The organism is Bacteroides sp. AF34-31BH (genome assembly GCF_003602795.1).
Taxonomy (GTDB): Bacteria; Bacteroidota; Bacteroidia; order Bacteroidales; family Bacteroidaceae; genus Bacteroides; species Bacteroides uniformis.
Map to the genome: position 1 here is coordinate 761,972 of NZ_QTLV01000001.1, position 57,671 is coordinate 819,642.

Annotated in this window: 47 protein-coding genes and 3 tRNA genes (2 of these 50 running past the window's edge); 12 read left to right on the forward strand and 38 right to left on the reverse strand. The window is 48.3% G+C overall.

All coding sequences use genetic code 11. The features are described 5' to 3' along the window. The 4 genes in view from DWZ67_RS03200 to DWZ67_RS03215 are tightly spaced (at most 45 nt apart) and all read left to right on the forward strand, a layout consistent with a single transcriptional unit that may run on beyond the window. Positions 1–136 carry the 3' end of a TolC family protein gene (locus tag DWZ67_RS03200; protein WP_008664221.1) on the forward strand. It extends 1,331 nt beyond the left edge of the window, so 136 of the gene's 1,467 nt are visible here — the last part of the coding sequence; its start codon lies beyond the left edge, outside the window; it ends in the stop codon at positions 134–136. Between the two features lie 45 nt (positions 137–181). After that, positions 182–1,171, forward strand: coding sequence for an HlyD family secretion protein (locus DWZ67_RS03205; RefSeq protein WP_005829771.1), 990 nt, complete (start codon positions 182–184; stop codon positions 1,169–1,171). Positions 1,172–1,198: 27 nt separating this feature from the next. Then, on the forward strand, positions 1,199–2,377 hold the full coding sequence (locus DWZ67_RS03210; protein WP_009037852.1) for an ABC transporter permease: 1,179 nt from the start codon (positions 1,199–1,201) through the stop codon (positions 2,375–2,377). Beyond that, positions 2,377–3,615, forward strand: coding sequence for an ABC transporter permease (locus tag DWZ67_RS03215; protein WP_005829766.1), 1,239 nt, complete (start codon positions 2,377–2,379; stop codon positions 3,613–3,615). Before DWZ67_RS03210 ends, DWZ67_RS03215 begins: the two co-directional genes overlap by 1 nt. Before the next feature lie 218 nt (positions 3,616–3,833). Here the strand turns inward: DWZ67_RS03215 and DWZ67_RS03220 are convergent, their stop codons facing one another. After that, positions 3,834–4,901: an SGNH/GDSL hydrolase family protein gene (locus DWZ67_RS03220; RefSeq protein ID WP_016273130.1), complete on the reverse strand. Its 1,068-nt coding sequence runs from the start codon at positions 4,899–4,901 to the stop codon at positions 3,834–3,836. Between the two features lie 146 nt (positions 4,902–5,047). Here DWZ67_RS03220 and DWZ67_RS03225 point away from each other — a divergent pair, with 146 nt between their 5' ends. Further along, positions 5,048–6,949 (forward strand): TlpA family protein disulfide reductase, encoded by a 1,902-nt coding sequence (locus tag DWZ67_RS03225; RefSeq protein WP_117589006.1) that lies wholly within the window; start codon positions 5,048–5,050, stop codon positions 6,947–6,949. 69 nt (positions 6,950–7,018) lie between these two features. On the opposite strand, the gene DWZ67_RS03230 is transcribed toward DWZ67_RS03225, so the two are convergent. Next, complete coding sequence (locus DWZ67_RS03230; protein ID WP_005829763.1) at positions 7,019–8,557, reverse strand: Gfo/Idh/MocA family protein; 1,539 nt, start codon at positions 8,555–8,557, stop codon at positions 7,019–7,021. A gap of 289 nt (positions 8,558–8,846) precedes the next feature. Here DWZ67_RS03230 and DWZ67_RS03235 point away from each other — a divergent pair, with 289 nt between their 5' ends. Beyond that, positions 8,847–9,209, forward strand: a complete 363-nt coding sequence (locus tag DWZ67_RS03235) for a BlaI/MecI/CopY family transcriptional regulator (protein WP_005829755.1) — start codon at positions 8,847–8,849, stop codon at positions 9,207–9,209. Between the two features lie 2 nt (positions 9,210–9,211). Then, positions 9,212–11,230 (forward strand): M56 family metallopeptidase, encoded by a 2,019-nt coding sequence (locus tag DWZ67_RS03240; protein WP_120138113.1) that lies wholly within the window; start codon positions 9,212–9,214, stop codon positions 11,228–11,230. 92 nt (positions 11,231–11,322) lie between these two features. Here DWZ67_RS03240 and DWZ67_RS03245 read toward each other — a convergent pair whose 3' ends face one another. From DWZ67_RS03245 to DWZ67_RS03285, 9 genes are all read right to left on the reverse strand, one after another. After that, positions 11,323–12,423: an Mrp/NBP35 family ATP-binding protein gene (locus DWZ67_RS03245; protein ID WP_016273135.1), complete on the reverse strand. Its 1,101-nt coding sequence runs from the start codon at positions 12,421–12,423 to the stop codon at positions 11,323–11,325. 74 nt (positions 12,424–12,497) lie between these two features. Beyond that, positions 12,498–13,256: a tRNA (guanosine(46)-N7)-methyltransferase TrmB gene (gene trmB / locus DWZ67_RS03250; RefSeq protein WP_016273136.1), complete on the reverse strand. Its 759-nt coding sequence runs from the start codon at positions 13,254–13,256 to the stop codon at positions 12,498–12,500. A gap of 182 nt (positions 13,257–13,438) precedes the next feature. Further along, on the reverse strand, positions 13,439–14,458 hold the full coding sequence (locus tag DWZ67_RS03255; RefSeq protein WP_016273137.1) for a branched-chain amino acid aminotransferase: 1,020 nt from the start codon (positions 14,456–14,458) through the stop codon (positions 13,439–13,441). A gap of 52 nt (positions 14,459–14,510) precedes the next feature. Next, a complete protein-coding gene (xseB, locus tag DWZ67_RS03260) occupies positions 14,511–14,726 on the reverse strand; it encodes an exodeoxyribonuclease VII small subunit (RefSeq protein ID WP_016273138.1) in 216 nt (71 codons plus the stop codon). 12 nt (positions 14,727–14,738) lie between these two features. After that, a complete protein-coding gene (locus DWZ67_RS03265) occupies positions 14,739–15,137 on the reverse strand; it encodes a lipocalin family protein (protein ID WP_005833412.1) in 399 nt (132 codons plus the stop codon). Positions 15,138–15,210: 73 nt separating this feature from the next. Next, complete coding sequence (gene xseA / locus DWZ67_RS03270; RefSeq protein ID WP_120138114.1) at positions 15,211–16,443, reverse strand: exodeoxyribonuclease VII large subunit; 1,233 nt, start codon at positions 16,441–16,443, stop codon at positions 15,211–15,213. A gap of 4 nt (positions 16,444–16,447) precedes the next feature. Continuing rightward, complete coding sequence (locus tag DWZ67_RS03275; RefSeq protein WP_373153406.1) at positions 16,448–17,818, reverse strand: S8 family peptidase; 1,371 nt, start codon at positions 17,816–17,818, stop codon at positions 16,448–16,450. A 20-nt stretch (positions 17,819–17,838) separates the two neighbouring features. Continuing rightward, positions 17,839–18,906 (reverse strand): tRNA 2-thiouridine(34) synthase MnmA, encoded by a 1,068-nt coding sequence (gene mnmA, locus DWZ67_RS03280; RefSeq protein ID WP_016273142.1) that lies wholly within the window; start codon positions 18,904–18,906, stop codon positions 17,839–17,841. Between the two features lie 98 nt (positions 18,907–19,004). After that, positions 19,005–21,287 carry an exo-alpha-sialidase gene (locus DWZ67_RS03285; protein WP_229100056.1) on the reverse strand — a complete coding sequence of 761 codons (2,283 nt, stop codon included), beginning with the start codon at positions 21,285–21,287 and terminating at the stop codon, positions 19,005–19,007. 287 nt (positions 21,288–21,574) lie between these two features. On the opposite strand from DWZ67_RS03285, the gene DWZ67_RS03290 reads away from it, so the two are divergent. Then, positions 21,575–22,630: a porin gene (locus DWZ67_RS03290; protein WP_117588999.1), complete on the forward strand. Its 1,056-nt coding sequence runs from the start codon at positions 21,575–21,577 to the stop codon at positions 22,628–22,630. A 67-nt stretch (positions 22,631–22,697) separates the two neighbouring features. Next, on the forward strand, positions 22,698–23,558 hold the full coding sequence (locus tag DWZ67_RS03295; RefSeq protein WP_117958882.1) for a hypothetical protein: 861 nt from the start codon (positions 22,698–22,700) through the stop codon (positions 23,556–23,558). A gap of 11 nt (positions 23,559–23,569) precedes the next feature. Here DWZ67_RS03295 and DWZ67_RS03300 read toward each other — a convergent pair whose 3' ends face one another. The 9 genes from DWZ67_RS03300 to DWZ67_RS03340 form a co-directional block, all read right to left on the reverse strand. Then, on the reverse strand, positions 23,570–24,625 hold the full coding sequence (locus DWZ67_RS03300; protein ID WP_057087125.1) for a Gfo/Idh/MocA family oxidoreductase: 1,056 nt from the start codon (positions 24,623–24,625) through the stop codon (positions 23,570–23,572). Between the two features lie 22 nt (positions 24,626–24,647). Further along, positions 24,648–25,664 (reverse strand): metallophosphoesterase family protein, encoded by a 1,017-nt coding sequence (locus tag DWZ67_RS03305; RefSeq protein ID WP_120138116.1) that lies wholly within the window; start codon positions 25,662–25,664, stop codon positions 24,648–24,650. Positions 25,665–25,702: 38 nt separating this feature from the next. After that, entirely contained in the window at positions 25,703–26,182 is a 480-nt protein-coding gene (ispF, locus tag DWZ67_RS03310) for a 2-C-methyl-D-erythritol 2,4-cyclodiphosphate synthase (RefSeq protein ID WP_005833434.1), read from the reverse strand. A 156-nt stretch (positions 26,183–26,338) separates the two neighbouring features. Then, a complete protein-coding gene (locus DWZ67_RS03315) occupies positions 26,339–27,640 on the reverse strand; it encodes a histidine-type phosphatase (RefSeq protein WP_120138117.1) in 1,302 nt (433 codons plus the stop codon). 16 nt (positions 27,641–27,656) lie between these two features. Then, a complete protein-coding gene (locus tag DWZ67_RS03320) occupies positions 27,657–29,351 on the reverse strand; it encodes a RagB/SusD family nutrient uptake outer membrane protein (RefSeq protein ID WP_005833437.1) in 1,695 nt (564 codons plus the stop codon). A 23-nt stretch (positions 29,352–29,374) separates the two neighbouring features. Further along, a complete protein-coding gene (locus DWZ67_RS03325) occupies positions 29,375–32,323 on the reverse strand; it encodes a SusC/RagA family TonB-linked outer membrane protein (RefSeq protein ID WP_120138151.1) in 2,949 nt (982 codons plus the stop codon). A 302-nt stretch (positions 32,324–32,625) separates the two neighbouring features. Further along, the gene (locus DWZ67_RS03330; RefSeq protein WP_016274428.1) at positions 32,626–34,245 is read right to left on the reverse strand and encodes a DUF6377 domain-containing protein; all 1,620 of its coding nucleotides are present in this window, start codon (positions 34,243–34,245) and stop codon (positions 32,626–32,628) included. 184 nt (positions 34,246–34,429) lie between these two features. Then, positions 34,430–35,047, reverse strand: coding sequence for a fumarylacetoacetate hydrolase family protein (locus DWZ67_RS03335; protein WP_016274429.1), 618 nt, complete (start codon positions 35,045–35,047; stop codon positions 34,430–34,432). Continuing rightward, the gene (locus DWZ67_RS03340; protein WP_016274430.1) at positions 35,047–35,703 is read right to left on the reverse strand and encodes a redox-sensing transcriptional repressor Rex; all 657 of its coding nucleotides are present in this window, start codon (positions 35,701–35,703) and stop codon (positions 35,047–35,049) included. The genes DWZ67_RS03335 and DWZ67_RS03340 overlap by 1 nt, the downstream gene beginning before the upstream one ends. A gap of 150 nt (positions 35,704–35,853) precedes the next feature. Between DWZ67_RS03340 and DWZ67_RS03345 the strand changes: the two genes are divergently transcribed. After that, complete coding sequence (locus DWZ67_RS03345; protein ID WP_005833443.1) at positions 35,854–36,201, forward strand: translation initiation factor; 348 nt, start codon at positions 35,854–35,856, stop codon at positions 36,199–36,201. Between the two features lie 107 nt (positions 36,202–36,308). On the opposite strand, the gene tsf is transcribed toward DWZ67_RS03345, so the two are convergent. The 13 genes from tsf to carB all read right to left on the reverse strand — a co-directional run bounded on the left by tsf (position 36,309) and on the right by carB (position 49,158). Next, a complete protein-coding gene (tsf, locus tag DWZ67_RS03350; protein ID WP_120138118.1) occupies positions 36,309–37,301 on the reverse strand; it encodes a translation elongation factor Ts in 993 nt (330 codons plus the stop codon). A gap of 122 nt (positions 37,302–37,423) precedes the next feature. Next, positions 37,424–38,257: a 30S ribosomal protein S2 gene (gene rpsB / locus DWZ67_RS03355; protein ID WP_005829604.1), complete on the reverse strand. Its 834-nt coding sequence runs from the start codon at positions 38,255–38,257 to the stop codon at positions 37,424–37,426. Positions 38,258–38,429: 172 nt separating this feature from the next. Then, positions 38,430–38,816 (reverse strand): 30S ribosomal protein S9, encoded by a 387-nt coding sequence (gene rpsI, locus DWZ67_RS03360; protein WP_005829603.1) that lies wholly within the window; start codon positions 38,814–38,816, stop codon positions 38,430–38,432. A gap of 6 nt (positions 38,817–38,822) precedes the next feature. Further along, positions 38,823–39,284, reverse strand: coding sequence for a 50S ribosomal protein L13 (rplM, locus tag DWZ67_RS03365; RefSeq protein WP_005829602.1), 462 nt, complete (start codon positions 39,282–39,284; stop codon positions 38,823–38,825). A 338-nt stretch (positions 39,285–39,622) separates the two neighbouring features. Continuing rightward, positions 39,623–40,114, reverse strand: coding sequence for a DUF4488 domain-containing protein (locus DWZ67_RS03370; RefSeq protein ID WP_005829599.1), 492 nt, complete (start codon positions 40,112–40,114; stop codon positions 39,623–39,625). 151 nt (positions 40,115–40,265) lie between these two features. Next, a complete protein-coding gene (gene asnS / locus DWZ67_RS03375; protein ID WP_005829597.1) occupies positions 40,266–41,669 on the reverse strand; it encodes an asparagine--tRNA ligase in 1,404 nt (467 codons plus the stop codon). A gap of 27 nt (positions 41,670–41,696) precedes the next feature. Beyond that, positions 41,697–43,184 (reverse strand): pseudouridine synthase, encoded by a 1,488-nt coding sequence (locus DWZ67_RS03380; RefSeq protein WP_120138119.1) that lies wholly within the window; start codon positions 43,182–43,184, stop codon positions 41,697–41,699. A 136-nt stretch (positions 43,185–43,320) separates the two neighbouring features. After that, a complete protein-coding gene (gene purB / locus DWZ67_RS03385; protein WP_005829591.1) occupies positions 43,321–44,667 on the reverse strand; it encodes an adenylosuccinate lyase in 1,347 nt (448 codons plus the stop codon). A 157-nt stretch (positions 44,668–44,824) separates the two neighbouring features. Then, positions 44,825–44,899: transfer RNA gene (locus DWZ67_RS03390), tRNA-Val, on the reverse strand. A 31-nt stretch (positions 44,900–44,930) separates the two neighbouring features. Then, a tRNA-Val gene (locus DWZ67_RS03395) sits at positions 44,931–45,005 on the reverse strand. Positions 45,006–45,036: 31 nt separating this feature from the next. After that, positions 45,037–45,111 (reverse strand) — tRNA-Val (locus DWZ67_RS03400). 130 nt (positions 45,112–45,241) lie between these two features. Further along, a complete protein-coding gene (locus tag DWZ67_RS03405; protein WP_044467352.1) occupies positions 45,242–45,802 on the reverse strand; it encodes a sugar O-acetyltransferase in 561 nt (186 codons plus the stop codon). Between the two features lie 128 nt (positions 45,803–45,930). Then, positions 45,931–49,158: a carbamoyl-phosphate synthase (glutamine-hydrolyzing) large subunit gene (carB, locus tag DWZ67_RS03410; protein WP_005833447.1), complete on the reverse strand. Its 3,228-nt coding sequence runs from the start codon at positions 49,156–49,158 to the stop codon at positions 45,931–45,933. Positions 49,159–49,799: 641 nt separating this feature from the next. Between carB and DWZ67_RS03425 the strand changes: the two genes are divergently transcribed. Both DWZ67_RS03425 and trpS read left to right on the forward strand, forming a co-directional pair. Continuing rightward, entirely contained in the window at positions 49,800–50,444 is a 645-nt protein-coding gene (locus tag DWZ67_RS03425; RefSeq protein ID WP_120138120.1) for an HU family DNA-binding protein, read from the forward strand. A 74-nt stretch (positions 50,445–50,518) separates the two neighbouring features. After that, on the forward strand, positions 50,519–51,613 hold the full coding sequence (gene trpS / locus DWZ67_RS03430; RefSeq protein ID WP_016274446.1) for a tryptophan--tRNA ligase: 1,095 nt from the start codon (positions 50,519–50,521) through the stop codon (positions 51,611–51,613). Between the two features lie 106 nt (positions 51,614–51,719). Here the strand turns inward: trpS and DWZ67_RS03435 are convergent, their stop codons facing one another. The 5 genes from DWZ67_RS03435 to DWZ67_RS03455 all read right to left on the reverse strand — a co-directional run. After that, positions 51,720–52,913 (reverse strand): OmpA family protein, encoded by a 1,194-nt coding sequence (locus DWZ67_RS03435; protein ID WP_035458168.1) that lies wholly within the window; start codon positions 52,911–52,913, stop codon positions 51,720–51,722. A gap of 129 nt (positions 52,914–53,042) precedes the next feature. Then, a complete protein-coding gene (mutL, locus tag DWZ67_RS03440; RefSeq protein WP_117703913.1) occupies positions 53,043–54,959 on the reverse strand; it encodes a DNA mismatch repair endonuclease MutL in 1,917 nt (638 codons plus the stop codon). A gap of 183 nt (positions 54,960–55,142) precedes the next feature. Further along, positions 55,143–55,433, reverse strand: coding sequence for a hypothetical protein (locus DWZ67_RS03445; protein ID WP_005829571.1), 291 nt, complete (start codon positions 55,431–55,433; stop codon positions 55,143–55,145). 4 nt (positions 55,434–55,437) lie between these two features. After that, a complete protein-coding gene (locus DWZ67_RS03450; protein WP_061411448.1) occupies positions 55,438–57,159 on the reverse strand; it encodes an OstA-like protein in 1,722 nt (573 codons plus the stop codon). Positions 57,160–57,185: 26 nt separating this feature from the next. Beyond that, positions 57,186–57,671, reverse strand: the end of a protein-coding gene (locus DWZ67_RS03455; protein ID WP_005829568.1) for a peptidylprolyl isomerase. Its footprint extends 882 nt past the window's final position; 486 of the gene's 1,368 nt are visible here — the last part of the coding sequence; its start codon lies beyond the right edge, outside the window — the gene reads right to left on this strand; the stop codon is at positions 57,186–57,188.

Here is a 57,671-nt window from a genome sequence, read left to right on the forward strand (position 1 = left end):
ACCTGCCAGCAATGTGCTCGAAGCGCACACCGCATGGCTTTCTGCCCAATCGGAAAAGATAGACGCACAGATTGACGTAAAACTGACGGAAATCTATCTGAGAAAGGCAACGGGGGAATTGACAATTGATAATTGATAGTTTCTTCAATCGTAAATAGTAAACAGTCAAATAGTAAATAATATGTTGGATACAAAATCACAAAACAGTAACATGTTGTTGGCATTCCTCACGCTGACGGGAGTGATTGCCATCGTTGCCCTTGTAGGTTTCTTCATGTTGCGTAAAGGGCCGGAAATTGTGCAAGGACAAGCAGAAGTAACGGAGTATCGAGTATCGAGCAAAGTGCCGGGACGTATTCTGGAATTTCGTGTAAAAGAGGGACAAAGCGTACAAGCCGGAGACACCCTTGCCATTTTGGAGGCTCCGGACGTGCAGGCCAAACTGGAACAAGCACGCGCCGCCGAATCGGCAGCCCAAGCCCAGAACGAAAAAGCTCTAAAAGGCGCCCGTCGGGAACAGATACAAGCTGCCTATGAAATGTGGCAAAAGGCACTGGCCGGACTGGAGATTGCCGAAAAATCCTACACGCGTGTGAAGAACCTGCACGACCAAGGCGTGATGTCTACACAAAAGCTTGACGAAGTTACCGCCCAACGCAATGCAGCCCGGGCTACGGAGAAAGCCGCCAAAGCCCAGTATGATATGGCCAAGAACGGTGCGGAACGCGAGGACAAAGCCGCTGCCGCTGCCTTGGTGGAACGTGCCAAAGGAGCTGTGGCCGAAGTTGAATCGTACATCAAGGAAACTTACCTGATTGCACAGACTGCCGGTGAGGTATCCGAGATATTCCCCAAAGTAGGCGAGCTCGTGGGCACGGGTGCTCCCATTATGAACATCGCCATTCTGGACGATATGTGGATAACCTTCAATGTACGCGAGGACTTGCTGCAAGGGTTGGGTATGAATACCGAATTCGAGGCGTTCATCCCTGCACTCGATAAGAATATCCGCCTGAAAGTGTACTATATGAAAGACCTCGGCACATATGCCGCCTGGAAAGCGACCAAGACTACCGGCCAGTTCGACCTGAAAACATTCGAAGTAAAAGCCGCTCCGCAAGAGAAGGTGGAAGGACTGCGTCCGGGAATGAGTGTTGTATTGAAGAAGTAAAGGAGTTATGAGTTATTGGAGAGGATGATGGAAAGAAATAAGAAACATACGGCTTTGTGGAATGTAGCAAGACGCGAATGCCGCCGTCTTGTTTCCCGCCCGCTCTATCTGTTCTGTATGGTGATAGCACCGTTGTTCTGCTACATATTCTTCACCACGCTGATGGACTCCGGGCTTCCTACGGACATGCCCGTAGGTGTGGTGGACCAAGACATGAGTGCCACTTCACGCCAGCTGATACGTAACTTGGACGCTTTTGAGCAGACAGCCGTCGTCGCCCGCTACCCTACCATCAACGAAGCCCGTACCGCCATGCAGCGCGGAGAGATTTACGGTTTCTTCTACATTCCCGAAGGTACCTCTGCCAAAGCGCAGGCCGGACGGCAGCCCAAACTCTCTTTCTATACAAACAATACCCTGCTCATCGCAGGTTCACTCCTCTTCAAGGACATGAAGATGATGAGCGAATTGGCATCCGGTGCCGCAGCACGTAGCACCCTATATGCCAAAGGAGCTACCGAGGAACAAGCGATGGCCTTCCTCCAACCCATCGTCATAGATACACATCCACTCAATAACCCGTGGCTGAACTACTCCGTATATCTGTGCAACACCTTTGCACCGGGCGTATTGATGCTGCTTATCTTCATGGTAACCGTCTATTCCATCGGAGTCGAGATAAAAGACCGCACCGCCCGCGAATGGCTGCGCATGGGCAACAACTCCATCTGGATTTCCCTTGCCGGCAAACTGCTGCCGCATACCGCCATCTTCTTCCTGATGGGAATATTATATAATGTATACCTCTACGGTTTCCTCCATTTTCCCTGCAACAGCGGCATCCTGCCGATGCTGCTTGCCACTCTTTGCCTGGTGCTGGCATCGCAAGGCATGGGAATATTGATGATAGGAACCCTGCCTACCCTGCGTCTGGGACTCAGTTTCGCTTCCCTATGGGGCGTACTCTCTTTCTCCATGTGCGGATTGTCATTCCCTGCCATGGGCATGCACCCCGTATTGCAGGCATTGGCAAATCTGTTCCCCCTGCGCCACTATTTCCTGATTTATGTGGACCAGGCACTGAATGGATACCCCATGATTTACTCGTGGGTCAACTACGTAGCGCTGCTTATTTTCATGATGCTCCCGTTCCTTATAGCCCATAGGCTGAAAGGAGCGTTGGTTTACTATAAATACATGCCCTAATGAAAGACCTGACGTTCAGACAGAAAGTGATACAAGGCATTCATGACTTGTTCTATATATGGAAACGGGAATTCGGCACCACCTTCCGCGACCAGGGCGTGCTCATCTTCTTCGTGCTCGTTCCGTTGGTCTATCCGTTGATATACGCTTTCATCTATACCAACGAAACTATCCACGAAGTGCCCACTGTCGTGGTGGATGACTCACGCTCCTCGTTGAGCCGCGAATACCTGCGGAAAGTGGACTCCAGTCCCGAAGTGAGCCTCGTGAGCTACTGCGCTGATATGGAAGAAGCCAAACTGATGTTGAAGGACCGCAGGGCATACGGTATTATCTACATCCCCTCCACCTTCAGCGACGACATTGTACGCGGTAAGCAAACGCAGGTCAGCATCTTCTGCGACATGAGCGGACTGCTGTATTACAAAGCCTTGCTGACTGCCAACACCAACGTGTCGCTTGCCATGAACGCAGACATCAAAGTGGAGCGAAGCGCCAATACCACCGACCGCCAGGACGAGATTACCGCCTACCCGATAGAGTATGAGGATGTCGCCCTCTATAATCCAACCAACGGATTTGCCGCTTTCCTGATTCCGGCAGTATTGGTATTGATTATCCAGCAAACGCTGCTACTCGGCATCGGCTTGTCTGCCGGGACGGCACGCGAACAGAACCGCTTCCGCGACCTGGTGCCTATCAACCGCCACTACAACGGCACACTACGCATTGTGATGGGAAAAGGGCTGAGCTACTTCATGGTATATTCACTGGTATCGGTATATATACTGTGTGTGGTTCCATGGCTTTTCAGCCTCAACCAAATAGCGATACCCGGTGTCCTGACTCTGTTCACCCTGCCCTACCTGGCCGCTTGTATTTTCTTTGCCATGACAGCATCCATTGCCATCCGCAACCGCGAAACGTGCATGCTGCTGTTCGTGTTCACCTCCGTGCCGCTGCTGTTCCTCTCCGGCATTTCATGGCCGGGAGCTGCTATGCCCGCTTTCTGGAAGTACTTCTCGTACATCTTCCCTTCTACCTTCGGCATCAACGGCTACGTACGCATCAACAGCATGGGAGCCACACTCAATGAAGTCTCTTTCGAGTACCAAGCACTATGGATACAAACGGGCTTCTACTTCATCACCACGTGCCTGGTATATCGCTGGCAGATATTGCAGAGCAGGAAACATGTGATTGAAGAGTATAAGAAGCATAAGAGTATAGAAGCGTAACACATTGTTCCAAGCCTACGAAACAAAGTGTTCACATGCGTTTGAACACTTTGTTTCAGCGTATCAGAACAATTTGTTCCAATATATAAAAACAGTTTGTTCGCCATATTGAAACAGTCTGTTCCCTTATAGGAAACAGACTGTTTTGTTAAAGGAAACAAATAGTTGCCCTACAGCATCGGCAAGGCAGCAAACAGACAAACGGTTGTAATACCTAATTACGGTCGCATATGTTTCTCCAATATCGGGTAAAGTATCTCAGCATACCTCATAAAGCCCAAATCGGTAAAATGAATGCCGTCTACTGTAGCCTCCCCGTCGTGGCCGATGATGTCACGGGAAGCAAGGAAATAGATGTTTTTCTCTCCACGTTGCTTCAAAGAACGGAAAAAGGCATTCAATGTCTCATTCTTGTCCTTTACCTCCTTGGCAATCCTGGTGTCAAAAGGAGAGTGGGTAAAGAGAGGGTCTTCCACGAAAAGGACAGGCGTATCGGGATGCTTGCTGCGGATAGTGGTATAGAATTTATCGGCACGCTCTCTCATTTGCTCCACGGTAGCATTGGGCACAAAGTCGAGGACAAACATAGAAGCGTCCACACCGGCTATGACATCGGCAATCTCCAGGTCGAGCAAGGCATTGCCGCTAAATCCCAGATTGATGCACTCACGATTGAGCCAACGTTCCAGAATATTGGTATGCACCATGCCGGGACGGGAAGCGCAGCCTCCCTGCAAGATGCTGGTACCATAGAATACCACCGGCTTCTCACGTTTCGGCAAGTCTACTGCCGGCGGGGTAATGGCGGATAAAGAATCCACGCCGATGGAAAGCGAGGTAACCCCATCATATAAAGAAAGGTACAAAAGGTATTCGCGCTCCTCGGGCAACATATTGCTTACGATAGTCGCCTTATTGATTTTGCCCTGCGGACGTCCGCTACCGGCAAATATCCACTTGCCGTCTTGCAAGCAGTAGAGGTCGAGGCCTTTAATGCCGGTCGGTGTCATGTGGTTCATACTCATATTGTTCCTTACTTCCCATTTGGCAGAAATGCTTGTAGAGTTGGAACGGAAGCGCACGGCGAGTCCGGCACTGTTGCGGCCTAAGTCCCACAACGGCTTGCGGGAGATGTTCTGCAGAGAGTCCGGCAGACGCTCATAGCGGGTAAGGGTAGATTCTGTTGCTTTGCCCAGAAGGGGGAAGGCGGAAGCATCATGATAGATAGTCTGGGCATTGGCAACAGCGGCCAACAACAAGCCCATCAAAAGAATTCTGGTTCTCATATGACAAGATATTAAGTGTTAAGTATCAGATGGCAAAGATACAAGGTTTCTTTGAAAAACGAAGAAATGGAAGTATTTTACATCAATTAACTCCCACATGCTTGTTTCTTTACGAAACATTCGTAATTTCGCAAAAAACAATTTATATGAGACACATTCATTTACTCTTAGCAGGCTTCCTACTGTGCATCTGCTGTACCCTGCAAGCCAAAAACCGTGTGATTGACCAACCAGCGTTTATCGTAAGAAACACGACTTCCATCGAAGTGAGTAAAGTAGTCATCAGTGACACGGCAACCGTGCTCCACATCTATGCCAAGTATCGTCCCAAGTACTGGATACAGATTGCACCCGACAGCTACCTGACAGACAATAACGGAGAAACCTACCAACTGCGTTCCGGTATAGGCATCATACCAGGTAAAGAATTTTGGATGCCCGAATCGGGCGAAGCGGAATTCCAGTTGGTCTTTCCTCCCCTATCCGACAATGCTACCTCCTTCGACTTCACCGAAGGCGAAAAGGTGGAAAACGGATTCAGCATCTGGGGAATACAACTGAAAAGCAAGAAACTGCCGGAACTGGCACTTCCCCAGAACGCCGTAGTACACAAAGCCGACCCTAATGCCGAACTTCCCGAACCGGTCATCCAATACGGAAAAGCCATGCTGAAAGGAAAACTCCTGGATTCACGCCCCAATATGGGAATGCCAATCAGTATTGCCGTGTGGGAGAATATCAAAGGAGACATCACGGACATACCACTCGACATCCAGCCTGACGGCAGTTTCACCAAAGAAGTAACATTGCCCGGCACTACCCCATGTACCATATATTTGGGTAGAGAGCATATGCTCCAGTTCTTCATGGAACCCGGCAAGACAACAGAAATATACGTCAATCTACGCGAAGCTTCCCGGCGCAAGTCTAAATTCCACAGCGAAGGGAAACCCTATGGAGAAATGGTATATATCAACGGACCGCTGGAAACCGTGGCACAAGAGTTGAACGGAAACCACCTCAGCATCGACATGCAAGACAAGCTCTATCAAAACATAGCTGCACTGGCTGGCAAGGATATTGATGCAGCCAAAGCATACGTACTTCAAATATCCGACGAAACACAAGAAGCAATAGACAAGTTGCCTTATAGTGCTTCTACCCGACAACTTTTGACTATCAATAACAAACTGATTACAAATGCCATGCTGTCTTCCGTTGCCAGCATCTTGACATCGGCTGCCCTACACGCCAATCTCATCAAACGGGAGGAAGCAAACAACTACTATCAGGAACTTGCCCGGAAAGTACCCGCCAACTACGTGTCCGACGAAGATATGAGTATATTGAATGTGCCGCAGGCAGTCTTGTCCAACCAGTATGTACAAATGGCTTCAAGGAATGTCGAACGGAGTGGAGAATTGGCCAAAGCCTGGGGAACCGACAAAGGTATCTTCTTCGATATAGCCCGCAATGTCACCCTCTACCGGGGTATCAAGAACTTCACCCCGCTCACCGACGAGCAAAAGGCCACCGTTGCCGCCATGCCCGCCGCATACCGTGAAATGCTGACTGCCGCCAATGACGAACTGCTGGCACAACTCGAAGCCAACAAGAAAAAGACGGGCTATACCATCAACCAAGTGGACGCCAACGTCAGCAACGAAGATTTGTTCACTTCTATCATCAGCAAATTCAAAGGAAAAGTATTGTTAGTAGATTTCTGGGCCACTTGGTGCGGTCCATGCCGTATGGCAAACAAGACGATGGCCCCCATGAAGGAGGAACTGAAAGACAAGGATATCCTATATCTGTACATCACCGGCGAAACCTCCCCCTTGAAGACCTGGGAGAATATGATTCCCGACATCCACGGCGAACATTTCCGTCTGACAGATGCCCAATGGAAATACCTATCGGATACATTCAAGATAGAAGGGGTACCGACTTATCTGATTGTAGACCGCGAAGGAAACACCACGTTCAGACAAACCGGCTTTCCGGGAGTAGAGAAGATGAAGGAAGAGTTGCTGAAAGTGACTAAATGACAAACTGATAAAACAAAAAAACAGCAGGCTTATCACCTGCTGTTTTTTTGTTTTATCAGTATACCGCTATTACTTTTCAGCCCATTCCTTGGCTCCCTGCTCTTTCAGTTTAGCAGTAAATGCCTTTGCCTTCTCCATAGCAGCCGCTTCCTCTTCCGGAGTTGCATATGCATGCTTGTAGCCCTTCACCACATTCCATTCACCACGGGTGAAATCGGGGAATGCCACAGCCGCACAACCGTTGTCCATAGAAAGTTCTCCCAATTCTGCAAGGCAGCACCACTCAGCAAGGTCGTATACATCCATATCCAAAGGAAGACCGTTTTGCAGGCAATATACCAGACGGCTGTCCATCACGAAGTCCATGCCACCATGACCTCCTACTTCCTTCGCCATCTCACCGTACTTCTTTAAAATGGGATGCTGGTATTTCTCCACGAGTGCCTCCATCTCCGTCTCCGGCAGGAAACCGTGTGAATTCAAATCATCCACTTTGGGCTGAACGCCCGATGCACTCAGCTGGTCAGCGTCAAGCGCATACCCTTCTACCGGATATTTGTTGGCGAATCCCTTGGTACCCGTAAGCTGATACAAACGGTTATAAGGCTGTGGTGTCATTACATTGTGCTGAATCTCAATCACCTTTCCATTGGCTGTACGAATCATGGTCGTGGTATGGTCACCGTTACGGAATTCCTTGCACTCCTCGCCGGTTCTTTTTTCTACCAGCTCCTTGCCCACTACAGACTTGGTATCCATGGCTACCAACGTTTCCATACGGTCACCACGGTGAATATCCAGTGCTTGCGCCACCGGGCCAAGGCCATGGGTGGCATACACGTCACCACGATGCTTCATGTTGTAGTCCAAACGCCAGCCCAGCTTGTCATTTTCTCCATTCTTCCAATAATGGTCCCAAAACGGGCTCAAATTATGTATATAAGCACCCTGCGCACGGATAACTTCACCGAACACGCCATGCTGCGCCATGTTCAGCGTATTCATCTCGAACCAGTCATAGCAGCAGTTCTCCAGAATGAAGCAATGCTTACGGGTAGATTCACTCAAGTTAATCAAATCCCAGCATTCCTGCAGATTCATGGCCGAAGGTACTTCTATCGCTACATTCTTTCCGTTCTCCAGCGCACACTTGGCAACGGGGAAGTGATGCAGCCAGTCCGCAGCAATATAAACCAAGTCTATGTCATCACGTTTGCAGAGTTCCTCGTATCCCTTATCACCGGAATAGACGGCGGCTTTGGGCATGGATGCCTTCTTCAAGAGCTCCTGACATTTATCTGCACGGGCCTCTTCATAATCACAAAGAGCCACTACCTGCGTACCCGGAATATAAGTGAAACGTTCCACTGCTCCGGGACCACGCATCCCCAAACCAACAAAACCCACACGGACTGCCTCCAACTTCGGAGTAGTCAGTCCCAATACACTCTTCTGTCCTGCCGGACGCTCGGGAGTTTTGACAACAATGGTACCATTCTGCCATTCCCATTGAGTTCCCTTCTCTGTGGTTTGCACAGTAGAAGTCTGGCTTGTGCATGCACCCAATACGAAGCACATTCCCAGCAACAACGATTTAACTGTTCCCATATTTCTGCTTTATTTAAGGTAAAAGAATTCATTGCAACAAAGACAGCGCAAACCGAATGCAGAATAAAATGAACCCGTTCATTTTTTATGCTGAGGTGCCGCCAGTCTTCGCTTCTTCTGCAAAGATAGACAATCTTAGCCAAAAGAAGATTATCAACAGCCATGTTCTTTTCAATCTGGCAAAAGAATATACACACAGCAGGAACATTTAGATTAATTAACTCACTGTTTGATGCTACTTTACGAAATATTCGTAGATTTGCATTGAATTCATTTAAATACTTTATCCATGGAAAAGTTAACGATACAAGAAGAAGAAGCAATGTTGTACATTTGGGAACTGGGCAGTTGCTTCGTAAAAGACATTGTTGCCAAATACCCCAAACCGGCGCCTCCCTACACAACAGTAGCATCTATTGTGAAAAACCTGGAGCGCAAGCAGTATATCCGTGCCGCACGTGTAGGCAACACCTACCAGTATACTCCGCTTATACGCGAAAGCGAATACAAACGTACCTTTATGAGCGGTTTTGTGCGCAACTACTTTGAAAATTCTTATAAGGAAATGGTTTCGTTCTTCGCCAAAGACCAAAAGATTTCGGCCAATGACCTGAAAGACATTATAGATATGATAGAGAAAGGAAAGGAGTAAACATGTTAGCCTATTTTCTGAAAGTGAACGTAGCGATAGTACTGTTTTATGCATTCTATCGGCTGTTCTTCTACAAAGACACGTTTTTCGGCTGGCGCAGAACCGCACTGCTCTGTTTCTTTGCCGTTTCCGCCGCCGTACCTTTGCTGAACATACAAACGTGGATTACGGAGCAGGAACCGATGGTAGCCATGGCAGACCTCTATGCCAGCGTTGTACTGCCGGAACTCACAGTAGGCACCGAAGCGGCTCCGACCGACTGGAAAAGCATCCTTTCAGAATATGCCAATATCGCCTATTGGGGAATAGCGGCATTGCTGATGATACGCCTCGTCGTGCAACTGGCAGGCATCATCCGCCTGGCATGCCGATGCCGCAAGATACAAATAGGCAACACAAGTATACATCTGCTTCCCAAGGCAGACGGGCCTTTCTCTTTTTTCCACTGGATTTTTATCCATCCGTCCTCGCATACGGAAGAGGAGTTCAACGAAATATTGACCCATGAGCAGACACACGCCCGGCAATGGCACTCCATTGATGTCATCATCAGTGAACTGGTGTGCATTTTCTGCTGGTGCAATCCCTTTGCCTGGCTCATGAAACGGGAAATCCGTACCAATCTGGAATATATGGCCGACGCCCGCGTATTGGAAAACGGCTATGACTCCAAAACCTACCAGTACCATTTGTTAGGATTGTCACATCAAAAGGCTGCAGCAACTATCTATAACAGTTTCAATGTTTTACCTCTAAAAAAACGCATCAAGATGATGAACAAAAAGAGAACAAAAGAAATAGGAAGAACCAAATATTTGATGTTCCTTCCTTTAGCGGCCTTACTTATGATTGTCAGCAATATCGAAACCGTGGCACGGACTTCCGAGATATGGATGCCCACCCTAACGGCAATAGAAGAGCTGCCCCTCAGTATTATGAATCCTGAACAGAAAGGCGAAACGACCTTCCACGTCACTATAGTAGACAAGCAAGGGAAAGTTGTGCCGAACGTAAAAATCCAAACCACGCTGGCGGGAAAACAACTGGACTTCAAGACCGGAGGAGATGGAAAGACCGACATCACCTTAGACATGAACGGACTGAAACATGCCACGATGTATGCCACCTCCCAAACCGGGAACAACTTCATTTTTGTTCTCTCTCAAGGAGAAACCACACGCACCATCAACATGGATGAGCATCAGTACACCCCACCTACACTCGCCCCCGATGCGAATGGTATTTTCGAGGTAGTAGAACACATGCCCGAATTCCCCGACGGAGGAATGTCAGCACTGATGGAATATTTGAAAAAGAACATCAAGTATCCGGAAGCAGCCATGAAGAAAGGTACACAAGGGCGGGTAACCGTACAATTCGTGGTGGAAAAAGACGGTAGCATCGCCAATGCGAAAGTGCTTCGTGGTGTTGACCCTGATTTGGACAAAGAAGCCGTGCGCGTAGTCAGTGTCATGCCCAAATGGAAACCCGGTACACAAAAAGGAGAAGCCGTACGAGTAAAATATACAGTTCCCGTGATGTTCCGTCTGACAGAAGACAATACACAAGTTAAGTATGCTCCCATTGAAAACAAGATAGATGAAATGGTAGTAGTGGGTTACGCTCCCGAAGAGACAACCTACCCGGAGGAAGTAACCGTTTTCGAAGTCGTAGAAAAAATGCCGGAATATCCCGGCGGCATGTCTGCAATGATGGCATTCATCAGTAAAAACATCAAATATCCGGTAGCTGCACAAAAAGCTAAGATTCAGGGAAGAGTGGTCATACAGTTTATAGTGGATAAAGAAGGGAACATCATATGCCCCAGAGTAATCCGTGGTGCCGACCCACTGCTGGACGCTGAAGCAATCCGTCTGACTACCATCATGCCCAAGTGGAAACCCGGCATGCAAAGAGGACAAGCTGTAAACGTAAAATATACAGTCCCCATCATGTTCCGTCTGCAAGAACCGGAGAAAAAACCTGCTGTCCAGAATGCCACTGTTACTCCAACTAAATAAACTAATTTTCTCTCTAAACAAGTTTAAATGAACAAGGAGCAGTTACCCGGCGACGGGCAATTGCTCCTTTTTCATAAGGAAAATATCCATGTTTATTTATGCACTTCCACAATCCGTGTCGGCGCCATTTCCATATTTCTGCGGTCTACCTGACGGACTACGGCAGCAGCCAGTTGCAGGAACGCACGCCCGGTCACTGTATTCTCATCCAAAGCAACCGGAGTGCCCTTATCACCACTCTCACAGATGCTCTGTACAATAGGTATCTGCCCCAGCAACGGTACATTCATCTCTTCCGCCAACCTCTTGGCTCCTTCTTTACCGAAAATATAGTATTTATTCTCCGGCAGTTCGGCAGGTGTAAACCAAGCCATATTCTCTACCAAACCGAGGATAGGCACATTCACTTTGTCATTGGTGAACATATTGATGCCTTTGCGTGCATCTGCCAGTGCCACAGCCTGCGGTGTGCTGACAACGATAGCCCCCGTCAGCGCCAAGGTCTGCACCACGGTCAAGTGAATGTCACTCGTTCCGGGAGGAAGGTCAATAAGGAAATAATCCAGTTCTCCCCAGTCGGCATCACCAATCAGTTGCTTTAAAGCATTGCTTGCCATGCCTCCGCGCCACAAGGTGGCCTGATCGGGGTCGACAAAGAAACCGATGGAAAGCAGCTTGATGCCATACTTCTCTATCGGAACAATTAAATCACGTCCACCAATGTTCTCCGCCACAGGACGGGCATCTTCCACTTGGAACATCTTAGGAACAGAAGGCCCGAAAATATCTGCATCCAGCAACCCTACCTTGTAACCCAACTTTGCCAAAGATACAGCAAGGTTAGCAGCAACCGTAGACTTACCCACACCACCTTTTCCGGAAGATACTCCGATAACATTCTTCACCTGAGGCAAAAGTTTGCCTACTTCCGGTCGCGCCGCCTGGCGGCTCTCTGTGGTAATCACAACCTCCACTTCGGGAGAGACATATGTGTGTATAGCTGTCTCGGCAGCTTTCACCATCGACTTCATGAAAGGATCGGTCGGTTTCTCAAACGTCAGCGAGAAGCTGACCTTCATCCCGTCAATTCGCATATTATCGGCTACCATCTCTGCCTCGACAAGGTTCTTTCCGGTGCCGGGATAACGCACTGTTGCCAATGCATCAAGGATTAATTTTGGATATAATGCCATTGCATTTACTATTTGACAATTTACTATTTACTATTTTTATGCGAATCAGTGGCTTAAACTACTACTGATTCGCATCACTTGCTGGTTTGCAGTCCGCTACGCTTGCTACGGTTATAACTGCGGTACTCATCCAGTTCTATCTCCACATCCGGCTCCTGCAACTCGCCTGCTTGCGGAAGATGGAACTTGATGTACTTGATATTCAAACCACGATCCAGCCATTGTTGTTCATAATAGGTCTTGATGCTGAGTATTTCATCAGCCATGCCGGAATGGTATAAGTCTTCCGTCATCACATCCACCGGCAACCGGTTTCTTTCAATCATGTACCGGGTATAGGTAAACATGAAGTTGCTGTCCGTCTTCAGATGGACTATGCCGTCATTCTTCAGAAACTTGCGGTAGCGCTCCATGAAATAAGTGGAAGTAAGCCTTTTGGTAGCCTTCTTCATCTGCGGATCCGAGAAAGTAAGCCAGATTTCACTCACTTCATCCGAAGCAAAAAAACGGTCGATGATTTCGATATTCGTACGCAGAAAGGCCACATTCTTCATTTCCGATTGCAGCGACTCGGTAGCTCCCGTCCACATACGGGCTCCCTTTATATCCACTCCGATGAAGTTCTTGTCGGGAAACATGCGTCCCAATCCGACAGTATATTCTCCCCTACCACAGCCCAGTTCCAGGACAATAGGATGGTCGTTCTTGAAAAATTGCCCGTGCCAGTTCCCTTTCATGTCAAACGGTACATCATCTACCGCAGAATACGGATATTCGAAAACATGCGGATAACTCGCCATATCAGCAAACTTCTCTAACTTGTTTTTTCCCATAATTACTTGGTCCTATATATATATGCTATGCCCCGAAAACAGAAGTGCACACAGATGACACAGATTAGACAGATTTTCACAGATTATTTTTTTTCTCTTTATCTGTGGTCATCCGTTTAATCTGTGTCATCTGTGTGCCATCTTGGTTTCGGGAAACTTTCACGACACAAGAGAATCTCTAATTATTCAACGATAGTCACCCAGCCATGAGTATCCGGCTCATCGCCATACTGGATAGCACGCAGCTTGTTGTAGAGCTTCGTACATACCGGTCCTGGTTTTCCATCTTTGGAAATAACGTATGACTTACCGTTCTCTACGTCGTCAATACGTTCGATGGGGCTGATAACGGCAGCCGTACCGCAGGCACCCGCTTCCTCGAAAGTCAGCAACTCTTCTTCAGGAACCGGACGACGCTCTACCTTCATACCCATGTCCTCTGCCAACTGCATCAGGCTCTTGTTGGTGATGGAGGGCAGGATGGAAGTGGATTTCGGAGTGATATACGTATTGTCCTTGATGCCGAAGAAGTTGGCAGCACCACACTCGTCCATGTATTTCTTTTCTTTGGCATCCAGATAGAACTCGCAGGCATAACCCAAATCGTGCGCTTTCTTATTGGCACGCAAGCTGGCTGCATAGTTACCACCTACCTTATAAGTACCGGTACCCAACGGTGCAGCACGGTCGAATTCGCGGATAATGACATACGGATTGGTTGAGAATCCACCCTTAAAGTAAGGACCTACCGGGGTCACGAACACCACAAACAGATATTCGCTGGCAGGATGCACACCTACTTGTGCACCGGTACCCACCAGCAACGGACGAATATACAGAGAAGCACCCGATTCATAAGGCGGAATGAAACGCTCGTTCAGCTTCACCACCTTCAAAATGGCTTCTTTGAAACGCTCCGTAGAAAGCTCCGGCATCAAGATACCCCGGCAGGTGGACTGCAGACGCGCCGCATTCTCTTCCAAACGGAAGATGCGCACCTTACCGTCTTTACCACGAAAAGCTTTCAAACCTTCAAATGCTTCCTGACCGTAGTGCAAACAAGTGGCAGCCATGTGCATAGGAATGGTTTCCTCACTGCAAACTTCCAGTTCACCCCATTGTTCGTTACGATAATAAATTCTCACATTGTAATCTGTCTTCATATATCCGAACGGCAGATTAGCCCAATCAAGTTCTTTCATATCTCAAAGTATTAGTTACTGCATTACGTACAATTTGCAACAAAAATAGCTTTTATTCTTCAGATTCTCGCTTCTCCGACAGTAATTTTTCAATTTCCTTGTCGGCTTTGGTCAATTTATCGCTGCAAAATGCTATAATTCCGTTTGCCTCCTTTATCTTTTCGGCAAGTACATCTATCTCCAGTTCGTTGTTGTCTATCTGGCTGACAATTTTCTCCAAACGCGCCATGGCTTCGGAGTAGGTCTCTTTTTTCTTGGTTACCGGCATAATTGAAATTAATTAATCGTTGTACTTCTCAAGCCGTTTGTCAGAATTCCCGTCTTTGGACGATGCGTTCTCCCACTTCATATCCTTGGACGTCAGTTTCAAAATATGATATTGTTCAGTATAATGTCCCTCTTTATCATACAACGTAATCAATTTTTCATCAAGACTTATGATATAAGTTCCACGAAAAGGGACTCCGTTAGATAACGGGCTTCCGGTATAAACTTCATAGGTCTTGTCTGCATTAAACGTATAGCAGGTCACAAAATCGTCCTGCAGGACTGGTTCTTTCACAATCCACTTACCTACCAGTTGAGGAATTTCGACCTTATCATCCTCATCCGTACATGAAATAAAACTAAATGCCATACTTATCAGTATCAGCATAAAAAACAAATTTTGTGTTTTCATCTTTGTTCATTTTAAATGATTTAAGCAATATTCATAAAATACAGAGATTTGCAAAACACTGCATGAATGAGAGTTAAATATGTACTATTGAAACCACTTCACCATTCTGCAGACGGGTTGTTATCATATCATTCTCCTGCAGTTCATCTGCATTCTTCACTACTTTCCCATCTTTCAACGTAATGCTGTAACCGCGAGCCAACAACTTTTCCGGTGAAGCATCTGCCAATCGTTGTTGCAACAATTCCAGGTGATGGCGATGGCGGAACAAAGAGGAAGTCACAGCCTGCATCACATCTTTCCGCACAGTCAGCAAAGCCATTTTTGCATCAGATATACGATGGTATGCGGCAGAAGGAATCCGGTTCTTGTAACCAGAGAGTCTGCGCTGTTCCTGCTGCAACAGATTCTTGACACCCTCATGCAAGCGGGAAGCAAGCATTTCCAGTTCATCAGCAGCGCTGTCCATGGACTCTATTAAGAATTCGGCAGCCGCCGTAGGGGTCTTTACACGGGTATGTGCCACAGAATCCAGCACCGTGTCATCCCGCTCGTGACCGATGCCCGTTATGATAGGCAACGGAAACTGTGCACAAGCAGCAGCAAGCAGGTAAGTATCGAAACCGGATAAGTCGGACGTGGCGCCTCCACCACGAATAATGACAACCACATCAAACTCGGACAAGCGTGCATTTACCCGGTCGAGAGCAGAGAGGACAGACTCCTCCACACGGTCACCCTGCATCAGGGCAGGAAACAGTTCCGTATAAAAGTAGAAACCCCGGGAGTTGTTTTCCAGCTGATGACAGAAGTCACCATAGCCCGCCGCCGTCGGTGAGGATATGACGGCAATACGTTGCGGCAGGCGGGGCATATCCAGTTCTTTATTAAGAGTGAGTACTCCCTCCTCCTCGAGCTGCCTCAATATTTCCCTACGACGACGCGCCATATCGCCCAACGTATAAGTGGGATCTATGTCCTGCACCGTCAGACTGTATCCATAAAGTTCGTGGAAACTGACAGTGACCTGAACCAGCACTTTGATGCCCGAAACAAATGCCTGCCCCGTAGCCTCCTCAAAATAGGGTTTCAGCAGCCGAAACACATTTGCCCAGATGGTACCTCTCGCCTTAGCTATCAGACTATTGCTGCGGGGATCTTTCTGCACAAATTCCAGATAGCAATGCCCCGTGCTATTGGTACGCACATCACTCAACTCCGCCTGCACCCAACACTCGTCAGGAAGGCATTGTTCCAGACTGCGGCGCACAAGGGCGTTGAGCTCATACAAAGACAACGATTCCATATGGCTATCTTTTGAGCAGATAATCCTGATATGCTTTCCACATATCGGGCACACCATAACCGTATATATTATCGGGATAATCTTTACGGTCACCGGAGCGGCGTACCAGTTCTATCACCTCTTTAGCCGTAAGTTCAGGGCAAGCCTGCCACAAGCAAGTCACCATGCCACACATGATAGGAGAAGAAAACGACGTACCGTTTGCCTTACCCTGGTTACCATCCGTACGTATGACATCAGCCCCCAAGCCGACAGCCACCACATCCGGTTTTATCCGGTGGTCCGCCGTATTCCCGATAGATGAGAAAGGAGCCAGTACGGCTTCCTTGTCAATAGCGCCCACGGTCAGCACGTTCTCCGCATCTCCCGGAGGTGTGATTTTCTTCCACGAACCCATACCAGAATTGCCGGCACTGCACACCAGCACCATTCCTTTGTCCGCAACGTGTGAAGCCTGACGGGACATCAGTGCATGGCGTCCGTCCAAATCACGGAACCTATAATCTTTCGACTTGTCGTCAAAAGTGTAATATCCCAATGAAGTATTGAGTACATCCACCCCTACACTATCGGCAAACTCCACCGCTGCAGACCAATAGTCCTGCTCGACCAAATGCTCGGAATACTCGTCTTCGCTACGCAGCAACCAGAAAGAAGCCTCAGGCGCCGTACCGGTCATAATGCCGGGCTGGTTCATGCCGATGCAGGACAGTACCATCATGCCATGACTGCTCTCTGCAAAGATGTCTGCCTGCTGATTTACAAAATCTTTGGTTCCCAACACCCGGATGTTCTGCATGGCGGTTATCTTATCGGCATTATGAAAACCGGCATCGATAACTGCAATCGTCATGCCCTGCCCCTTGAACCCTTCCTGGTGCAATTTATCACCATTACTCATCTGTATCTGGCTAACGGCAAGTCCATAGATACTGTCAGGATGTACACTCGGCTGGTTAATCAAAGAATCGCGTCCGGTAGACATCATCGGACTGTCACCTTTGGGAGCTATCCAGACTTTTTCCGTAGCGCAGACAAAAGGTAGTGCGGCAATACGGTCTATCAAGGTAGAGTCATTGCAAGATACCGTGACGAAGTTCTCCCATTTACCGGTAACCACAACATTTACGCCCTGATGGCGAATTTCGTCCACGTACTTGCGGCACACCGGCAAGTCGGTAGAATCTATCGGCAGGTTCTGCTTATGCCGACGGGCAATCGCCTTTTCAGAAAGAAACGCTTCCGGGTGTTCCAAGGAATACGTGGTGGCAGCCTTATCCTTCAGGCTGATGCGATACTTCAATGTATCTTGTTGTGCCGATGCTCCTGCCGCAAGCAGGACAAAGGCGGAAAGGAGTAGAAGTCTTTTCACAATTATAAACTAAAAATTAAAAATTAAAGGAACATCCCGATGCCTCTTTGGGAAGCGATAAAGGAACCGCCCACTACCCTTCGGCCTATATAGAATACGGCAGACTGTCCCGGAGCTATGGCAGAGGCTTCCGTCTGGAAGTGTACCAGCAGACGACCGTCCTCCAGGCGCTTCACGTCGCAAGGAATCGGTTTACTGCGGTAACGGATACGTACGGTTAGCTCCTTGCTTTCAAAAAACTCTCCCTCATCCACCAAATTCTCATGTTCGGCAAGCATATATCCCGTCTTCAGCTGTTCGGCGTCTCCCAGCATCACCGTATTCTTCTGAGGATTGATTTTCAAGACGTAGGCAGGTTTGCCCAAGGCTATTTCGAGTCCCTTGCGCTGCCCGATGGTGTAATAGGGAAAGCCTTTGTGTTCACCCAGCTTAACGCCTTCCGAATTGACAAACCATCCCGGTCCCACCTCGCGGTCTATCTCCGGAGAGTGTTCGCGCAGGAAATCACGGTAATCACCTTTAATGAAGCAGACCTCCATGCTCTCGCCTTCTTCCGCCTTGACGGTATAACCTTTGTCGCGGAGGTATTCGCGGACTTGCTGCTTGGTATAGGTGCCTAAGGGGAAGATACAACGCTTCAGCAACTCCTGCCCCAGTCTCCACAAAAAGTAGGACTGGTCTTTCTTGTCATCATCCCCGGCTATGATATAAACCTTACCGTTCCGTTCCTCCAGACGGGTGTAATGTCCGGTAGCAATATAGGCACACCCCAGCTTGTCTGCCCACTCCGCAAGAATACGGAACTTGAACAGCGGATTACACATCACACAAGGGTTCGGAGTCCGACCCTGACAATATTCATCTATAAAATTCTGTACGATTATCTGTCGGAAGGCTTCGCGCTCATCTGCCACATGATGTTCAATCCCCATGCTGTCTGCCAGTTGGCGGGCTTCTACCGGTTCGTCTCCCCACACCCACATGGTGAGACCGACTATCTCATAGCCCTGCTCCTTCAACATCAGGCAAGTGGCAGTACTGTCTATACCACCGCTCATACCGACCAATACTCGCTTTTCAGGTGTACTCATATCAGAAACCAATGAATTAGTCTGCAAAAATACATGATTTCGAGCAGAAGATAGAGAAAAGGCATGCCTTTTTAGCATGCCTTCACATAAAGAACTTGTCAATCGGAAGAGGGCACTCCCGTCACAATCCCCCGTCCATGTGTCCCTATATAGACCCTGCCATACTCCTGCATATCCCCACAGATATGCAGAACCAACCCGTATTGATGAGCATCATCGTTAATACGCACCCAGGAAACGGCAGCATCGTCTGAGCGGAAAAAGCCGTACTGACCGTTGACAACGCCAATCAGATAAAGGGCCGGATAGTTACTGCCCGGCTTTGCCTTGCCAAACCCGAAGGCATAGATAGTACGGACTTTGTCCAGCGCACGAAAATCAAATCCCGTACGGGTAGTGGAATGGTACAGGCCATCGTAAGCGGCAATCCACAAATCTCCCTCACGACCGGGAGTCGAATAAATACGGTCTTGCCCTCCGCGCGGGTCACCCCTGCGATTCGTCAGAGAGGCATTGCCCCGCCGGAGTGTTTTTACAGCCAGTTGCAGAGTATCGGTATGGAAGGTCGCCCCGCCATCTTCGCTGCTGTATAGAAGTCCGGCAACAGCATCCACGGCATAAAAACGTTTGGGATTCACTTTGTCGGCTATGACACGGATATTCTCCGGCAGGCCTTGACAAGACATCCACGAATTCCCTTTGTCGCGGGTCAGAAAAGCGGTGGAACGGTCGGGTGTCCAAATCCAGGAAGAGCCGTCGGCCGAAACGGCAATATGCCCGTTGCGCGCCTTCTCTACGGGAACAGTAGCACACATGTTCCAACTCCTGCCTCCGTCTTCTGAATAGGAGATGGTGCGTGCACCCGGCTGGTGGCCGAACAAAGTTCCCACTCTGACTATCAAATCCTGCTTCAACCAGGCACCCGTCACTCCATTCGTATTACCGAAATGAGGATTGGCATGACTGCCCAACGGATCGGGCCGATTGAGGTCGAAATGCGTAAAGCCACCATAGTCACCGATACCGGAAATCAGGCGCGCGCCTTTTTCGGGAGCATAAAGTTCGAGGGGCACGGTCTCTTCAATACCGGCAGACATGATGCTCCATTTCACCGGTTCCCCGCGTTCCACGGCCGATAGATTGAAAGTTTCCCAACCACCGAAACCAGTGGTAAACATGGCATGTTCGGCGTCGGCAGGGTCTATCTCAATGTCGAACATCCAGTGCAGGGGCGCCACCTCTGTATAGGGAGCTTTAGAATAATCATACTCATATCCCGTCTTGAAAATCGGTTTCCAGCTTTTGCCACCGTCGGTCGTACGGAACATCTCATCACTCTTATAACCGTGTTTGCCTCCCAAGCTGTGTGTACTGGCAATCAGATGTTTCGGATTACGGGCATCCACTGATACAGCTGCATAGCCAAATCCCGCTTTTCCGCCATCGGACAGTCGGACGGGCGAAATGTCCGTCCATTTGTCTTTACGTATATCGTACTTCCAAACTCCACCGTCCTCCATCTGACTCGGACCGGGAGTATCTCCGTACGTCAATACTAATTGGCCGTCACCGGTCAAAACCATATGTGTGGGACGATACTGCACCGGCTGCCCCTCAACCGGCTGCCAGCTTTCACCATAGTCGTGGCTCACGAACAGATTTTCCCTTCCCATCAATGAAGCCGCCACATAAATGTCACGGGTACCACGCCCATCTTGAGTACCTTGTACATCGTAGACTATGCAGACAATGCCACTACCGCGATTCCCCCATGCAGCACGGTCGGCAGGATTGAACTTCTCGGAGACATCCGGGAAAGACACCACCCGTGCCCAGCTCTGCCCCTTATCCATACTGCGCCACAAACCATGCAAACGGGTTCCCATATAAATGATATTCCCATTCTGCGGGTCCACCATCATCCGTTCCCCATTACCACGCCCGTTCTCGTTGCCGCCCATCGTAAAGGGCACATCGACACGGGCAAAGGTTCTGCCGCCATCATAAGAACAAAGTATGGCCCCATTGGAGCTACTGGTATACGTACCGCAGGCAATATACACGTTCTGCGGATTCTGCGGGTCGATGGCAATGCTCTCCACCCCCTGCAGATTACTTTCATCCAGACTTATCCAGTCCAGCAAGGGCGTCCACTGGTTGGAAGCAGCGTCCCACCGGTAGGCTCCTCCCATATCGGTGCGGCAATAACGGACACCAGGAGCTTCTGGGTGAAAAACGATACCGTCCACAAAGCCTCCTCCCACTATCGGTACGCTCTTCCATTCGTAAGAAACGGAATTCACCGGAGATATATCTTGAGCAAGCATCGGCATGCCGCCCAGTATCAAACTTATTCCTGCTAAAAACAACTGTCTTTTCATAAGCATCAGGGTTCTAAAACAAACGTTCTTGATATTTCCTTCAAAGATAAGAATATTTCATTGATATTTCAGACTGAAACATTTGTGGCAGTGCACATACAATCCTAACAACCAACGTTTTAATAAAAACAAGAAACTAAATCAAGCCATAAAAAGATTAAAACGGCACCCATCGCAGTTCTTCCCTCCAACAGTTTTTTGTAACAACAATGCAACATATATGACACAAAAACACAACACGTATGTCCGAACTTTGTCGCCGACAAATCATTCGACAACAACAGATTATGAAAAAAAGTGCATTGACAGTACTGATTGCCCTGCTGCCGTTGGCCGCAATTGCCCAAACGCCCTCCATCAATGAGGACGGAAAAAAGATTGAAAAGGAAAAAATGGAAACCAAAGACTACCTGCCGGAAGTCCACGGAACCATCCGCGCCAAATACGAATATCAGACCACCATGGGTGCAGGACGTTTCGAAGTACGCAATGCCCGCGTCAGCGTGACGGGCAACGTATTGCCCAGCGTAGCCTACAAAGCCGAGATAGACCTCTCCGACGAAGGCCAAATCAAGATGCTGGATGCCTACGCCCGGCTTTTCCCGACAAAAGGACTAACAGTCACCGCCGGACAAATGCGCGTCCCCTTCACCATCGACGCCCACCGCTCGCCGCACCAGCAATACTTCCCCAACCGCTCGTTCATCGCCAAGCAAGTGGGCAATGTACGGGACGTGGGATTCACAGTAGGATATACCCTGCCTACCGATGTACCTATCACCGTGGAAGGAGGACTTTTCAACGGTTCCGGACTGACCAACCAGAAAGAATGGCACAAGGAAGTGAACTACTCCGCCAAAGCCCAGTTTCTCTTCACCAAAGGACTGAACCTGACACTAAGCGTGCAGAGTATCCAACCGGAAGAAGTACGCATGCAGTCCTATGACATCGGCGCTTACTACGAAACCGGCCGTTTCCATATCGAAGGCGAATACTTGTACAAGCAATATTCCGACAACGCTTTCAAAGATGTACACGCCGTCAACACCTTCATCAACTACGACCTGCCTCTACGAAAAGTATTCAACAAGATGTCTTTCCTGCTACGCTACGACATGATGACCGACCAGAGCGACGCCAAAACCGCCGATGAGGAAACCGGCAGATTGACAGTGACCGACTACAAACGCCAACGCCTGACGGGCGGCATCACCTTCAGCCTCAGCAAGGCATTCCGCACAGACCTCCGGCTGAACTACGAGAAATACTTCTATGCCAAAAACAGCATAGCGAAAGAGTCGGAACAAGACAAGGTGGTATTGGAATTGATGGTACGCTTCTGATATTTCCTGACTTCCCCTTGCTTTTTTCATTCCAAAAAGGTATATTTGGAATAAATTATTCCGAGCTATGGCAAATCCAATCATACCCGGCATACCGCAGACTGAACAAGACTTATTGTATAGTAAGCTGAATGCATACAATCAAGGGAGAGCCTCTTATAAGGAAGTGGGCGCCTATCTTGTCGTACTGCCCCGACCGGAGCATCTCCAATATACTTTATGGATTTACTCTCCACTGCCCGGAAGACAGTCCATCTTCTACATTTGCGACCTTTCCACCGACATTCACGAAACGCTGCGGATGGCAAGCACGCTATGCTTCTACTCACCGCGCAGCCTGTTGCTTGTGGAGTACAATGCCAAAAGAATGCAGAGCAAAGGGGACGACATTATCTCCGTAGGCAAATACCACGGACACTTCCTGCACGAAATCCTCCGTATAGACCCTGCCTATCTTACGTGGATAGCTTTCAAATTCCAACCACGCATCCCCAAGCAGGAACGTTTTGTACAGATTGCCAAGATTTACCATTCGGTCCATCTCGACATACAACGGAGAAAAACGTACCAGACCACCAGCGGACGTTTTCTGGGGAAGGAAGGCGAAAAAGTGGAGAACCTGACGCTGACGGTGCTCAGCGTGCGACTGGAGGACAACCCCTACAAGACGCAGCTCAAAGGGACCACTCCTTATTTCTATGTGCGCCAGGTGCTGAAGCTGAAAGACTCCATCGGCAACTTCGTCAGCATCCGGCTGAATGCACGCACGGCAAGCCGGAAATCATGCCAGCTGCCCGCCGTGGAACATGCCTACCAAGTAGGGGAACTGATGGAGATAGCATCGGCACGCATCGCGCGTACCTATATAATAGGAAGTACGAAATACACCCGGTTGACACATGTGAAGCTGCACATCCCTACCGGGTAAAAGATTTTCTATCAGATACGAACCACACGCTGCATACGGCTGCTTTCCCAGCCTGCCTCTATCAAGCGGATGACTCCGACCACCTCGCGGGCATCGCTCTGCAAAGGTTCGCCGTGACAAATATGCCGATAGATATTCTCGTAAAAAGCTGCATAATCACCGGGAAGGCTTGGATAAGATTCATGCACGATTCTACCGCCCTTTTCCGTATGAAGTACCCCCCAAGAGGATTTGTCCTCCTCGCCCCAGTGCGGAGTGACGGGCAATACGCCTTCGTTCAAGGCGGCTTCCTGCGGGTCGAAACCATATTTCACGTAAGAACCTTCCCTGCCGTGGAGGACGAAACGGGGTTCGCTCGCACACATCAGATAGCTGGATTTCAGCGTTATCTTTACTTCGGGTGCCTTTGAGGGGCGTAGCAAATGAATGATGAAGTAGTCGTCTACCTTGCTGTCCTTGCGCAACGTGGCAATATCTGCAAAGACGGCTTCGGGCATACCGAACAGCTGCACAGCCTGGTCTATGACGTGGGCGCCCAGGTTATAGGTCAAGCCACCGCCATCTTGTCCGGTTTCCTTCCAAGTATTCGGCTTGATAAAATTACGATAACGGGGGAAGGTGGATTCAAACTCCACCAGATGTCCCAGCAGGCCTTTGGACAGTATTTCCTTGACCGTCAGAAAATCGCCGTCCCACCGGCGATTCTGGTAAACGCTCAAGGTCAGCCCCCGGCTTGCGGCAAGTGCCACCAGCTCCTCAGCTTCTGCCACGGTGGTAGTGAAAGGCTTCTCCACAACCACATGCTTGCCAGCTTCGAGGGCGCGGCGGGCATACTCATAATGAGTGCTGTCCGGTGTGTTGATGACAACCAAATCCAACCCTTCCAGTCCGATAAGTTCCCCAAAACTCCGCACAATACAAGCGTCGGGATACTTTTCCCGGGAGAGTTCCTTACTGCGCTCCGTAACGGCAGTCAATTCAAAATGAGGGTTGGTGGAGATGAAGGGAGCATGGAAAACACGTCCCGACATTCCGTAAGCGGCTAATCCAGTTCTTATCTTGTCCATATCGTTCTTTTTAAGTTCACCCTTATTCCGTCACCAACGGACGCTTACGCCAATCGTCCTTCATATAGCTGTCGGGGTAGACCGTCTTATCAATGATTTCGCCACCTTTCAGACGAATCCAGGTGGTGAAAGTACGGGCACCTTCCTTCATCACAATGACACGGGCACCGTTGGACAAATGGTTGTACTCGGTATTGCCACCGGTGAAACGGCCGTAAGCCAGCAGAATGCCTTTCCACATTACGGCATAATCGTTGTCATGGTCGTGTCCGACAAACATACCCATCACATCACCGGCCTCTTTCATAGCAGTGAACATGCCCGTATTCAGCTCCGGAGCGCAAGCCTTTTCCATGCGGGTACCTATCAGTATGGCGTTCTCGTCAGAAGCGGCTTCATTATATTCCGGCAGAGGGATATGAAAGAATGCCAGTGCAGGCAAAGGTTGCCCACCGTTTTTTGCTTTATAAGCGGCACTCTGCTGGCGGTACCAGTTCACCTGGTCGAAAGTGAGCCAGTCGTACCCTTTTACATCGGGCAGTTTGGAGTAGGAATGGGAATCCAGACAGTAAAGCAGGGCTGCATCCTTCTTGCCGTCCGAGGATTTCAGTGTGAGGACATAGTCGGGGGATTCAACTCCGCCACGGTCGGGTTGGATATTGAAAGGCATGGAACGGATAACATCATAAAGTTCGGCACGTGTTTTTCCCTGCTCGTTGTCGTGGTTACCAAAGGTTACGACAAAAGGAATCTTACGGTCCGTAGCATAGGAAAGCACCTTGCGCATGGCTGTATCGGCAGGTGCGGCATAGACCACATCGCCGGTAAAGACTACTAAATCGGGGCGCTCAGCATCGAGCACCTCGCCAATACGCTTCAAAGCAATGTCTGAAGCCGGATTACCATACTTAAAGTGGATGTCTGTAAACTGGACGATTTTAAACTCTCCATTCTTGTTGAACTGTAAAGGCGATACTTGTGCCGGGCAGAACAAGGAGGATAAAAGTGCCAGACAAAAGGTCAAGGAGATTTTCTTCATATAAGTGGATGATTAAATTGAGTTGATATTATTTCATGTCATTCCTTCACTATCAATACAGTGGCATAGGCGGATATACCTTCCTCCCTGCCCGTAAAGCCGAGTTTCTCCGTGGTGGTGGCCTTGATGGAGATGTCATCCTCGTCTATTCCCATCACCGCGGCAAGCGTACGTTGCATTTCGGGAATATAGGACTTCAACTTAGGCCGCTCAGCGCAGATGGTAGCATCAATATTACCCACCAAATAGCCTTTAGCAGCTATCAGTTCTATTGTTTTCTTTAACAGAATCTTGCTGTCTATATTCTTGAACTCACCGGCAGTATCGGGAAAATGATAGCCGATGTCGCGCATATTCGCCGCTCCCAGCAATGCGTCACAGATAGTATGGATGAGTACGTCTGCATCCGAGTGCCCCAACAATCCCTTTTCATGTTCCAGGCGGATACCGCCCAGCCAAAGCTCGCGCCCTGCCACCAGTTGGTGGACATCAAAGCCGAAACCTACACGTATCTTCATATCGTTACTTCTTTAAGTTGATACGAAAGTACGGAAAAAATAGGAACAAGAGAAGGAACAAGACACAAATTGCACGGATTACGCCGTTTTTTGCTCCCCTTGTGGAAAGAAAATCGGAAGTAAACCGTGCAATCGGTATGGAGCATGAAGAATATGTTACGGTCTGTCGGGCAGACTGTCTACAATTCCTTTATAAAAAGCTCTCACATCTTGCCAGTGATAGAAAGGAGCCATATCCGTCTTCACCGGGATACTTACTTCATGCTCGTGCAGCAACAGTTTTACAATCACATCTTCCGGCGAGCCTTTCTTGCGGAAGAACACCAGCTGTATATTTCCTGCCATCGGCGCAACCTTGTAGTTGCACCACGCCTGATAGAACTTATCGGGGTCGGCCTCCTCGTTATAGCAGTTCTCCAACTTCATCAATCCTGCCAGGGGGATAATGTTTCCATCATGTGCAAAGCGGAAAGTAGCCGAGTTTCTACCCGAAGCAATAGCCTCGTCGGCAGCGGCAATGATGTTCTCCAGTGTCGGTTTGGCGTTTGCCACCATCAGTCCGTTGGTCATGGGCGAGGGACCGTCGCACACGTAGTTCTTGTAGTTGTGTATCTGCCAAATGTCGAATAACTCTTGCTTCTCAAAAATATCATAGAACGATACTTCCTGCTCCACGTCCTGCATGTCCGAGGCTATCGCATAAAGACCGCGCATCAGTTCCTCCGGATTCACACGTTTATGGACAAACTCTTTATCGGAGAAAAGTGAGTTCATCAGACGTTCGGGACGAACATGGCTCTTCTCGAATTTGCGGAACTCCTCGTACCAAGGGCCCTTGTGCGAAGTGAACTTCATGGCTTCCTGCGTATGAAAGTTCAAGTAAGGCATGTATTTGTTGCTGGATTCACGCTCAATCTTCAGTTGGGGATTGAATTCCTTCAGACGTTCGCAGAAGGCATCCATACTGAGTACGCAACGTATTACGAGTGTAGCACATGCCGACATCTCCGGCGCACCTTTAAAGACTTCGGGAAATGCCTGATACATACGTTCGGCAATACCGCGCTGCTGATCCACGCCCACTGGGCTCAAGTCTCCACCGCGTCCTTCGGCATCTGCCCAGACAATAGCCAACCGCTTGCGCACATCTTCGCCCAGCGGAGTAAGTTTACCTGCCTGATGTGCCTTTTCAAACACTTCCATCACACGGATATACTCCTCGTCAGAAATCAGCCAGCGCGAGCCATGACGTCCGAAGTGACTGATATAGAAAGGCTCGTAACCCTTCGGTGCCTTGGTCTGTACACCCGGTGCCGGATAGGCATAATACACTCCTCCGGTAACGGCAATGTTATCGAAGATTTCTTCGCACGTGGCTTGTGCATACGACGATGTATGCACAGCCGATGCGGCAAAAAGAATGGTAGAAAAAACGATTCGTTTCAATCTAAAATTCATAGGATAATAAAGCTTTTCAGTTCAAGAAATCAGGATTTTGTGTCAAATTAGGATTGGTGGTAAACTCGTCCTGCGGAATGGGGAAGAGGTTGTATTTGTCGTCCACATCCTTACCTATGTAAGAACCTGCCACGCCATTGTCACTACCTTTCCAGTCCCAGTTATATCCCTTGGTGAACTTACCAAAACGAATCAGGTCTGTACGGCGAACCAACTCCATGTGCAACTCGCGGGCACGTTCATCCAAAAGGAAATCAAGATTCAACCGACTGTCGCTGATGCGTCCCGATACGCCATTACCATATTTGCCGGACATGTAAGCACGGTCTCTGATTTCATTCACATACTCCAACGCTTCGGTACGCGAACCACCTTCGGCGCCACGCAGAATAGCCTCAGCCGCCATCAAGTAGGCATCTGCCGTACGGAACATCGGATAATCGACAGAGGAGTACTTCGTGCCGCCTGGTTCCAGTTCACTGCCGTCTTTGCGCACGTTTCTCCACTTGATGCAGGCGTAGCCGTTATTGAAATCGCTCTGGAACTCCTTGCCTTCTACCCAAGTTTCTTTGGTGTGGCCAATAGAGAAGAATTGGGCACGCTTGTCTTTCTTGCCGTTCCCCCAGATGTCGTCTGCCACAAAAGTCTGGTCTTCTTCTTCGAACATATCCACCAGCTGTGTCTTTACGCGGGCATTGCCCCAGGTGCCGTTCACACCTATCCGGATATAGTTGCCCATATCTCCATTCATCAACGCCTTAATCAGGAAGTTAGTACCTGCGCTGCCTTGCGCATAGTCTGCATCCTGCACCAGCGGCCAGATGATTTCGGAACAAGTTTCATTGTCTGCCAAGAAGATGTGGCGATAATCGGAAGCCAGCGGATAATTACCTTCCGTAATTACCTTTTTGGCATATTTGTATGCGTTTGTGTATTCATTCTTTCCTACCCAAGTTTCGGCATTCAAGTAAACACGTGACAGCAAGAACCAGGCTGCTACACGGTCCACACGGGCATATTCGTTCTTTTTGGGTTCTTTCAGCAGGGTGGTCAATTCTTCCAGTTCGGACACCACAAAGTTGTAGATTTCCTCGCGAGTGGCTTGCTCGGGCATGTCACCTACTTCCATCGTTTCGTCCACGAAGGGTGTAGAACCGTAAAGGTCGCAGAGCATACTGTAACTATAAGCACGGATGAAGCGGGCTTCGGCACAATAGTATTGATACTCGTCTTTCAAGGCTTCATACACACCTCTCTCCTGCAATTTGCTCTCTGTACATTCACGTAGGAACTCGTTGCAATAGTTAATGGTCATGAAAAGACGGTAATAAGGATAACCCACAATCTCAGTAGAAGCATCCCAATTCAAGTAAAGCATGGCACGTACACCCTTGCTGCCACCGGACTGGAATACGATTTCATCCGTACAAGCTTCCTGCAAGTAGAACAAGGCACGAGTATAACCAGAATATCCTTCATCGATGCCCGACACATCGCCGTCTCCTCCGTCACCACCCTTCTGCCCTGTCTGTATCAGGGCAGCATAACACTTGGCAATCATGCCGATATAGCCCTCGGGAGTAGAGTACACCATCTCACCGGTCAGTTCGTTATCATCCAGCGGCAATGTATCCAGGTCGCCCAGGCAAGAAGCAAAAAGTGACACAGCCAGCAAACATACTGTTACTAATTTGAAATATCTAGTTTTCATAATCATGTATCTGTTTTTAGTCATTAAAAATTAAGGTTAACTCCCAGCATGAACGTACGCGGACGCTGATAGATGTTTTTATCGATTCCGTCATAAAGCTCCGGATCAAGACCGGAGTATCCGCTCAAAGTGCATACATTCTGTACGGCGAAGGAGAGACGGAGCGATGTCCCGTCGTTCCACAGTTTATTGAACGTATGACCGATGGTGATATTGTCTATACGGAAGAAGTTGCCTCTCTCCAAGAAATGGTCGGTGAACTGGCGGTCTTGCGTAAACTTGTTTTCGAGCGTAGAACGCAGGATGTTGCTGGAAACGCCGTTGCTGCCATAGAGTGCATCCAAGGAGTTGGAAGCAGCCACATAGTTATAGACATAGAAACCGAAGCTACCGTGTCCGTTGATGCCCAAATCCCAATTCTTGTAGGACAGATGGGTGGACAGACCGCAATAGTAAGGGGCCTTGGAACTCTTACCAGTGACGTACTTGTTAGAGTCTTCTTCGCTAGAAGTGATGGAGCCGTCTTTGGCAATGTATTTACCGTCCAGCGGCTGTCCGTTTTCGTCATAAGCTTGCTTCAGTAGATAGTAGGTATTCGGAGTCTCTCCTACCATGTGTACTTGCAGATAGCGGCCTGTACCTCCGGCGTTACCTGTCTTTACGTAGTTGCTCTCGTTGTCGATGGTGTTCAGCTTGGTAATCTTTGAGGCATTCCAAGTGAAGTTACCGCTGATGTTCCATTCCCAATCTTTGGTCTGGATGGGAACCAAGTTCACACCGATTTCAAGACCTTTGCTTTCCATATCACCGATGTTGGTTTCGATACGGTTGGTGAAGTTACTGCCGGCAGGTACAAAAATGTCGTTCAGCAGGTCTTTCGTGTTACGCCAGTAGTAGTCAATCGTACCCGAGATGCGGTTGTTCAAGAAACCGTAGTCGATACCGATGTTGTAAGTTTCCGTAGTCTCCCATTTAATGTTGGGATCGTAGCCGTTGGGGCGGTAGGTGGTGTACCACTTGTTACCGAACAAGTATCTGGACTCATCGTAAGATGCAGTATAGGTGGACAAATGCTGGTAGTAGGAACCGATGGACTGCTGGCCGGTCTGACCGTAGCTCAAACGGAGTTTCAGGTCGGACACTACTTTGTTGTCTGCCAAGAAAGCCTCATCGTTCACACGCCATGCAGCGGCTACGGAAGGGAAGTAGCCCCAACGGGTCTCGGGCGAGAAGCGAGAAGAAGCATCGGCACGTAACGTAGCAGTCAGCATATAACGCTGTTTCCAAGAGTAGTTCAATCGACCGTAGAAGGAGAGCAGGTAGAGTTCAGCTTCCTCGTGCTTGGGAGAGGTAAGATCCTCACCCTTGGTGTCGGTAGTGGTATCATGGTTCTTGTACCAGAAACGTTGCCAGCCGTAACCAGCCATGGCATTGAGGTTATGGTCGTTGAAGTCTTTGGCATAGTTGGCGTAGAAGTCGAGTAGTGTATTGCGTTTGTCGTTATGATATGTATAACGCTTTCCGGTACCATCCTGTTCGTTGCCGGTGTACATGGCGGGGGCCAAGTCAGGCATGTTATCGTGTTTGTCTTCCGTCAGGAAATCATACCCCATGTTCAGGTTCAGTCGAAAGTCTTCAAAACCGTGTATTTTATAATCGAGGGCAATATTACCGATGGAGCGTTTGGTCTTGTTCTGCTTGTCGGCAAGTTCCAAGTCGGAGACGGGGTTTGAGGCAGCTAGCGTGATGGGGGTATTACTTACACCCATCCACATATAGTACCCCAAACCTACATTACCGTCATAGTTCTGATATACAGGGCGTGTAGGGTCGAAACCTACGGCACTTCCGATGACACTGGTGGAAACCGGCTTTTCGTCCTCGATGCTACCCTTGATATTGATGTCAACAGAGAGATGCTTGTCGAAGAACTTGGGCGACAAACCGATACTGGCATTGAGGCGCTGGTAGTTGTTGTTTTTCAACGTACCGTTCTGGTTGGTATAGCCCACGGACACGCGGTAAGGCATATTCTTCAAAGCACCAGTCATGGAGAGGTTGTGGTCTGTACCCATTGCCACGCGGTAGATTTCATCCTGCCAGTCGGTATTGACATCACCCAGCTTGAAAGCCTCCGGAGCATTGGCATACTTGGCAAAGGCTTCGCGATATTCGGAAGCGGAAAGTACATCCAGTTTCTTATACACATTGCCCACCGTCACGTTGGCACTGTAGCTGAAAGAGGGACGTGAAACACCGTCGGTGTTTCCTTTCTTCGTAGTGATAATGATGACACCGTTGGAGGCACGCGAACCGTAGATGGCTGTTGCCGAAGCATCTTTCAATACCGTAAACGAAGCAATGTCATTCGGGTTGATAGAGCTGATGGAGGCGTTGCTGACAGGCACACCGTCGATAACTATCAGTGGGTCGTTGTCTGCTGACAAAGAAGCTCCCATACGGATACGGATGGTACCGCCGCTGCCCGGAGCACCGCTGCCCGGTACAATGTTCACACCGGCAACCTTACCCACCAGAGCGTCTTCGGCAGTCAATTGCTTTCCTTTGTTCAGCTCGTCCGGCTTCACAGTTAGCAGAGAACCAGTGACATCTCCTTTCTTCACTTGACCGTAACCGATTACAACGACTTCGTCCAGCATCTCCGTGTCTTCCTGCAAAGTGATGACGAGCGGTGTATTGCTGCCGGTAACCGTCAGTTCCTGGCCCTTAAAACCGATACATGTAATGGAGAGAATATCATTGACGGCAGCTTTCAAAGTAAAGTTACCGTCCACATCAGAGATAGTTCCCACAGAGGTACCCTTTATCAAGATGTTAGCCCCAATCAGTGGTTCACCTGTGTGGTCTTTCACATGTCCTTTCACTGCAATATCTTGTGCCGAAAGTGACAAAGACAAGAGCAATCCCAGCAACGGGAGAATACTCTTTGCGATTTTAATCATGCTTTTCATATAATACAATATATAGTTAATAAAAATAATGTTTGCCAAGAAAAGGAACCAAGCACGCCCGGTTCCATGCAATCCTTATACCCAATCTTCTTAACTAATACTTATCAAAAAACTACAGTTAACTTTAATCTTTTGTCGATGTTGCAAAGGTATATGATTAACTGTCCCGCGAAAAAGGCGAGTAGAAGCTTAAAGTAGACGCAAGCAGATTAGCTTTATCTATAAAACATTAAAAAACAGCATATTGTGAAAATCAGCAGAAAGTAAGAAAGTAGATTCACATAAAGGGCATAGGAGGAGTTTTACCCTATTTTCTGCACCATATTCAGGAAATCTTCTTTAGAAAGAAAGGATTTGCTCCGCACTTTCAAGCGGTAATTATATACGGTCTGCGAAGAGTAATGCAGGAAGGTGGCAATCTTTCCGCTATCTGAAATTCCCAACCGAATCAAGGCAAACACACGGAGTTCCGGAGTCAGCAGTTCGCCCTCTTTAGGATAGATGCGCTCGTTCTCCTGCAAAAGGTTATTAAAGTCGTTCACAAACTTAGGATAGAGTTTCAGGAAGACGCTGTCGAACGTATGGAAGAATTCTTTCAACTCGCCGGTGACAAAGGTGGTGGAGTGGATGGTTTTCACCAGGTCGTCCAGCTGCCCGGCCTTCACTTTCCTTGCCAGCATCTTGCGGAATTCTTCCTGCTTGTCTATATAGACGGAACACATGTTGAAGACGTAGCCGATGTACTCCTCCTTCACACGGTTCGACTCCTGCAACCGAGCATTCAGTTCCTGCAAGTCACCGTTGATGTGCTTCAATTCCTTGTTCATGTCATCCATGGTCTTTCTGGCAAGGGAAAGGCGCTTCATCTGATGATAAATATAGACCAAGGCCACTAGCAATACTGCCGCCAGGATGGATATCCATATAAATAAGGTGACCAGCTGTTCTTTTTCCTCATGCAACTTGGCCTCGTAGGTGGAGTTGATGACGGGCAACATCCCCGAAATCTCCATCGTACGGTAGCGAGCATTACAGAAGGTAGCATCTTGCATGGAGCATTCCATATAGGTATACGCACGTTCTATGTCGCCCTCGCCATAGAGCAGGTTGGCAAGTTTCCAAAGCGAAATGTATTCCTTTGTTCCGCTTTGCACGTCGGCTATTGCCGAGATGGTAAGATATTTCTTTTCCTGCTTGTGGTCTCCTTTGGCACCATAAACGCTTGCCAATGCAACAGAAGGAATGGCAAGGCTGAAGTCCTTCTGGCTATGGATATCATAGCAACCCTCCAAAACACCTATGGCTTCGTCATACTTACCCTCATACAGTAGTTTGTCGCCCAAAGTCAGTTGATAGCCTTGCGAATCGGGACGCTTCACACGCAGAATGGAGTCTTTGTACTGATATGCCAGCCGGGAGTATGACGCCTGCAATTCTTCTGAAAAAGCATAGGATGCCATCAGCGTGTACACTTTATGATAAAGATTATAGTAGTAGAACATATCTATCGCACCCAGTTCCTCCTGGGGAATGTCTTCCAAAATTTCCAGTCCTTCCTTATACATTCCTGTACCAATCATCACCTCTGCCACACGCATACGGGCAGAGTAGAGATGCGATGCTACGGACATACGCTGGGCTACTTCCACGCAACGATTTGCTGCCCACAAGGCAGAGTCCATGCGGTAGGCGCTGTATTTGCCGAACAACTCCTGGTAGATTTCCAGTAATTCCGCATCGGAACGGGTAGCCTTCAGCTGGCACTGCAAGGCATTGATTTGAGACTGACGTTCCAGTGTATATCGTTCACGCCCCTGCACAGATGCATCAAGCACCCGAAGCAATGAATCCACCTCTCTATCTTGGCAGAATAAAGGCATAGTGCAAAACAAAGCGAAAAGGATGGCAAACAAACGTTTCATGCAGTACGGTTTCTCTGTCTATAGTTCAAGATTACATCACAAAAGTAAACATTTACCCGTTGATTACAAAGTTCTTTGGACAAAAGATGTTTGGACGAAATTAGTAAAGGGATACTTTAGCTTTATAAAGCAGAAGTTTAGTAAGCTAACATAGAGGTTTACGGACAAAAATCCCGAATGCTGCTCAGCGGATATTGAAGTCAAGTACTTTCTCTTCCCCAAGATAGCCCTGCAAGTGCTGTCCGATGCTGACGGGACCTACTCCCACAGGGGTACCCGTGAACAGCAAGTCACCGATTTTCAAGGTCATGAAGCGGCTGACATAAGCAATGATTTCATCTACCTGAAAAAGCATATCCGATGTATGACCGCGTTGCACCTCCTTATCATCAATCGTCAAATGGAAGTCCAAATTCTGTACATTGCCGCCCACTTGTTCCAAAGGGACAAAGGTGCCGATAGCTGCCGAATTGTCGAACCCTTTGCAAAGCTCCCACGGATTACCCGCCTCACGGAACTTACGTTGCAAGTCGCGTGCCGTGAAGTCGATGCCCACCGTCACCGCATCGTAATAGCGATGGGCAAAGCGGGGAGCAATATTCTTGCCCAAACGGCAGATGCGCACCACCACTTCCGTCTCATAATGCACTTCGTTGGAAAAGTCGGGGATAAAGAAAGGTTTGCCATCTTTCAGTATAGCCGAATCGGGTTTCAAGAAAATAACCGGTTCCTTATTCTCGTGTGTATGTCCCAGCTCTTTGTTGTGCAGAGCATAGTTCATTCCTACAGCAATAATCTTCATTACTTGATTTCGTTAAAGTTCAGTCTGTTAAACATCACGGCCAGATGGGCATAAAGGGAAGTGTTCTGCACGACAATGTTCTCGGGAACACGGATACGGAACGGGGTGAAGTTCCATACGGCCTTGATACCACCCTCCACCATGGAATCCGTTATCTGCTGGGCTATTTCGATAGGCACCGTCAGCACGCCTATATTGACATCGTACTCCTGCATCTTCTGCTTGAACTTGTCCGAGTGATAGATGGGGATGCCGCTCAGTGTCGTACCCACCAGTTCGGGCTTCACATCGAAAGCAGCTACTATCTCCAAACCGAAATGGCTCAGACCCGAGTCGCGCAGCAAGGCACCTCCCAAGCTTCCGACACCGAACAGAAAGGCTTTGTGTATATTGGTAAATCCCAGGAAATCCTCCAGTACAGCTATCAGCGTGTCCACCTCATATCCCACACGCGTACGGCCCGAGATATTGACATACGAAAGGTCTTTGGCAATCTGTGAAGCATCAATATTGATTTCCTTGGAAATCTGGGTGGATGATACGAATCGTTCCCCCTTTTGTTTCAGCAACTTTACATTGGAAAGGTACCACGGAAGCCGGCGCAAAGTAGGTTCCGGCACCTTCATGGTTTCTTTTTTCTGTAACGGACTGCTCATAGTTTCTTATTTAAGTTCTCAATATTGCGATTGGCAAAAGTAGTGCTTTTTTTCTAATCAGTAACACGGATGCAACAAAAGCTTAACATAATTTCTAATTGCATAATTCCACATAATATCGTACTTTTGGGAAGTTTAAAAGAAAGAAGTATGAAGAATAATGATTGGAAAGAACGGTTGAATATAGTCTATTCCACCAACCCGGACTACAACTATGAGATGAATGACGATGAGGAGCAAGCTACCCTCCCCCCTGCACAACAACGCCTGCGTGTACAGCTGGACCGCAAGAACCGGGGTGGCAAAGTCGTCACTCTTGTCACCGGTTTCGTGGGCACCGACAATAATCTGAAAGAACTGGGCAAATTGCTGAAAAGTAAATGTGGAGTAGGCGGAAGTGCCAAAGATGGAGAAATCATCGTGCAAGGCGACTTCAAACAACGTGTCATCGACCTCCTGAAGGCAGAAGGATACACGCAAACCAAGCCCGTGGGATAAACGCATCATCCGTCTCACTGCAACTGTAGAGGCATAAAAAAGTGACCGTTTAGGAATTCAACTCCATATACGGCCACTTCTTTTTATAGAATCGTTTCTAAGCGGAATTATTCAGCGCGCAAAGTAAAACGTTTGAAGTCAACAACCTTCAATTCAGGATCAGCTTCTTTCAAGACTTCTCTAACTGTCTTCTTGCCGTCCATGATGTCTTCCTGGTTCAGCAAGCAAACTTCTTTCAAGAACTTGCCAAGACGGCCCTTAGCAATATTCTGAATCATTTGTTCAGGCAGATGTGCAGCTTTCTCGGCAGAAACAGTAGCAATGATTTCCTTTGCCTTTGCCACGTCTTCAGCAGTAATCCAGCCTTTGGCCATGTTGCTTTCCATGTGGTCTTCGCTGTCCACGTGAACCGGGTTGATACCAGCCTTCTTCAAAGCGGCCTCAACAGCCTTCTGTACCTGTTCAGCTTTTGTCTTCTCGATAGCAACATCTATTTCCTTCTGCTTGATTTCTTCAGATACGCCATCTTCGTCTACTGCAATCGGGTTCATGGCAGCAATCTGCATGGCAATCTGCTTAGCCAGTCCTTCTTCAACAGCCTTGTTGAAAGCAACAATAGTGCAGAGGCCATTTCTGTTCATGTGGTTATAAACCACAGTGCTTGCACCTTCTACAGTCATGTAACCATCCAACTCCATCTTCTCGCCAGTGATACCGCTACGGTCTGTTACAGCATCCTGTACAGTACCGTTGCCCATCGGCAGAGCTTTTACTTCGTCCAGAGTCTTGCACTTGTTAGCCACGGCAAGGTCCAGAATGTCCTGAGTCAATTTCACGAAATCAGCATTCTGAGCCACGAAGTCAGTTTCGCACTTCAGAGCGATGATAACGGCAAAGTCACCCGTAGTCTTAGCCAGCACACAGCCTTCAGAAGCCTCGCGATCTGAACGCTTAGCTGCAACAGCTTGTCCCTTCTTACGGATAATTTCCATTGCCTTGTCGAAATCGCCTTCAGCTTCAGTCAAAGCATTTTTGCAATCCATCATACCAGCACCGGTCATCTTGCGGAGCTTGGTTATATCAGCCATACTTACAGCCATAATATCTTTTTATTTTAATTGTTAATAATATCCTTATAAAGTAATTGAGAGTTGAGAATAGAGAATTGAGAATTGCCGTAAAGTAACTCTCAACTTTCAATTCTCAACTCTCAACAGTATGATTAAGCCTCTTCTTCCTTCATGAAAGCAGCAGCCTTAGCGGCATTGATTGCTTCCTCGTCGGACTTGTCGAGTCTTGCTTTTGTAGCTTTCTTCTTACCTTTGTTGGCAGGAGCTTCACCGGCAGCTTCCATGTCTACCTTTTCGGCCTTACGTTCTTCCAGACCTTCCTGCATAGCAGCGCAGCAAGCATCAAGAATAACTTCTACTGACTTAGTAGCGTCATCATTTGCCGGGATTACGAAATCGATATTCGTAGGATCGGAGTTTGTATCAACGATACCGAATACGGGAATCCCCAGACGGTTAGCTTCACGAACTGCGATGTTTTCCTTCATTACGTCGATAACGAACAGAGCAGACGGCAGACGAGTCAGGTCAGCGATAGAGCCCAAAGTCTTGTCCAACTTTGCACGTTGACGTGAAATCTGAAGAATTTCTCTCTTGGAGAGGTTTGAATAGGTACCGTCGCTTGTCAACTTGTCGATGGTAGCCATCTTCTTGACAGCCTTACGGATAGTCGGGAAGTTAGTCAACATACCACCCGGCCAACGCTCGATTACATAAGGCATATTTACAGATGCAGCCTTATCGGCAACCACCTGCTTAGCTTGTTTTTTAGTAGCAACAAACAGGACTTTCTTTCCTGATTTAGCGATTTGCTTCAAAGCTTCAGCAGCTTCGTCAATTTTAGCAACCGTCTTGTTGAGGTCAATGATGTGAATACCATTGCGCTCCATGAAGATGTAAGGAGCCATTGCAGGGTTCCACTTTCTTTTCAAGTGACCGAAGTGGCAACCGGCTTCCAATAATGTATCAAAATTTGTTCTAGACATTTTCTTTTAAATTAATCGTTTACTTTCTTTTTTGTTTCTTCTAAACCAACCGCCGGGTAGTCTGAATCTGAAGAGTCCCGGTAGTTTAGATACTAAACGCTTTTTCAGTTGAGAGTTGAGAGGTGAAAGTCGAGAATTAAGCAACTTGTCCGCCCCAACCGTTCTCCAACTCTTAACGTTTACTGAACTGGAATCTACGACGTGCTTTCGGTTGTCCCGGTTTCTTACGTTCAACAGAACGAGGATCACGAGTCATGAAACCTTCAGAACGGAGAGCAGCCTTGTCCTCAGCATTGATTTTCACCAGTGCGCGGGCAATTGCCAAACGCAAAGCCTGAGACTGGCCGGTGAAACCGCCACCGCAGAGATTAACTTTGATGTCGTACTTTTCAGCAACACCCAGCTTATTCAACGGCTGTTTAACTACATACTGAAGAATGCTTGATGGAAAGTACTCTGCGAGGTCTCTCTTATTAATAGTAATCTTTCCAGTACCTTCGCTTACGAAAATACGTGCAATTGCACTTTTACGTCTGCCTAATGCATTTACTACTTCCATTATCTCTTATTTAAGTACGTTAATATCAATCATTTTCGGGTTCTGAGCATCGTGTTTGTGCTCGCTGCCGGCATATACATACATATTGCCCAGCAATTTTGCGCCCAACTTGTTCTTAGGCAACATACCCTTTACTACTTTTCTCAGTAACTTGTCATCACCGTTCGGTTTTGCCTGCAAACGGGCAGGAGTGATTTCTCTCTGGCCGCCGGGATAACCTGTATATGACAGATATACCTTGTCATTCCACTTGTTACCGGTTAATTTTACTTTGTCGGCGTTGATAATGATTACATTATCGCCACAATCTACGTGAGGGGTAAAGTTTGGTTTATACTTTCCTCTCAACAGTTTCGCAACTTTTGCGCCCAGACGGCCCAATACCTGGTCTGTAGCGTCAACAATGACCCATTCTTTAGTCACTGTAGCTTTGTTTGCAGAAATGGTCTTGTAACTTAAAGTATCCACTCTTAATTGTTTTTTAAAATGTTACTACTAAAATGTTTTTCTTCACCGCAAGCCAGTCATCCCGGACAATGGAAGATTAACTCGCTATGAATTAAATGCTTATCCTTTTGAGATAATAATCGGCTTGCAAAGGTACGGTTTTTCTTAGAACTGGCAAAAGTTTTCCACTTTTTTTTAGAGAGCCACTTGGCTGATATACAACAGACAAAGTTATCCTGCGGAGAAACGAAAGAATCTCCGCTAGAACAACTCTTTATGATGCGGCCTTCATCGGCCAATGCCGTCATAGAAGACCTTCAAAGCTGCATTGAGAAAGAAACGGGAAAGAGAAAGAAATATCAACGGACAAGGTCCTCGGGGAATTTCGCGGGCATGCCCACCCGCTTCCATGTTTCATGGAACCATGTATTCAGTTCATTCCCATTCAAGTCCTTAGCTATAAAATACTTCAGGTACATTACCCCGTCGTCCCCTATTTCAAACTCCAATATATTGTCTTTGTGGTCCAACATGGGCAGATGGATGTTTTTCTCAATACTTTCCTTATAGGAATTATCCGTCAGCTGCTGATAAGTCCCATACCCCGTGATGATGGCATCCTTGCCAGGAATCATTGTAAAGTTGACAATGCGGCCGTCATCACTCAGCACTTTAAAGGTATTACTCGGTTTCAATATCCCGGGAACATCCGGGATTTCGGACACATAATGACATAACTGCCAAATTCCTGCCAGTTCCGCAGGCCTAAACTCTGCGCTCTCCTGCGCATTGGCTCCCGCTACCGCAAGCAGCACCGCTGCCAGCATGGTAAAGAAATAGTTCCGTTTCATATTCGTATGATGTTGGTTAACGTTATGTCGTTCCGCTAGACACAAATATAAAGATTTATTTTGAGATTATAACATTTTTGGGTATAAAAAAACCGCACAAACAACAGAATGTTTGTGCGGATGATTTTATCCAGTTTGTATATTCCGAAACCTAGAACTCGGCGTTGCGCGGCGTACGCGGGAACGGTATGACATCACGAATATTCGTCATGCCCGTAACGAACAGCAGCAAGCGCTCAAAGCCTAAACCGAACCCGGAGTGGGGACATGTACCGAACTTACGGGTATCGAGATACCACCACATATCCTTCATCGGGATGTGAAGTTCGTCAATGCGCGTCATCAGCTTGTTGTAATCCGATTCACGTTCGGAACCGCCAATGATTTCTCCAATCTTCGGGAAGAGTACATCCATGGCACGCACGGTCTTGCCGTCTTCGTTCTGCTTCATATAGAACGCTTTGATTTCCTTCGGATAGTCAGTCAGGATAACCGGACGCTTGAAGTGGTCTTCCACCAGATAGCGCTCGTGTTCGGAAGCCAAGTCAACTCCCCAGTACACCGGGAATTCAAACTTATGCCCTTTGGCAACAGCCTCTTCCAATATCTTGATACCTTCCGTATAAGGCAGGCGCACGAAGCTTTCTTTCAAGACACCTTGCAGACGTTCAATCAAGCCCTTATCAAACATGTCATTGAGGAACTTCACATCGTCGGCACAGTTGTCCAAAGCCCACTGTACACAATATTTGATGAAATCTTCCGCCAAGTCCATATTGTCCGTAATATCATTGAACGCCACTTCCGGCTCAATCATCCAGAACTCTGCCAAGTGGCGGGGAGTATTGGAATTCTCGGCACGGAACGTAGGACCGAATGTATAGATGGCTCCCAATGCAGTAGCGGCAAGTTCGCCTTCCAACTGTCCGGAAACAGTCAGGCTGGCCTGCTTTCCGAAGAAGTCATCATCGTAAATAATGGAACCGTTCTCATCTTTCTTCAAGTCGTAAAGGTTCTTCGTAGTCACCTGGAACATCTGGCCTGCGCCTTCGCAGTCGGAAGCCGTGATAATCGGAGTATGAAAATAGAAGAATCCTCTGTCATGGAAGAACTTGTGGATGGCAATCGCCATATTATGACGAATACGGAACACAGCCCCGAACGTATTGGTACGGGGACGCAGATGGGCTATCTCACGGAGGAACTCCATGGAATGACCTTTCTTCTGCAACGGATACGTGTTATCGCAAGTTCCCAGCACTTCGATTTCGCGGGCCTGCACTTCGGCCTTCTGACCGGAACCGACAGATTCCGTCAGCACACCGTTTACGCTCAAACAAGCACCGGTAGTAATCTCTTTCAGCATCTCCTCATCGAAGTTACCCAAGTCTACTACAATCTGCACATTATTTATTGTAGAACCGTCATTCAGCGCGATAAAGTTTACTTGCTTACTACCTCTGCGGGTACGAACCCAGCCCTTCACGTTGACCATAGCGCCAAAATCTTCACGCTTCAACAGGTCAACAATCTTTGTTCTACTAATCTTTTCCATAAAACAGTTATTATACCTTATTATATATTACTCAAAAGAACCCATGCGCAGGAAGTTCACCTCTTGTTCCGTGAGGTAACGCCATTCGCCGCGGCGCAGGCCTTTCTTGGTTAAACCGGCAAAATACACACGGTCCAGTTTCATCACCTTGTATCCCAGCGATTCGAAGATACGACGCACGATACGATTCTTGCCGGAGTGGATTTCAATACCGACATCATCTTTCTTGAAGTCATCCGTATAGCTGATGGCATCTGCATGGATTTCCCCGTCATCCAGTTGAATACCGGCTGCAATCTGCTCCATATCGGCTTTTGTCAGGTTCTTGTCCAAATGCACATGATATATCTTCTTCTTCAGATACTTGGGATGCGTCAGCTTGGAAGCCAGGTCACCATCGTTTGTCAGCAGCAATACACCTGTAGTATTGCGGTCCAGACGACCTACCGGATAAATACGTTCGTCGCATGCGCCCTTCACCAAATCCATCACCGTGCGACGTGCTTGGGGGTCATCCGAAGTAGTCACAGTATCCTTCGGCTTGTTCAGCAGTACGTAAATCTTACGTTCTATGCTGACCGTCTGGTCGTGGAACTTCACTTCATCACCGCGCTTAATCTTGGTTCCCAATTCCGTTACCACCTCTCCGTTTACAGAAACGACTCCGGCAGTGATGAATTCATCAGCCTCGCGACGGGAGCAAACACCGGCGTTGGCCAAGAATTTGTTCAGACGGATAGGCTCGTTCGGGTCTACAAACTGTTCCTTATACTCTATCTGTTTCTTCTTGCTGTACTTAGCATTGGGGTCATAATCGGCCGAACGACGGATAGGACGGCTATAGCTGTCTCTGTTGCCGTATCCGCCAGGTCTTCCACTACCCGAATTGAAGCGTGGACGATAAGGACGGTCACCACCCTCATTATTGTAGCGAGGACGCTGCGGACGGTCGCCATCTTCGCTGTTGTAGCGCGGACGATAGGGACGGTCCGTATTATAAGAACGGTCGCTGTTGTAGGAGCGGTCGCCGTTATAAGGACGTTGCGGACGGTCACCACCCTCATTGCCATAACGCGGGCGCTGCGGACGGTCACTATTATAAGGGCGTTGCGGACGGTCACCACCTTCGCTGTTGTAGCGCGGACGGTAAGGACGGTCGCCATTATCGTTATTGTAACGAGGACGTTGCGGACGGTCACCGCCTTCGCTGTTATAGCGCGGACGATAGGGACGGTCGCCATTATCGTTATTGTAACGAGGACGCTGCGGACGGTCGCCATTGTCCGCACCAGGATTAAAGCGCGGGCGATAAGGGCGGTCACTGTTATAAGGACGCTGCGGGCGGTCCCCGTTTTCACTGTTAAATCTGAGGCGATAAGGACGGTCGCCATTATCACGGTTGTAAGACGGACGGCTGTAGCCACCTTCCTTGTTAAATTGGTTACCATCGCGGCCGGCACCTGAGTTCTCCTCTGCGGAAGAAGCATCACGCCAAGTTTCGTTTTCTGTACTCATTGTTTTTTATTCGAATAAAATTAAACCTTGGCCTCACGGCCATTCATTGTCTCTATTATACCTTGAATTTTATATGTTTCTATAACAATTGCCGGAGTAAAAAGTTGAAATTCCTCCGGTACACTTCTGTGGTTGCTTAAATTCCCGTATAAGTATGGGGGGTAATCACCCGCAATTCTTTCTTTATCTCTTCACTTACATTCAGTCCCTCTATAAATTCCTTGATAGACGCTTCCGTAATGGCCTGATTGGTACGGGTCAACGCTTTCAACGCTTCATAAGGATGCGGATAGGCCTCGCGGCGCAGAATGGTCTGGATAGCCTCGGCCACCACGCTCCAGCAATTGTCCAGGTCACGGTAGATGGCCGGTTCGTTCAACAGCAACTTACGCAAACCCTTCAAAGAACTTTGTATGGCAATAATGATATGCCCGAACGGCATACCCACATTGCGGAGCACGGTAGAGTCCGTCAAGTCACGCTGCAAACGGGAAACCGGCAGTTTTACCGCCAAGTGCTCAAGAATAGCATTCGCCATGCCCAGGTTTCCTTCCGCATTTTCAAAGTCAATCGGGTTCACCTTGTGCGGCATCGCGCTGGAGCCCACCTCACCGGCTTTAATCTTCTGCTTGAAATATTCCATAGAGATATATTGCCAGAAGTCACGGTTCATATCAATCATCACCGTATTGATGCGCTTCATGGCATCAAAGATGGCAGACAGATTATCGTAATTGGATATCTGGGTAGTATACTCCTCGCGTTCCAAGCCAAGCTTTTCGGAAACGAACTTATTGCCGAATGCCTTCCAGTCATATTCCGGATAAGCCACATGATGGGCATTGTAATTACCCGTAGCGCCACCGAACTTTGCTGTCACCGGACAAGCCTTCAGCGTTGCCAACTGGCGTTCCAGACGGTAGACAAACACCATTACCTCCTTGCCCAAACGGGTAGGCGAAGCCGGTTGTCCGTGTGTCTTGGCAAGCATGGGGATAGCGGCCCACTCTTCCGCATAAGCACGGAGCTGCGCTATCAGTTCCTCTATTTGAGGATAGTACACCTGCTCCAACGCCTCCTTTACAGACAAAGGAACAGACGTATTGTTGATATCTTGTGAAGTCAGGCCAAAATGGATGAACTCCTTATAGTCGTCCATACCACCCAACTTGTCAAACTCTTCTTTTAAGAAATACTCCACAGCCTTCACATCATGGTTCGTCACGCTCTCAATATCCTTGATGCGTTGCGCGTCGGCTTCGGAGAAGTTACGGTAAATGTTTCTCAAGGTTTCGAAAACGCCCTTATCCACCCCTTTCAGTTGCGGCAAAGGCAGCTCACACAGCGTGATAAAGTATTCTATTTCAACTTGTACACGGTATTTAATCAGTGCAAATTCTGAAAAATAGGCAGCCAAAACATCCGTTTTGCCTCTGTATCGACCGTCAATCGGAGAGATTGCGGTAAGTAAATCAAGTTTCATACGTCGTATTTATGATGATAATTATCGGACTGCAAAATTACTGCTTTTTTCTGAGTAACAAGACATAAAGGATAAAGATTTTAAGAAAAGGAAGTTAACGGATAAAAAAATGGCCTTACAATCACTTGCAAGACCACCTTCGAATGAAAATTTCCAGTGGGCGTTGACGGATTCGAACCGCCGACCCTCTGCTTGTAAGGCAGATGCTCTGAACCAGCTGAGCTAAACGCCCTTTTGATGAACGAAAGTGCTTGGATTTTGTGTGGGCGTTGACGGATTCGAACCGCCGACCCTCTGCTTGTAAGGCAGATGCTCTGAACCAGCTGAGCTAAACGCCCTTTTGATGAACGAAAGTGCTTGGATTTTGTGTGGGCGTTGACGGATTCGAACCGCCGACCCTCTGCTTGTAAGGCAGATGCTCTGAACCAGCTGAGCTAAACGCCCGTACACTTCCGTTTCAAAAGCGATGCAAAGGTACAGCTTATTTTGACATTACCAAAACTTTTGCATAATATTTTTCGATATTTTTTTAGTCATTTAGCGACACGCTCTGTTTCTCAAGCATTTAGTACGTTCACTTTTTTGCCTCATTTTTCCGGATGACCTTTGCCGGATTACCAACGGCTATGCTATCGGATGGAATATCTTTCGTCACCACACTACCCGCACCGATGATACAACGGTCGCCGATGGTGACGCCTGGACACAGAATGGCACCGCCGCCAATCCAGCAATCCTCTCCTATCGTCACCGGATAGGCATATTCCTTTTCCGTACGACGCTCGATATAATCCATCGGATGATGGGGAGTGTATATCTGTACGCATGGACCGACCAACGTATGGGCACCAATCGTGATATATCCCCCGTCCAGGAAAGTGCAATTGGCATTGACAAAGACATGCTCACCCAGCCGGATCCCATCCCCGTGGTCGCAATGGAAGGGCGGGCAGATGATGGAAGTAGCGGGAATACCTGGCACCAGTTCCTCCAGCAAACTCCGGTAATCCTCATCGTAAGTACTCATCACACGCATTTTTGCCAGCAAGCGCTTGGCATGCTCGAACTTCACCTGTATCTCCGGAACGGACATATCCGCCAACTGGGAGCTACGCATTTTTTCCACTTCATTCATATTATTTCTTCTTTTGATTCATACAGAGACTCAGCCCCGAACAAAAATACGGAAATAAACGCAGTATACCAAAAGAGCGGAAAACCTTTCGGCTTTCCGCTCCTGCAATCGTTTATAGAGCAAACAATTTATTTGTACTCCTGCCAGCTCTTAATCTGGATATCTTCCAGCTTCATTTCGCAGAATGCCTCGATAAAGGCACTTGCCAGGCGGGCATTGGTAATCAACGGAATGTTGTGGTCGATGGCACCGCGACGAATCTTGTAGCCATTGGTCAGCTCGCGTTTCGTATGGTTCTTCGGAATGTTGACAATCAGGTCGAAGGCATGGTCGGCAATCATCGTCATCACGTTGTTTTCCGCATCCGGGCGTTCATCCGGCCAGTAAACGGCTTCCGTCGTCACGCCATGGGCGTTGAGGAAAGCGGCTGTACCTGCCGTAGCATAAATCTTATAGCCTTTGGCAAAGAGCATGCGGCTGGCATCCAGCAAATCCACCTTGGACTTCATGGCTCCGGAGGAGAACATCACGCCCTTCTCGGGACGGGGGATTCTGAATCCGGTAGCAATCATGGCATTCAGCAATGCTTCGGAGAAGTCGTCGCCAATACAGCCTACCTCGCCCGTAGACGACATGTCCACACCCAATACCGGGTCTGCCTTGTGCAGACGGGAGAAGGAGAACTGGCTTGCCTTCACACCGATACGGTCGATGTCGAATGCCGACTTGTCCGGTTGTGTATAGGGAGCGTCCAGCATGATACGGGTAGCAGTCTCGATGAAGTTACGCTTCAGCACCTTGGATACGAACGGGAAGCTGCGCGATGCACGGAGGTTACACTCGATAACCTTCACCTCGTTGTTGCGTGCCAGGAACTGGATATTGAAAGGACCGGAAATATTGAGTTCCTTCGCAATCTGGCGGCTGATTTTCTTGATGCGGCGTGCCGTTGCAAAGTAAATCTTCTGTGCCGGGAATACCAGCGTAGCGTCACCGGAGTGTACACCGGCAAACTCTACGTGCTCGGAGATGGCGTATTCCACCACTTCACCGTTTTGGGCAACAGCGTCGAACTCGATTTCCTTGGTGTTCTGCAAGAACTGGGATACCACCACCGGATATTCCTTAGATACCTCAGCAGCCATCTTCAAGAAGTTTTCCAGTTCTTCTTCATCGTAGCATACATTCATCGCAGCACCGGAGAGTACGTAAGACGGACGCACCAGTACCGGATAGCCCACCTTCTCTACAAAGCCTTTCACATCTTCCAGGCTGGTGAGTTCCTGCCAAGCCGGTTGGTCGATGCCCAGCTGGTCGAGCATGGCAGAGAACTTGTTACGGTTTTCGGCACGGTCGATGGAGATGGGGGAAGTACCCAACACGGGAACTGACTGGCGGTGAAGCTTCATTGCCAGGTTGTTCGGTATCTGTCCACCCACGGACACGATGACACCGCGCGGCTGCTCCAGGTCGATAACGTCGAGCACACGCTCGAAGGAGAGCTCGTCGAAGTAGAGACGGTCGCACATGTCGTAGTCCGTAGAAACGGTTTCGGGGTTATAGTTAATCATGATGGACTTGTAGCCCAGCTTGCGGGCAGTCTGGATGGCATTCACCGAGCACCAGTCGAACTCTACAGACGAACCGATGCGGTAAGCGCCCGAACCAAGCACAACCACTGATTTTTCATTCTTATAATAGTTCACATCATAACCTTGAACGGCATACGTCATGTAGAGGTAGTTCGTCAGTTCCGGATGTTCGGAAGCCACCGTATTGATGCGCTTCACGGCGGGCAGGATGCCCAGCTCCTTACGACGGGCGCGTACGGCAAGGTTTTCCTTCTCCATATTGCCTTGCGGATTCAGCACGAAGCGGGCAATCTGGAAGTCGGAGAAGCCAAGCACTTTGGCTTCGCGCAGCACGTCGGCGGGGATGTCTTCCACCTTATTATATTGGGAAAGTTTCTGCTTGTAGTCTACGATGTTCTTCAGCTTGCCCAAGAACCAGGGGTCAATCTTGGTCAGCTCAAAGATGCGGTCGATGGCATATCCCTTTTCCAGAGCCTCGGCAATGGCAAAGACGCGCAGGTCGGTGGGATGTGACAGTTCGTAATCCAAGTCATCGAACTCCACTCCCTCATTGCCCACGAATCCGTGCATTCCCTGACCAATCATACGCAAGCCCTTCTGGATAATTTCTTCAAAGGAACGTCCGATAGACATGATTTCGCCTACCGACTTCATGCTGGAGCCAATTTCGCGGCTGACACCTACGAACTTTGTCAAGTCCCAACGCGGAATCTTGCAAATCAGGTAGTCAAGCTGCGGAGCTGCATATGCCGAGTTGGGAGTTCCCATCTCGCCGATTTGGTCGAGCGTATAGCCCAACGCAATCTTGGCAGCCACAAATGCCAGCGGATAACCGGTAGCCTTGGAAGCCAATGCGGAAGAACGGGACAGACGGGCGTTCACCTCGATGACACGATAGTCGTTTGTCTCGGCGTTGAACGCATACTGGATGTTACATTCGCCCACGATGCCCAGGTGGCGGATACATTTGGTGGAGAGCTCCTGCAACATTTTCACCTGCTCGTCGGTCAATGAGCAAGTGGGAGCCACTACGATAGACTCACCCGTATGAATACCCAGCGGGTCGAAGTTTTCCATGCTTGCCACCGTGAAGCAGTGGTCGTTGGCATCGCGGATTACCTCGAATTCAATTTCCTTCCAACCCTTCAGAGACTCTTCTACCAGAATCTGCTTGGAGAAAGTGAAAGAGCTTTCGGCCAATTTAATGAAGGCTTCCTCGTCCGGACAAATACCGCTTCCCAGTCCGCCCAGAGCATAAGCCGAGCGCACCATCACGGGGTAGCCAATCTCGCGGGCTGCCTTCAGTGCGTCCTCCATGCTCTCCACAGCGTGGCTCTTCGGAGTCTTCATCGGAATCTCGTCCAGCTTCTTCACAAAGAGGTCACGGTCTTCGGTGTACATAATCGCCTCAACGGAAGTACCCAGCACGCGCACGCCATATTTCTGAAGAATTCCGTTCTGATAGAGTTCCGTACCGCAGTTCAGCGCCGTCTGTCCGCCGAATGCCAGCAAAATGCCGTCGGGACGTTCTTTCTTGATGATTTCTTCCACGAAATAGGGAGTTACCGGCAAGAAATAAACTTGATCAGCGATACCTTCCGATGTCTGGATAGTAGCAATGTTCGGATTTACCAAAACAGAACCGATACCTTCTTCGCGCAACGCTTTCAGCGCCTGCGAACCAGAATAGTCAAACTCTCCGGCCTGACCAATCTTGAGCGCACCAGAGCCCAAGACAAGCACTTTCTTTAAATTCTTTTCCATATTCTCTTGTTGTCTATTAAGTTACGAGTTACAAGCTACGAACTACGAGTTGTAGCTATTTCACAAAAAAAATGCGTCACCCAATAAAGGATTAACGCATTACCAAAGAACTAAAAATATCTTTCTCGAAAAAAGAGAAACTGACGGCTCCCGAATGAAATTCATTCGAACGGAGGTTATATTTGCTTCTCATTTCCTGCGATTGCATAGTCTCTTTAAAATTTGTGCAAAGTAACGACTTATTTACGAAAAGAGCAAATTGTGGCATATTTTTTTGCATAAAAGAAACGTCATCCTCCATAATAGAAGAGCGGCCGTCGCCCGCAACCGAAATCTTTTTCCGAAAAATGCGATTCCATATAAAAAAGAAAGACTATATCTCAGTAAAGGCATTTGCGGATAAATATGAAGATTCTCCCCACCAAAACTTGCTTTTCTCGCCACGGAAACTTACCTTTGTACCTATACAAAAATAGAACAAGGATTCTGTTTCTATAAACAAAGCCTTTATTCTTAAAAATAAAATTTCTATTCCTTGGAATAAAGGCTTTATTCTAAGATTTCTCCGCCACCAAAAGAACTTTGCTCCGCAGGGAAAAGGACTTTGCAACGAAGGAAAGAAAAGAAAGGAGAACGCAACAATGACCACACGCTACCAAATGAAAGAAATGCCCGACTTGCAAGGCACGGGCGAACCAATCACCTACCCCAAGATGGTGATGACCGGACAGACCGGCACGCGCGAACTGGCGGAATACATCGCCATGACCTCGGGATTCTCGAAAGGCGTAACCGAAGGAATTATCTGCGAACTGGGCGAAGCCCTGGCCCACGAAATGGGAATGGGACGCTCGGTGAAGATAGAAGGATTGGGCGTATTCACCCCCGCACTGTCCATCTACCCCGACAAGGAACGCGAACAGCCCCAAGAAAGCACCACGAAGCGAAACGCGCGGAGCATCTACGTAAGTGGCGTGAACTTCCGCACGGACAAGGCCTTGATTAGAGAAACCAACCATTGGTGCGAACTGGAACGTGCCTCCTGGAAACCCGCACGCTCATCGAAGAAATACACTCCCGAACAACGTCTGGCTCTGGCGCATCAGTATCTGGACAAGCATGCCTTCCTTACTGTCAGCATCTACCGGCAACTGACCGGACTCGTCCGCTCCACCGCCACCGTGGAACTGCGCAAATGGGCACATACTCCCGGCAGCGGAATCGATACAAGCGGCATCGGAAGCCATAAGGTATACGTGAAAAGGAAAGAAAGCGCCATCCCTTGAGGTTTCGATAATTATAGGTATCTTTGCCGGTCCTAATGGCTTTTATACAATGAAGAAACTAAAAAATACATAATATGGCAAAAGAAAAAATCATCCTTACGGGCGACCGCCCCACAGGACGCCTGCACATAGGACACTATGTAGGCTCATTGAGAAGAAGAGTGGAACTGCAAAACTCCGGCTTATACGACAAGATTTTCATCTTCATCGCCGACGCACAAGCGCTGACGGACAATATGGAGAACCCGGAAAAGGTGCGCCAGAACGTCATCGAGGTGGCATTGGACTACCTGGCTTGCGGACTGGACCCGACGAAGAGCACCATCTTCATCCAATCCCAGATACCGGAACTCTGCGAACTGACCTTCTACTATATGGACCTGGTGACCGTGAGCCGCCTGCAACGCAACCCGACGGTAAAGACCGAAATCCAGATGCGTAATTTCGAGACAAGCATCCCCGTAGGCTTCTTCACCTACCCCATCAGCCAGGCAGCGGACATCACCGCTTTCCGCGCCACCACCGTGCCCGTGGGCGAAGACCAGGAACCGATGATTGAACAAGCTCGTGAAATCGTACGCCGTTTCAACTATATATATGGTGAAACCCTTGTGGAACCGGAAATCCTGTTGCCCGACAATGCAGCCTGCCTGCGCCTGCCGGGAACGGACGGCAAAGCCAAGATGAGCAAGAGCCTCGGCAACTGTATCTATCTTTCGGACTCTGCCGACGAAGTGCAGAAGAAAGTGAAGAGCATGTATACCGACCCCGACCACCTGCGTGTGCAAGACCCCGGAAAATTGGAAGGCAACACCGTATTCACTTACCTGGATGCTTTCTGCCGTCCGGAACACTTCGGCCTTTATCTGCCCGAATATCCGAATCTGGACGAACTGAAAGCCCACTACCAACGTGGCGGTCTGGGCGATATGAAAGTGAAGAAGTTCCTCAACGAAATTATGCAGGAGACACTGGAGCCTATCCGCAACCGCCGCAAGGAGTTTGAAAAAGACATCCCTGCCATCTACGACATGCTGAAGAAAGGTTGCGAAACTGCCAGAGAAACTGCCGCCGCAACTTTGGATGATGTACGCAAGGCAATGAAAATAAACTACTTTGATGATGCGGAACTGATTGCAGAGCAAATAAAGAAATTCGGAGGGGAATAAGGGAAGAACACATAAGTTAATAAGAAAAGGGGCATGCGTCACGGTAACGCATGCCCCTCTTTTTTTGTAGCTAGTACCTTGTAGCTTATTTCTTTTATCCCGTCTCCTAGTTGGCTGATTTCACCAACACTACACGGTTCAGAATCGGTTGTCCGAACTTGTCGACACCACCACCGGCATCTACCTTCAGGCGGTCAGCAGGGATTCCGTATTGTTTTACCAATACATCAACCACGGCTTGTGCACGCTTCAAACTCAACTCTTTGTTGAATGCCGGCGTACCGGTTGCAGAGTCTGCATATCCGTTTACAGTGTAAGTGGCGTTCGGGAATTGCTTCATCTGATCTGCCAGATAAGACAAGTTCATTGCTTCACGCGGAGAAACTTCTGCAGAGCCAATCTTGAAGAATACAGTACGCGGTGCAATGTCCGGATCGGGAACAATCACTTCCGTTTCTGTAACTTCGGCCACCGGCTGGTTCTGTGCGGCAACCAGTGCATTCTGCAACTGTTGGTTGGCAGCTCCCATCTCTGCAAGCTGCGCCTGCATGGCAGCCAGCTCTACCTGAGAAATCAACTGGGGCATCGGGCGACGGAATCCACGGGCGGGGAAACGGTATGTCAACCCCACCGTTGCACTCAGCACGCCATCATATCCATGATCGCCTCCAACTTCGCCATCGAACTTGTCTTCAACGCCCATTGCGCTCAGCTCCAGGTTAATATCTATCGCATTCGAAATACGGAAGCGGTTGATGATACCTGCGTTTACGGACAAAGCTTCGCGATGAGGCTTTGTGTAGTTGTGAGTGAACCCCGCACCTACATAAGGAATGATTTCATACACACGGTGCTGGTTGTATCCTCCAAACAGCGCATTCAGATTGAACATCACATCTCCGTGCAGATTCATATAGTCGAAACGCTGTTTGTAGTAGCCGTCATCCATCTGAGTGCCTTTCACGTAGTCAGCACCTGCATCATACGTATATCCTCTTGCCTGAAGGCCGCTATATTGCAGACGTACTCCCAGTCCCGGGGTGAACCATTTGCCGATGGCAAAATTCAGCGTCGGACTGATACGCTTGCCAAAACTTCCTGCCTTATCATTATCTCCAAAAGTTGCTTCGGCACCACCGCCTATAGAGAAAAACCAGTTACTCCAGAACGGGTTAGTGATTACCTGATATTTATCCTGAACCTGGATAACACCAAATTCTTCCACAACTTCAGTCTTTTGCTGCGCCATGGCAACAGAAGACACACCAGCTAAAGCCAGTAACATTAGAATCTTTTTCATATACCTCAAAATAGTTAAGTGGTTAATTAAACTCTTTATCATTCAAACTGTCTAATTAACGCCAACAGAACTAAAAGGTTCTGAATATTTGTACTTTTTTTGCCTTGATGCAAAAGAAAGCACTCTCCCTTATTTGGAGAAAAGCTTTTCTATGTCGTCTTCTTTAATGGTCGCCAGCACCGTCTTTCCGTCTGGAGTATAATTCGGGGATGGGCATGCAAACAGATTGTCCACGAGATTGGACATTTCCTCGTTGCTCAGCACTTGTCCGTAGACGATGGCCGCAGCACGCGCCAAGGTCGATGCAAGAATTGTCTGTACCTCTTCCTTAACGTCATTTCCTTTTTCCATAGCAGTATGTACCATATTCCGGACCAATTCTACCGGGTTCAACCCCTCTATGCCCGAAGGTATGCCGTTGATGGCATAGCTGCCGCCACCCAGCGGGCTCAAATCGAAGCCTACTGCCGACAAATCTTCCAATATACCGTCCAGCACGGCAGCTTCCGAAGCCGGCAACTGGATAATCTCCGGAAACAATACCCCCTGCGATACCCCTTGTTTCTGTCGAATCTGACTCATATAGCGGTCGAACAATACCCGGACATGCGCCCGATGCTGGTCTATCAGCATCAGACCCGATTTAACGGAAGTCAGAATAAAACGCCCCTTGAACTGGAAGTGTTGCGCTCCTTTCTCTACCGTTGCCTCATTGCCGTAGAAAGAGGCGCTTGCCCCGGAAGGAACCGTTTCCTGGAAATAAGGAACCCTCTCCTCCTCTCTTGGAGCCGTACCGGTAACCGTATCCTCTGCAAAAGGTTCTTCCTCCATCGGCTCGTTCATCCTGCTGGCTTTTTCCAAACCGGAATAAAGCCCCTCCCACTCCACTTTGGGACGCGAATAATTGCCACCACCTCCATAGGAAGAAGCGGAAGACGTCTTGAAGGGATTGAAATCCGTGTTATAGTGTACCTTCGGAGGCTCTATCGGACGAGCCTGCTCGAATGCAGGAATATCCGGCATGTCCTCGGTATCAAAATCGATAGTAGGTATAGCGCTAAACTTACCTAAGGATTCCTTGACCGCAGCCGACAGAATCTGCCAGATAGCCTGCTCATTCTCGAACTTAATCTCCGTCTTCGTCGGATGGATGTTCACATCGATATTGGCAGGGTCTACCTCGAAATAAATAAAGTAGGAGATTTGCTCACCGGCAGGAATCAGCTGTTCATAAGCATCCATCACCGCTTTGTGGAAATAGGGGTGACGCATATAGCGCCCGTTCACAAAAAAGTATTGGTGCGCTCCTTTCTTGCGCGACGTTTCCGGCTTGGCTACAAAACCGGAAATCTTTATCATGGTCGTATTGACGTCGACGGACAGCAACTGCTGATTCAGCTTCTTTCCGAAGACTGCCATGATGCGTTGCCGCAAAGGCATTACCGGAAGATTGAACAATTCCGTATCATTACTATACAGATAGAAGGCTACCTCAGGATGCACCAACGCTATACGCTCGAATTCCGTAAGGATGTTGCTCAACTCCGTAGAGTTCGCTTTCAGGAATTTGCGCCGGGCAGGAATATTGAAGAATAGGTTCTTGATGGAAAAATTGCTTCCCTTAGGGCAGGAAACGGCTTCCTGGCTCTCGACTTTAGAGCCGGCAATCAGCAGCCGCGTCCCCAGCTCCTCGCTGACCGGACGTGTTTTCAACTCCACTTCAGCTACCGCTGCTATAGAAGCCAACGCCTCTCCACGGAAGCCCATGGTGCGTAGGGCAAACAAATCGGCAGCCTCGCGTATCTTTGAAGTCGCATGACGTTCAAAAGAAAGGCGCGCATCCGTTTCGGACATACCCTTCCCATCATCAATCACCTGAATGCAGGTCTTGCCCGCATCGGTAATCAGCACATGTATTTCCCCTGCTTCGGCATCAATTGCATTTTCCACCAATTCTTTCACAACAGATGCCGGACGCTGAATCACCTCTCCGGCAGCAATCTGATTGGCAACCGAATCGGGCAGCAAATGAATGATATCGCTCATGATAATGTTTAATGATTAGGGATTAATGATTAGGGATTAATGATTAGGGATTAATGATTAGGGATTAATGATTAGGGATTAATGATTAGGGATTAATTAGGAGAGGTGAATAACACACTACTACCGATGAGCATATCGCCCGCCATTAATCACTAATCGTTAATCACTAATCATTAATCATTATTATATGATTCCGTTACTGATAGCATACCACAGATAAATCAGCACAGCTATGACAACAAGGATTATGCCCAAATGCATCGGCTTACGTCCGCTCTCCTTGCGCCGCTTCAGGTGAGTTGTTCCTTCTATGAATTTGCCCCGTATATCCTCGGGCGAGAATTCCTTTTCCGGCAGCATACCCAGGTCACGCTTGGCGTTTTCTTCCATCTTCGCCAACTTCTCTTTCCGCTCATCCACATAGATATAGCTATGATTGAAGCCACGAGGCTTCCGCATTGCAAACATTCCCATGACGCTACTTATTATTTCGTTTAATATGCATATTCCTTGGCGAAGTTACAGGTTTCCGGTCACTTTTCTTCAATACTTCACCTGCTTTTTTAGCCCTCCACTCGAAGATGTCCTCCTTGTTGAGCGGACGGATGTAGTCGAACCAGACAAAAGAAGGCAGCTTGCTCTTATCTGGTGGAATCTGGTCCAGAGGATAGGCTGTACCGGTAGTCTTTCCAACAAAGACTCCGCGCTCCATCCTTCTCTCCTTCAAGTACATTTTCAAAAGTCCGCCTTCCGAATAGTTCATCATAATCAGCGAACTGTCCTTCTCCTCTACCGGATAATACACCACCAGTACATTGCCGTTCACCTCCACCAGACGCATGTCTCCATCTATAAAGAAAGCTTTCATCTCCTTACCGGAAACTTGGTTATAATGAATACTGTCCTTCTTCTCTACCGTCAAGGCCTGGTTGATGATATGTGCCCAGTCGATGGTACTGTCGTTCATGTAAATTTTAATTTCCTCACCCAGCAACTGCTGTTCCCCGTGCCACAAGATAGGGTCGGTATACATCGTCATGCAAGAGTCCTTGGAATTATACACCAACGAATCGCATACGGCCTGCACATCCGTGCGATAAGCACGCACCTTATGATAGGCACGCATCTCCCGGTACATGGAATCGGTATTCATATGGTAGGTAATCAGCCGCAAAGTATCACCGTGCATAAACAGACTGTCGCCCTGCGAATAGTCGATAGCTACGGCACGTTTGGTGGCAACGGCGCTTCCGGTCAGTTCGTTGTAGAAACAGTAATCGCCGGTCAACATGTTCCGGTTGACCGTATCATTCATCTGTACATTGTCAAAAGCCTCGCCGTATCCCAAGATGCGGTCGTAGAAAAGGCTGTCACCGGTCAGTTTCTTGCCGTCGTTGGTCAGTACGGAACGGTCGAGCAGTTCTGCCTGCTCAGTAGTCGTATTGTACACGCCACGTTCGGAATAAATATGATTTTGATCACTCACAATGTCGGAGGGACCTAGAATGGTAGCAATCTTGGTAGCTGTACTATACTTCAAGGTATCCGAAGTCAAGACAAACTTCGGGTTGACCAGCTTCACGTCGTGGTTGAAGACAGCCAACTTGGTGGCAGGGCTATATTCTCCCCACTCGGAAGTCAGCACATTATCCTCGTCGGTCAGCGTACCGCCTTCGAAGTAATAACCCAAATCGTACAGACGGTCGTAATTCAAGCTGTCGGTAGTCAACACGGTATTACGGTTTATCATACGCACATTCTCACGCAACATAGCCAACTGTGACATTCCGTCATAATACAGATAATCCCCATAGATGAACAAGGTATCCCCCTGCTCCATACGTACGTTACCAAATGCCTCGACCGAATTTATCTTTTCGAATATCAACGCACTGTCACAGAACATGTACATACTGTCATGCTTCATCCTCACAGAACCGATAAGTACCTGCACATCAGGACGCAGATGTTTGTCTGCCTGTGCCTCATCGGCATACAACAAATCCACACGCGTCTTCTTCTTTTCCGGTGTCTCCGTCCTTTTCTGTTCAATCGAGTCCACTTTCTTCTTCTCCGGTGCAGAAGGACTTTTCTTCTTGTTCTGGGCACTCAGCAGACAGATGCCAAACAAGCATAGAATACCTACTAAGAGGTATCTATGCTTGTTCAGGAAATGATTTCTTGTATTCTTCTTTTGCATACAAATCTATGTAAATCCTCTCTGAATCATTCTTTAATCCACCCCGGATACTTGAATGTACAGTTATTCTTCCAATTATCCTTGATACGGACATACGTGTGCTTCTGCTTCTCACGAATCCACTTGTCCAGCACTTCGTCGCGGCGTTTCTCCAACACAATCTCCTTCAAGTTCTGATAGTCATCGGCAATGGTAGCCTTATGTCCGGTCGTGCGGCTCTTCAGCTTCACAATCACACACTCTTCCTTTCCGGTCTTTTGCGGAATCATGGTGAAGGCTTCGGAGATTTCACCCACTTTCATCTTATCCACCACTTTGGCTATCTCTGGAGGAAGTTCCTGCATCTCAAATCTGGAAGTGTTCGTATTGGGATTCGGCAACAAACCATGATTATTACGCGTATCTTTATCCTGCGAAAGCACAGAAGCAGCCTCTTCAAAAGAGAACTTATTGTTACGGATGTCATCGGCAATGGAATCCAGACGGGCACAACCCGCAGCCAGCGCTTCTTC

What these genes read in the sequence shown, in the direction of transcription:
- DWZ67_RS03205 (WP_005829771.1), top strand. Translation starts at nt 182, where the DNA reads ATGTTGGATACAAAATCACAAAACAGTAACATGTTGTTGGCATTCCTC.
- DWZ67_RS03210 (WP_009037852.1), top strand. Translation starts at nt 1,199, where the DNA reads ATGGAAAGAAATAAGAAACATACGGCTTTGTGGAATGTAGCAAGACGC.
- DWZ67_RS03215 (WP_005829766.1), top strand. Translation starts at nt 2,377, where the DNA reads ATGAAAGACCTGACGTTCAGACAGAAAGTGATACAAGGCATTCATGAC.
- DWZ67_RS03220 (WP_016273130.1), bottom strand. Translation starts at nt 4,901, where the DNA reads ATGAGAACCAGAATTCTTTTGATGGGCTTGTTGTTGGCCGCTGTTGCC.
- DWZ67_RS03225 (WP_117589006.1), top strand. Translation starts at nt 5,048, where the DNA reads ATGAGACACATTCATTTACTCTTAGCAGGCTTCCTACTGTGCATCTGC.
- DWZ67_RS03230 (WP_005829763.1), bottom strand. Translation starts at nt 8,557, where the DNA reads ATGGGAACAGTTAAATCGTTGTTGCTGGGAATGTGCTTCGTATTGGGT.
- DWZ67_RS03235 (WP_005829755.1), top strand. Translation starts at nt 8,847, where the DNA reads ATGGAAAAGTTAACGATACAAGAAGAAGAAGCAATGTTGTACATTTGG.
- DWZ67_RS03240 (WP_120138113.1), top strand. Translation starts at nt 9,212, where the DNA reads ATGTTAGCCTATTTTCTGAAAGTGAACGTAGCGATAGTACTGTTTTAT.
- DWZ67_RS03245 (WP_016273135.1), bottom strand. Translation starts at nt 12,423, where the DNA reads ATGGCATTATATCCAAAATTAATCCTTGATGCATTGGCAACAGTGCGT.
- trmB (WP_016273136.1), bottom strand. Translation starts at nt 13,256, where the DNA reads ATGGGAAAAAACAAGTTAGAGAAGTTTGCTGATATGGCGAGTTATCCG.
- DWZ67_RS03255 (WP_016273137.1), bottom strand. Translation starts at nt 14,458, where the DNA reads ATGAAAGAACTTGATTGGGCTAATCTGCCGTTCGGATATATGAAGACA.
- xseB (WP_016273138.1), bottom strand. Translation starts at nt 14,726, where the DNA reads ATGCCGGTAACCAAGAAAAAAGAGACCTACTCCGAAGCCATGGCGCGT.
- DWZ67_RS03265 (WP_005833412.1), bottom strand. Translation starts at nt 15,137, where the DNA reads ATGAAAACACAAAATTTGTTTTTTATGCTGATACTGATAAGTATGGCA.
- xseA (WP_120138114.1), bottom strand. Translation starts at nt 16,443, where the DNA reads ATGGAATCGTTGTCTTTGTATGAGCTCAACGCCCTTGTGCGCCGCAGT.
- mnmA (WP_016273142.1), bottom strand. Translation starts at nt 18,906, where the DNA reads ATGAGTACACCTGAAAAGCGAGTATTGGTCGGTATGAGCGGTGGTATA.
- DWZ67_RS03285 (WP_229100056.1), bottom strand. Translation starts at nt 21,287, where the DNA reads ATGAAAAGACAGTTGTTTTTAGCAGGAATAAGTTTGATACTGGGCGGC.
- DWZ67_RS03290 (WP_117588999.1), top strand. Translation starts at nt 21,575, where the DNA reads ATGAAAAAAAGTGCATTGACAGTACTGATTGCCCTGCTGCCGTTGGCC.
- DWZ67_RS03295 (WP_117958882.1), top strand. Translation starts at nt 22,698, where the DNA reads ATGGCAAATCCAATCATACCCGGCATACCGCAGACTGAACAAGACTTA.
- DWZ67_RS03300 (WP_057087125.1), bottom strand. Translation starts at nt 24,625, where the DNA reads ATGGACAAGATAAGAACTGGATTAGCCGCTTACGGAATGTCGGGACGT.
- DWZ67_RS03305 (WP_120138116.1), bottom strand. Translation starts at nt 25,664, where the DNA reads ATGAAGAAAATCTCCTTGACCTTTTGTCTGGCACTTTTATCCTCCTTG.
- ispF (WP_005833434.1), bottom strand. Translation starts at nt 26,182, where the DNA reads ATGAAGATACGTGTAGGTTTCGGCTTTGATGTCCACCAACTGGTGGCA.
- DWZ67_RS03315 (WP_120138117.1), bottom strand. Translation starts at nt 27,640, where the DNA reads ATGAATTTTAGATTGAAACGAATCGTTTTTTCTACCATTCTTTTTGCC.
- DWZ67_RS03320 (WP_005833437.1), bottom strand. Translation starts at nt 29,351, where the DNA reads ATGAAAACTAGATATTTCAAATTAGTAACAGTATGTTTGCTGGCTGTG.
- DWZ67_RS03325 (WP_120138151.1), bottom strand. Translation starts at nt 32,323, where the DNA reads ATGAAAAGCATGATTAAAATCGCAAAGAGTATTCTCCCGTTGCTGGGA.
- DWZ67_RS03330 (WP_016274428.1), bottom strand. Translation starts at nt 34,245, where the DNA reads ATGAAACGTTTGTTTGCCATCCTTTTCGCTTTGTTTTGCACTATGCCT.
- DWZ67_RS03335 (WP_016274429.1), bottom strand. Translation starts at nt 35,047, where the DNA reads ATGAAGATTATTGCTGTAGGAATGAACTATGCTCTGCACAACAAAGAG.
- DWZ67_RS03340 (WP_016274430.1), bottom strand. Translation starts at nt 35,703, where the DNA reads ATGAGCAGTCCGTTACAGAAAAAAGAAACCATGAAGGTGCCGGAACCT.
- DWZ67_RS03345 (WP_005833443.1), top strand. Translation starts at nt 35,854, where the DNA reads ATGAAGAATAATGATTGGAAAGAACGGTTGAATATAGTCTATTCCACC.
- tsf (WP_120138118.1), bottom strand. Translation starts at nt 37,301, where the DNA reads ATGGCTGTAAGTATGGCTGATATAACCAAGCTCCGCAAGATGACCGGT.
- rpsB (WP_005829604.1), bottom strand. Translation starts at nt 38,257, where the DNA reads ATGTCTAGAACAAATTTTGATACATTATTGGAAGCCGGTTGCCACTTC.
- rpsI (WP_005829603.1), bottom strand. Translation starts at nt 38,816, where the DNA reads ATGGAAGTAGTAAATGCATTAGGCAGACGTAAAAGTGCAATTGCACGT.
- DWZ67_RS03370 (WP_005829599.1), bottom strand. Translation starts at nt 40,114, where the DNA reads ATGAAACGGAACTATTTCTTTACCATGCTGGCAGCGGTGCTGCTTGCG.
- asnS (WP_005829597.1), bottom strand. Translation starts at nt 41,669, where the DNA reads ATGGAAAAGATTAGTAGAACAAAGATTGTTGACCTGTTGAAGCGTGAA.
- DWZ67_RS03380 (WP_120138119.1), bottom strand. Translation starts at nt 43,184, where the DNA reads ATGAGTACAGAAAACGAAACTTGGCGTGATGCTTCTTCCGCAGAGGAG.
- purB (WP_005829591.1), bottom strand. Translation starts at nt 44,667, where the DNA reads ATGAAACTTGATTTACTTACCGCAATCTCTCCGATTGACGGTCGATAC.
- DWZ67_RS03405 (WP_044467352.1), bottom strand. Translation starts at nt 45,802, where the DNA reads ATGAATGAAGTGGAAAAAATGCGTAGCTCCCAGTTGGCGGATATGTCC.
- carB (WP_005833447.1), bottom strand. Translation starts at nt 49,158, where the DNA reads ATGGAAAAGAATTTAAAGAAAGTGCTTGTCTTGGGCTCTGGTGCGCTC.
- DWZ67_RS03425 (WP_120138120.1), top strand. Translation starts at nt 49,800, where the DNA reads ATGACCACACGCTACCAAATGAAAGAAATGCCCGACTTGCAAGGCACG.
- trpS (WP_016274446.1), top strand. Translation starts at nt 50,519, where the DNA reads ATGGCAAAAGAAAAAATCATCCTTACGGGCGACCGCCCCACAGGACGC.
- DWZ67_RS03435 (WP_035458168.1), bottom strand. Translation starts at nt 52,913, where the DNA reads ATGAAAAAGATTCTAATGTTACTGGCTTTAGCTGGTGTGTCTTCTGTT.
- mutL (WP_117703913.1), bottom strand. Translation starts at nt 54,959, where the DNA reads ATGAGCGATATCATTCATTTGCTGCCCGATTCGGTTGCCAATCAGATT.
- DWZ67_RS03445 (WP_005829571.1), bottom strand. Translation starts at nt 55,433, where the DNA reads ATGGGAATGTTTGCAATGCGGAAGCCTCGTGGCTTCAATCATAGCTAT.
- DWZ67_RS03450 (WP_061411448.1), bottom strand. Translation starts at nt 57,159, where the DNA reads ATGCAAAAGAAGAATACAAGAAATCATTTCCTGAACAAGCATAGATAC.